This is a genomic window from Mesorhizobium sp. M8A.F.Ca.ET.161.01.1.1 (assembly GCF_004792105.1).
Lineage (GTDB): Bacteria > Pseudomonadota > Alphaproteobacteria > Rhizobiales > Rhizobiaceae > Mesorhizobium.
The window spans coordinates 1-48,852 of sequence record NZ_SRTD01000011.1; the positions used below are offsets into that span (position 1 = coordinate 1).

Consider the following 48,852-nt stretch of genomic DNA (forward strand, 5'->3'; position numbering starts at 1 on the left):
CGGCGAGTTGGTCCTCGAAAATCTGCTTGGTGTCGGACAACAGCCGACCGATCAACGTCGACTTACCATCATCGACCGAACCGCAGGTCAGGAAGCGCAGCAGCGACTTCTTCTCTTGCGCGACCAGGTAGTCGCGGACGCCGTCCGTTGGAGCGAGGCTCTTTGCCATGATGTGGCGCATGGTCAGAAATACCCCTCGCGCTTCTTCTTCTCCATCGAACCGGCTTCATCGCGGTCGATCAGCCGACCCTGCCGTTCGGACGTGCGTGCCGTCAGCATCTCGCCAACGATGGCTTCGAGTGTGTCGGCGTCGGATTCGATGGCGCCGGTCAGCGGATAACAGCCAAGCGTGCGGAACCGCACCAGGCGGTCCTCCACGACCTCGCCCGGGAGCAGCTTCATGCGATCATCGTCCTTGAGGATCAACATGCCATTGCGTTCGACGACTGGCCGCCGCTTGGCGAAATAGAGCGGCACGATCGGAATGTTTTCCTGCAGAATGTACTGCCAGATGTCGAGCTCGGTCCAATTCGACAAGGGGAAGACGCGGATCGATTCACCCTGCGCGATACGCGTGTTGAAAATCTTCCACATTTCGGGCCGCTGGTTCTTCGGATCCCACACATGCTGGGCATTGCGGAAGGAGAAGATGCGCTCCTTGGCGCGCGACTTTTCCTCGTCGCGACGGGCGCCGCCAAAGGCGGCATCGAAGCCGTATTTGTCGAGCGCCTGGCGCAACGCCACGGTCTTCATCACATGGGTGTGGGTGTTCGAACCGTGATCGAACGGATTGATGTTGTCGCGCACGCCGTCTTCGTTGACATGAACCAGAAGGTCAAAACCCAGCTTCTGGGCCATCTGATCGCGAAATGCGATCATCTCGCGAAATTTCCAGGTGGTGTCGACGTGAAGAAAGGGGAATGGCGGCTTGGCCGGATAGAACGCCTTCATCGCCAGATGCATCAGCACCGACGAATCCTTGCCGACGGAATAAAGCATGACCGGCTTGGTGAAGGCAGCCGCGACCTCGCGGAATATGTGGATGGACTCGGCTTCAAGCCGCTGCAGATGCGTAAGCGCTGATATCATGGACCGTGAGCGTTCTCTCGTGCCTTGCAACAGAAGATCCTACGTCAAAACATCGAGCCTTTTACGCCCGGTTCAAGCTTCGCTTCTGGACAAAGTGTTTCGTGCGGGCGTTCTAGCAGATCGTAACGGCCCAGAACAATGCAGGAGGAGCCCGGCAGCGGTTCGTTCGGGAATGAATTTTCCATGCTTGTGGCAAAACCCGGAAATTTCTGCTTGTACGGCCTCCGGTCGGGAAAAGGCAGGAAAAATATTGCCTGTGAGAGAGTTGTGCGGGGACGCTGCAGGAGTCAACGGTCCCCAACTGCCGGATTTCGGCGGCGATCGATCCGGGCGCACTATCGAAACAGCGACCCAGCCGCTATACGCTTTTCGAGAGCGGGCAAGTGCGTGATGGAGCATGGGCAATTTCGAAGCGAGCACATTCGGTTTCACCAAACATGATGTGCCGCATAAAATTTCTCAAGAATAGCAGGTCCGAAAATTGAACCGGCTTTCATTCATAAGGCAGCAGTTCACGCCTTCGCGGATCAATATCTACTTCTCCATTCTCTGTTTCTTTTCTCCCCCGGTCCTGGGGTCGGTGGTCAGCTTCGTGTTCAATGGCGGTGGCCTGTGGTCCGTCCTGCTGATCGCCTTGAAGAGAAGACGCTTCAATGTCGACCGGGCGATGATGGCGCTGACGATCGCGATCTGTGCCTATTGCGCAAGCAACGTCCTGGCGTCCCTCGTCAACCACGCGATCGTCACGGACGCGCGGCATCTTGTTCCGCTGATCACCTTTCTGTTTTTTCCCATCTCCTATTCGACCTGGAGCATTACGCAAAAGACAACGCTCGTCCGCATCATTGTGGTGGCCAGCATGGCTGCCTGTTTTGGAGCGCTGCTGCTGGCGGTCTATCAGCAATATCGGCTTGGCATACGCGCCGAGGGCGGGGCCGGGAATGCGATCGTGTTCGCTGAGGTCCTCTGCCTTGCAGTGGTGACCTGCGTGGCCGCTGCCCTGTCCGGCATAGAGAGATACAGGATCGCCCTTATCTGCGCTGCACTCGGCGGAACGATCGCCATCATCTACTCCGGTACCCGCATCGTCTGGCTGGCACTGCTGATTACCGGTATCGCGGTTCTGCTGATCAACCAGCAGAAGCTGAGAGGGAGAAATGCCGTTCGCGTGCTTTTGCTGCTGGCCGCGCTCGCAGCCACGATCGCGGTTTTCGGGTCCCAGACGATAGCGGGGCGTGTCGCATTTCTGCACTCGGACTGGGATGCGCTGACCCATGGTGACCACACGACAGCTTTGGGATCGCGCGTCGCCCTTTGGGATATCGGGCTGAAGGCATTTCGGGAGATGCCATTTTTCGGACATGGCGTGGGTGCCACCCGGCTCTTGATCAAGCAGGGTTTTCAGGATCAGTTCGGGATGGATGAAGGTTTCAATCATTTCCACAACGGCTTCCTGACCGCCTTGGTGCAAGCGGGAGTCCTGGGTGCGGTGACGCTGGCGGCGATCTTCGTGGTTGCCGCCAGAAATGCCGCCCGGGTCCTTCGCGACAGCGCCGATCCGGTCGAGCGGTTCGGCGCCACCATGATCGTCGCCCTCGTGATCACCTATCTGACCGCCGGAATGACGGGCATCCTGATCGGCCATGACATTCTGGACTCGGTCTTTATGATCTTCCTGGTGTCGGGAACATATCTTGCCTGTGGCCGCCAAGCTGCGTTGGTGGAAGACCAAGCCCTTCCACCGCTGGTGGAAAGGCAAGCCCTTCCACCAGCGGTGGAAAGCCTGGCCCCCCCGCCAGTCGTCCAGTAACCGGTGCGGGCAAGACAATGAAAGTCCTGGTCACGGGCGCGACGGGCTTCATCGGCCGCCTGGTGGTCCATCGGCTTCGTCAGGCCGGTGTCGAGCTTCGCCTCGCCTCCCGCCAGCCGGAGAGACTTGATGCGGGGGCCGACGCCATGCCGATGCCGGCGTTCGACGCACCTGCCCCGGCTTTCCTGGCGCTGACCAGGGATGTTACGGATATCGTCCATTGCGCGGGTCTGAACAATGACCAGGGCAATGCCACCGAAGCCGACTTTCTGGCAGCCAATGCGCAATTGAGCGCGCGCCTGGCGCATGCCGCCGCCGCGCAGGCAAGCGGACGATTCATCCATCTTTCCTCGATCCGGGCCGTGATCGGCGCGCCTGCCAGCGCAACGATCGACGAAGACACAGTCCCCGAACCGCAGGACGCCTACGGGCGCTCGAAACGCGAAGCAGAAATTGCCGTATTGGGCGCCTATGCCTCGCACGGCCGTACCGACGCCGCCATATTGCGGCTGCCTCCGGTCTACGGGATCGGCATGAAAGGGAACCTGGCGACGCTGATGCGGCTCGCCGATACGGCTCTGCCGATGCCGACAGGCGCGCTGACGGCAAACCGCTCGCTGCTGTCATCGCAATCGGCGGCGGGGGCGGTGTGGCATCTGCTTTGCCATTCGCAGCCGCTTCGTCCGATCTATACCGCCAGCGACGTGCCGCCGGTTTCCGTCGCTGCCATCATCGGTGCCTTTCGCCGCGGTTTCGGGAGACCGACGCGCCTGGTGACAATGCCGGCCGGACCGATGCGGGCGGCCGCCATACTGCTCGGCAAGCGGACGTTCTGGGACAGCCTGACCGCGACCCAGATATGCGACCCTTCGCTCCTTGCCTCGGAAGGCTGGGCGCCTGAAACCGAGACATTGGAGCGGCTGGCCGAGATGGCGCGGCTCCGAAGGCCCCGGCTTCCTGTCTGACCCTGATCCAAGGACCGGCCTCTGCTTCCGGAGCAGGCCTGCTCAGCCGCGATAGAGTGTCCCAAACAGGATGCGAAGGTCGAGCCAGAACGACGCGGTCCTGAGATAGATGGCATCGGTGTCGGCCAGAAGTCGCGGGTTCGACATGTCGATGCCCCTGATCTGGGCCAAGCCCGTCATTCCGGGCAGAGCCTGCAAAACCCCCAGCCGCCTGCGGCATTCGATCAGTTCCGTCTGGGTCGGCAGGCAGGGACGCGGCCCGACCAGGCTCATTTCGCCGCAAAGGACGTTCCAGAGCTGCGGCAATTCGTCGAGCTTGAATTTCCGCAAGCTCTTTCCAACCGATGTCACGGCGCTCGCGGGGGTTTCGTGCGAGGGCAAGGATGGCGTCCCCTGGTACATCGTCCTTAATTTGTGGCAGCGAAAAAGCGCGCCTTCGCGGCCAATCCGCGTTTGGGAAAAAATCACCGGACCGGGCGATGATGCGCGGACGGCAAGAATGGCGAGCAACAGGATGGGAGAGGTTGCCACCAGCAGCACAGCCGCACCGGCGAGATCGAAGATTTTCTTGGCTGTCGTCATGAGTGGCCGATGGGCTCCCTGCCAGGGCTTCACGCGGCAACCGCGAGCGAAGCCCATCAATCCGGTCGACGTAGCATGAGGTCGCCTTGCTGACCAAGCGCGCCAAGCGGTCTTACGATATTCAGATACGACCCAGCACAAAGGCGAGATAGAGCCCAAGGCTCCCGGCAAAAGTCTGTCGATAGACGCGGCTTTTGCGCAGCGCGCCCAGGCGTTGGAAAAGGCTACCTTGCCGACCGTTCGCGAACAGGTCGAGGCATGCCAGCGCGTCCTTCGTAAGGAGATCGCGATTGACGGCGAGGCCGGCAAGATTGAGATCGGTCCAGTCCGCGAACTGGCCCTTGAACAGGCGGCCGAGCCGCGAGATCCGTGCCCGCCACGATACATTGGCGCCGACCAGATTCGCCGCATGCTGGCGGTAGCGTACCAGTGGCCGCGGATCGTAGCGGACGACACCGCCGGCACCAGTGACAATCAGATAGGCCCACCAATCGTGGCTGACGAAACCGGTGCGGGTGGAGGCCCTGGCCAACAGATCGCGCGCGGCGCGGTTGAGCAGGATGGTGTTGCCGCCGGCAATGCTCTGGACGAGCGCGTTGCGGAAGGACGGCGGACGGCTGAACAGCGGCGAATGGCCGACCAGACTCCCGGTTTCGGTCATGGTCGCGGTTCGCGAGCAGGACATCAGCGGTTGCGCCGCGTCAAATGACTGCATCCAGCCAAGGGCGCTTTCCAGCCTGTCGGGCTCCCAGACATCGTCCTGGTCGCTGAAGGCGTAGCAATCCGCATCGATGCGCGGGTCGAGGATCATCGACCGGAAATTGGCGGCAAAGCCCTGCCGCGGGCCCTCCACGAGATTTATCCGGCCTTTTGTCCAACGGGGCTTCCAGGCTTCGATGATGGCAACCGTGCCATCGACGGAGCCGTCGTCGGATATCCAAAGGTCGATCAGAGGATGGGACTGCGCGAGCAGCGACCGCAGCTGCTCGTCGATGAAGGCGGCGCCATCCTTCGTGGCCATCAGGACGGCAATACGCAGATCTGTCTTATCCACCGATGTCAAACGCCTTGCCGCGCGAGGAAACCGCTGCGCACTTTTCCTGGAATTGCTCATCTTTGCCTTCACGCAATTCCGGACGGAAAACCGCTGCGCACTTTTCCTGGAATTGCTCATCTTTGCCTTCACGCAATTCCGGACGGAAAACCGCTGCGCACTTTTCCTGGAATTGCTTTAGCTCGCCTGCCCGGCCGTCTTCGGGACCGCGTCGTGCTGCGCGTTCGCCCTTGTCTTCGTCGTGCGGTCGAGATCGGCCAGGATGGTGAGCGAGGCTGCCTTGTCCTGGCTCTTCATGGATTGCTGCAGCGCTGCAAGCGCTGCCTGGACATCCGACCACTGCGCGACATCGGTGCTCAGGCCAAAAATCTTGGCGATGCTGAGCTCGACCAATTCCTCGTCTTCGCCGTGAAGGGTCTCGTGGAGCTTTTCACCCGGCCGGATGCCCGTGAAGCGGATCGGGATGTCCGTATAGGGGCTTTTTCCCGCCATGCGGATCATCGTTTCGGCCACTTCGAGGATCGGCACGGGCTTGCCCATGTCGAGCATATAGACGGCGTAGTCCTGGCCGGCCGGCCGCGACGCGGCATCGGCCGCCGACATGATGACGAGATCGACGGCCTCGGCGACCGTCATGAAATAGCGCGTCATGCGTCGGTCGGTTATGGTGACCGGCCCGCCGGCCTCGATCTGGGCCTGGAATATGGTCGCCACCGAGCCATTGCTGCCGAAGACGTTGCCGAAGCGCACCGCGATGAACTTGGTGGCGGGGCGGCGCCCGCCCGGTTCGCCGGCCGGTGTTCCATGCAGGGCGCTGACGATCTGTTCGGCGGCCCGCTTGGTCATGCCGAGCACGGACGTCGGATCGACGGCCTTGTCGCTCGAGACCATGACGAATTGCGCCACGCCGCACCTGGCGGCGACCTCGGCGCAGACAAGCGTGCCGAAGACGTTGGTCTGGATGGCCGATTCCCAGTTCTCCTCCAGCAGCGGAACGTGCTTCAACGCGGCGGCATGGAAGAGGATGTCGGGTTTGAACTCGGTGACGACACGCGTCATCTGGCGCCGGTCCGCGACATCGACGATGCGGACCTTGAGGCGGTCATGGTGCTTCTCGTCGATATACTGGCTCAACTGGAAGATGCCGAATTCGGAATTGTCGGCGACCAGCACGGCGTCGGCCCCAAGCTCCAGCGACCGCTTGACCAGCGTTCGGCCGATGGAGCCGGCGCCTCCCGTGACCAGGACGCGCTTGCCGCCGACGAAGGCGCCGATGCGCTCGATGTCGGACGCCACCGTCGGGCGGCGCAGGATCGTCTCCATCTCGACGGCGTCGAGAACGAGCTTTCCCTCCTGGCCCAGCTGCGAAAGCCCCGCGAACTGCACGACCCCGATGTCGCCGTGACGCGCGACGCGGACAAGCTCCGAATATTCCTCGATCTCATGCTCGGCGCCGCTGCCGAAGATCAGGAGATCGAGGCTCTTGGTGCCGGTCGCATAGTCCTCCAGCACATCGATCAGGCGCGGCCGGGTCGCCACCACCGGCACCCCTTGAATGCGCGTGCCGAGCGGTGCGCCGTGCTCGGTGGCCATGATGCCGACGATGGAATGGTCGGCGGGCTGCGCCGTGCGCGTGAAACGAATGATCAGGTCGGCCTCGCTCAGCCGCCCGACGAACAGGGCCTGTTTGGCGCGCGCCGTGTCGGCCTTGCCGTTCAGGACGCCCCAGCTCGCGCCGTCGCGCAGGAAGCGGTAGAACAGCCGGGGCGCCGAGATGATGGTGAAGGAGACGAGCAGGAAGACGATGAACTGGCGCTCGTTGAGGCCCGCGACAGGCTGGAAGAAGCGCACGACCAGCGAGACTGCGTAGAGCACGAATGTCAGGATCGCGCAGCTCTTCAGGATGTTGAAGAAATCAGGCGTCGAGGCGAAGCGCCAGACCGTGGTGTAGAGGCCGCAATATCTGAACAGAAGATGGCTGATGAGAACGATGCCGGCCCAGGTGACAAGGCCCTCCGTGGAGAGCGCCCCGAACGAAAGATCCGACCGCGACAGAACAAGGCTGAGCGCCACGGCGACCAGGACCATGACCACGTCCTGGACCATGATGAAGGCGCGCCGCACCTGTGGCCTGAGCCCGAACACAGCTTCCAGGGAAGTATTCATTAGGCAGTACTAAACTCCAGGCTGTCGGCATGACTACCCGCAAAGTGTCAGCACGAGAACCATTCGTGACCGTCACACTTCCAAGTAGCATTTCCGGCCCCCGCCTGCTGTATCGCATACTGCGGGCCGCGGGGCATAGCCAGATGTTTTTTTTGGGAGAACGAGTGATCTTTGGGAAGCGTGAGGCCCGGTTCGCGGAAAATTTGCGAAGCCACAGTTAGATATTGCTCATTAACCGCCGCACCCTCGTCAGCATATGTCCAGTTTTGCCGCAGTTGACTCTGCGCTGGACCTCGCTACGACGCAATGCGTTGCCATATGCCCGTCGAAATGTCTATTAGAGACGGGCTTGGTGGTTCGCTATGGCCAGCGAAGGATAATGCGCCGAAACAACAGATTGCGATACTCCCAGCTATGATTGCGGCACTAAACGGCGCTTTTGACGACATCTCAAAAGCGATGAAATTACACCGGGTCTGGGTAGCGCTTGCCCATGAAGACATCGGCGACCAGCACAGGCGCACGACGCTTGGCCCGCTTTGGATGCTGGTCAACTATCTGGCATTCATTGGAACCTTCATCTTCGTTTTCAAGACCAGCGACACGGACTCGACCGGCTACACAGCGTATGCATCGATCGGCCTCGTTGTCTGGTTTTACCTCATGGAAATGATTAGCCTTAGCGTGCCTCTGTTCTCGCGCGAAGGAAGTTTCATTCAAGGCACGAGGCTGCCACTTTTTGTGTACGTAATGCGACTGACACTACAATGCATCATCCGTGCACTCTATTCGGTGGTGGGTTGCATCGCGGTCCTGCTGTTGAGTGGCTTGGGAGTCAGCCCAGAGTGGCTTTTGTCGGTCCCGGGACTGCTGCTGATCGTTCTCGCAACGCCAGCGATGGTAACTGTCTTCGCGTTTCTGGGTGCTTTCTTTCCCGACGCTCAGTTCATAGTCGGCAACATCATGCGTGTCGGAACATTTCTTACACCCGTTTTCTGGGTCTACCATGGGCAAAGCGGCATACAGAACTACGCCTTTCATTGGAATCCCTTCACATATTTCCTCGAGGTGGTGCGCACGCCAATTGCGAACGGCGAATTCCCAATGCATGCCTTTGCTGTCACTGCCTACATCTCCTTGGCTTTCTGGGCGATTGCGTTGCTGTTGCTGGGCAGATATCGCAAGCGCGTCGTTTTCCTGATCTGAGCTCCGAATGATTTCCGTCAAGCTAAACAATGTCAGTCTCTCCTATCGTCTCTATGAGAAGTTGACGCTTTCGGCGCCCGACCGGCGCTTGGATGGTCTTGGAGGCAAGATCGGAAGCTCCGGAGGCAAACAGGTCGTACAAGCGCTCGAAGACGTCAGCTTCGAACTCAAAGCGGGCGATCGGCTGGGTTTGGTCGGCCCAAATGGGGCCGGCAAGACGACACTGCTCAAGGTGCTGTACGGCATCTATCAGCCGTCCGGCGGTACGGTATCCATTGAAGGCAAAGTCGATGCCTTGTTCAACATCAACATAGGATTTCGTCCCGAGGCGACGGGACGGCGAAATATTGTTCTGAGAGGCCTGATCAGCGGTTGGACGGAGGCCGAGATCCAGGAAAAAATGGAGGAGATCATCGCCTTCAGCGAACTTGGCGACTTTATTGATGTCCCGTTCAAAACGTACAGCCAAGGCATGGCCGCCCGTCTCGCCTTCTCGGCGGCAACAACACTCGACCCAGAAATTCTGCTGATGGACGAGTGGATCGGCGCCGGCGACGCCGCGTTTCAGGCAAAAGCCAAACGACGCATGGATGAGCTGGCAGAAAAGGCTGGCATCATCGTCCTGGCGACTCACAATGAAAGCCTGCTCGAAAGCGTGTGCACGAAAAAATGACGCTTAAGAATGGAAGGGTGGAATCCTTCACGACCAAACCGATAAAGAGGGTCGGAACGTCGGCCAAATCTTAGATGCGCCAAATTCTCTTTTGGAATGCCGCCTCTTGAGCTTGCTAAACGTTCCGCCCTGCGAACAACTTTCAAATGAAGTAAGCTTAAGCAGATGAGTTGCCAATGACGAAACAAGACTCTGTTCCGATGAATGATCTGAAGCGCCTGTATCGACGCCATCAGGTCGAGCTAGAGCGTGAGGTGACCAACACCTTGCGTTCGGGATGGTGGCTCAACGGCATGATGGGCAGGAAGTTTGCAACAAATTTTGCAAGGTTCATAGGTGTTTCGGAATGCGTCCTCGTCGCCAACGGCACTGATGCGCTCGAACTTGCATTGGCCGCTGTCGCCAAGCGAAACGGCCAGCGCGGGCGCGAGGTTCTCGTGGTGGCAAATGCTGGCGGCTATGCCAGTTGCGCATGTTGGCACAACGACCTTATTCCACACTATGTCGACATTGAGCCGGCCAGCCAGCTCATGGACCTTCAGTCGGCGCTCAAAGCAGCCAACGCAGACACCGCTGCCATCGTCGTTACTCACCTCTATGGCGGCACAGTCGACGTTCGGGCCATCAGAGCCGGACTCGCCGATGCTGGCCTGTCGCACATTCCAATTGTGGAAGACTGCGCACAAGCACACGGAGCAAGGATCGGCGGCAATGTGGCGGGGTCGCTGGGCGATATTTCCACATTCAGCTTCTACCCGACCAAGAATCTCGGGGCCATGGGTGATGGCGGCGCCGTTCTCACTTCCGACGTGGGCGCCGCCGCGCACATACGGCAGTTGCAGCAATATGGCTGGAGCTCAAAATATCACGTCGGCGTGCCCAACGGCCGCAACTCTCGTATGGATGAGGTTCAGGCCGCGATATTGGACGTTTTGCTCGGCGACGTAGGTGATCGCAATGGACAACGGCGCGCCATCCTCGATCGGTACAAATCGGTCGCCGGGCGTAGATTGCAGTTTGTGGAAGGAGGAGATGGCGCTGTCGCGCACCTCGCCGTTGCGCTGTGCGACGACCGGGATTCATTCCGAACATTCATGAAAGAGCATGGCGTCGACACCGATATCCACTATCCTGTATTGGATTGCGACCAGGTCGGCTGGGCCGAACTGCCCATGAAAGGAATGGAAAACCTCACCGTTTCAAGAGTCAGCGTCAACCGCCTCTGTTCCGTCCCGTGCTATCCGGACATGACCGAAAACGAAGTGGAAAGAGTATGCCTGGCCTTGAATGAATGGGAAGCAAGGTGACGACACGCTCGATCGTTTTTCCGATCTACCGGAACCAGGCGAACATACCCTCGCTTCTGCAGGCGGTCGCCAATTTTCATTCCAGATACCAAGGCGACATCGAGTTCGTCTTTATTGTCGACGGATCGCCTGATGAATCCGGTCCTCTGCTGGTAAAGGAATTGAAGGGCTCGGGCTACGATTACAAGATCATCTTCCATAGCCGGAACTTTGGTTCGTTCACCGCCATTCGGACCGGGCTTGAACATGCGTCAGGCGACCAGGTCGCCGCCATGGCCGCGGATCTGCAGGAACCGCCAGAGCTGATCGTCGAATTCTTTTCCAAACTGCAAAAGGATGAGGCGGACGTGGTGTTTGGTCAGCGGGTCGGACGTAGTGATCCTCCGCTGACCAAATTTCTGTCCAGGGCGTTCTGGGGCGCCTACCGCAGGCTGGTCCTGCCCAGCATGCCGAGTGGCGGCGTCGATATCTTCGCCTGCAACCGGCAGGTGCTGCAAGCGATCCTGTCGATCGAAGAGCCGAACAGTTCGCTCGTGGTGCAACTGTTCTGGGTCGGTTTCAGGCGGGAATTCGTGCCCTACCGCCGGCGCGAACGAGAGCACGGAACAAGCGCCTGGGACATGGCACGGCGGTTCCGATACATGATGGACAGCATTTTCTCGTTCTCCGATTTTCCGATCATGCTCACGCTGTGGGTAGGTTTTGCAGGCTGTGTGCTAAGCCTTCTGTTTGCAGCCATTACCGTGATTGCTCGCCTGCTTGGCAACATCGACCCCGCCGGTTACACGACGCAAGTGCTGCTGATCACCAGTTTCGGGTCGGCTAGTCTCCTGGTTCAGGGCATTCTTGGCTGTTATCTCTGGCGGGCAGTTGAAAACACCAAGTCGCGCCCCCTCAGGATCATCAGCCGCATCGTTGACGGAACCGCCAAATGACCGCCAAGCCATTTTTCGTCCATGAGCGTGGCATCTGCGAAAGCACCCGTGTAGGGGACGGGACACGCATCTGGGCTTTCGCCCACGTGCTCCCTGGCGCTACGATTGGCTCCAACTGCAACATCTGCGATCAGGTCTTCATCGAGAACGACGTGATCGTCGGCGATGATGTGACCATCAAAAGCGGAGTCCAGTTGTGGGACGGAATACGCCTCGGCAACCGTGTGTTTGTCGGCCCGAATGCGACCTTCACCAACGATCGCTTCCCGCGCTCCAAGCAATATCCCGAGAAATTTCCGCTGACGACGGTCGAAGACGGGGCGTCGATCGGCGCCAACGCGACGATCCTGCCCGGCATCATTGTTGGCCGCGATGCGATGATCGGGGCCGGCGCCGTGGTGACCAAGAACGTGCCCGCCAATGCCGTTGTGGTCGGAAATCCGGCCGTGATCGTGGGCTACCAGACCGGTCCGCAAATCGTGCCGGCGCTGACGCAGACCTCCCCAGGTGCAGTCGGCGAGAAAATGTCGCTTGGGGTCGGCGGCAGCGAACTCTGGCGGCTGCCGCATTTCAGCGACTTGCGGGGCGAACTCGCGCCGCTGGAATTCGGTTCGAACCTGCCGTTCAATCCGATCCGCTCATTCCTGGTTTATGGCGTGCCGTCGGATAAAGTCAGGGGTGAACACGCGCATCACAAGTGCCATCAGTTCCTCATCGCGGCTCATGGCCGGCTTTCGGTTGTCATGGACGATGGCCATGACAGAAAGGAGGTTTCGTTAACCGAACCGTCGATCGGCCTCTACATTCCGCCAGGGATCTGGGGAATTCAGTACAAATTTCAGCCAGATACGGTCCTGCTGGTCATGGCTTCGCACCCCTACGAAGCTAACGACTACATCAGGGATTACGCGGATTTCCTGGATACGGTCCGTCAGGATGGCCGCTGATCGTATTGGCGGAGATGCTGTCCGCTTCCTTGTCGCCGGAGGGCTCAACACCGCGCTGACCAGCCTTATATATTTCGCCGGTCTCACCATGCTCCCTTCGAGTCTGTCTTATGGGATCGCCTGGCTAGCGGGCCTGGTGTTCGTGATGGTGTTTTATCCCGATCGCGTCTTTCCCGGGGGCCGTACAGGCCTCGCGGACCGAGTGGCGATCGGCGGCTCGATCACCATCGTATTCGTGATCGGGTTGGCAACCCTCAAGGTGATCGAGAGCGCCCTGAAAAGCACCGCAGCGGCATTCTTCGTCACCCTGGCAGTTACAACCGCCCTCAATTTCCTGATTTCTCGATGGATACTGCGCAGATCATGCTGACCCGACCCACCGCAATACCATCGGCCATCAATCTTTTTGCGATTTTTGTCGCGATGTATTTTTCTGAACTGGCCTCATTCCCTCTATCCATAGATGAAGAGGTGACCGCCTTCAGGACCGACTCGTCGATCTGGATCTATCAGGGGCGCTGGGGCGCATATCTGATTGAGAGATTCCTTATTCCTAACCCGATCATGCCTTTTTTTGCGCCGGCCGTCTTTGGTGCCGGCTGCGTAGCCGCGTATCTTCTCGTCATGGACGCTATCAATAAACATGAGCTTTCCATAGCGGAGTATGCATCCTTTATAATCTTCTGCAGTTTCCCCTCATGGTTCTTCATTGTCGAGTTTTATTCGAACATTGCCGCTATCGGGATCGGTCTATTCGCAGCCGCCGTTGCGCTTTGGCTGATCGCCAAGGAGGACGTTTCGCTGCACAGCGCACGCTTTCTCGGTGCCGTGGCAACCGCAGCCTTCGCAATCTCGATCTATCAGAGTTTCGCGCCGGCAATTCTGGTGATGGGTATAGCGATCTCAGTTCTGCAAGCCCGCGCCGATAGCAATAACTCGGCGCCTAGGAACCTGTTTCGGATCGGCATTCTGCTGGCCGGTTCTATAGTGTTCTATATCATCGGCAACGCCCTCTTCAGGTCGTTCGTCCCCGGCCAAAACGAGTATTTCGACTCACTTTCCCAGCCGGGCTTTATGTTTCAACATCCGGCTACTGTCATTGGGCGCGTGCTTGAGGCGATGGGTAGCGTCTATGGTCTGGATAAGCGTATCTATGGCGTCGCATTGTGGCCAATCCCGCTCTTGTTAGTCTTGGGTGGTTGGACACTCCTGAAGGAATTGCCACACACGAAATTGCTATTGTCGGCAGTAGCCTTCGTTTCGTTGCTCGTTCCCTTCGGCTTTCACTTCCTCGCGGCGGGCAGCATGCCCGTCAGGAGCCTGGTCGGGGTGCCAATTGCGGTATGGCTGTTTGCTTATGTGGCGGTGACGAGCAGAAATTCCAAAGCCAGTGCAGCCTCGGCCATGTTGATAGCGGTAGCGCTTTTCCAGATACAGATCATCCAGAATTATCGTCAGACATCCAACTATCTGGTTGACAAGCACGACACCCTGCTTGCCGGAGCCGTCTACGACAGACTGGCGGCCACGCCGGGTTTTGACGCAAGGCGCACCTATGCTTTAAGTGTGTTCGGCTCGCAGCCATTTGTGACCAACTATCCGAGGCCCCCCGACTCGACAGTGGGTCATTCTTTCTTCGAATGGGACGGGGGCAATTCCTGGCGGATCGCCTACTACATGAGGTTGCTCGGCTATTCCAATTTGACAGGCTCGACCCCGGCTCAAATCGACAAAACAATTGCTCATCTTTCGGCGATGCCCGTGTGGCCGGCGCCAGGCAGCGTGGAAATCCAGGACGACATCGCATTGATACGGCTCGGCGAGACATCAAGCTACGCGAACCAGCAGGCTCTTAAAAGGACGACCAACCAGTGAGAAATAGTGCTGGAGGCAGGATGGGCTTCGAGATCGACAAGGAGAGAGATGCAAAGGCGTCTAATCTACGAATTGAGCTCCCTGGACTCTTGGCAATGCGTTGCTACGCAGCGCTATCGATCGTCCTTCTTCATCTGATCGAACTTCCGAAACTGCAGATTCCCAGCTATCTGTGGTTTGTGCCGACGCATTTTGGCAACGGAGTGCCGCTGTTTTACATAGTCAGCGCGTTCGGCCTCTTTGTCGGATACAGTGGGAAGATCGAGACGAGGCAGGAACTGCGAAATTTTTACCTTCGGCGTTTCCTGCGCATCGCGCCCCTCTTCTACTTCATGATGCTGTTCTACATCCCGTTCTGCTTGGCAATGTGGGGGACCACGATCCCTCTTTCCCAATTCGCCAGCTCGGCGTTGTTCGTCTTCAACTTTGTTCCCAACCACGTCACAGGATTCGTTATGGCGTCATGGTCCATCGGCGTCGAAATGGCGTTCTATGCCATTTTTCCGCTGCTCGTTTTCGCCATTACGGGACTTGCTCGTTCTGTGGTATTTCTTGCGGTAACAGTATTCTTGGCAGCTAACTGGGCGTTGGCATTCCAAGGAACAAAGGGCGGGTTAGCGCTTTTTGGCTCCTTCTCATTGATGGCTCATTTGTTCTACTTCGCGGCAGGGATAGCGGGGTATCACGTTTGGCTGAGGCTTCGTCGGGCTTCGCCGCTCATTGGCCGACTAGTCTTTGCTGCCAGCCTTCTGACAATCGCTGGCCTGATCTGTTTCTCGAGCCAGATAGCAGTCTTCTTCGAAACGATTCTGGGCACGAGCAGCGGTGCAGGCGTCAGAACCGCCTGGGCCACGACGTTGGCAGGCGCCGTCGTTGGAGTCTCTCTGTATCCGCAAAGATGGTTTGTGAATCCCGCCGCAAAGTTGTTCGGCAACGCTAGTTTCAGCATTTACCTCTGGCATCCGGTCGTCATCGTCATCCTGGATCGCCTAGGCCTGTACCGGACAATCTATGCATTCTTCGGTGGAGTATCCTTGCCGCTCGTCGGCTCAGTGATGGCTACTCTTGCGGCGTTGATACCATTGTCGTTGCTAAGCTACCGTTATATCGAACGACCCGGCATGGCCTGGGAAAAACGCCCTACCCTCCCACGACCAGCTTAAGCGCTTTCGCATGCAGGCGACTAATGTCGCCGAGTAGCTTCAGCGGATTGTTGAAGGGACGTGCGGTCTAATGCCGGCTCTCGATCCCAGCAGCCGAGCGACTGGCGCGAAGCGCAACTTGCGGCCGTCCACTCATCTTCGACTCAACTTAATCAGGAACGCCTCCTCAAAGACCAAGGACCTCTGCGTGCCAAATCGGAGCGAACAATCAAACCCTATGGAATCCCTACTGTTCAATTGCCGAACTGTTCTCCCCGACCGAATGCGAAAAACAACTTCGAAGCCGCGGGATATGGATCCCGAATCAGCAGGCAAGCTCTAGCGGGCGCGCTTGTGGGCCAAATATACCTCGGCGAATTCGCCTATTATGCCGTGCCGATGATCATGAAAACGATACACCTCGACATCCATCCCTGACCACTGGTGGATTAGTTCCGGCAGGTCATAGCCATAGTGGAACGTTACGAGCGAACCAGCGTCGCTTACGGGATTTCCATGATACTCCGGCTCGCTGGTGTACTGAATCGTTCCGTCCAGCCTATAGAGCGCACGGCGCTCACTGTCACTCTTGCCCTTGTAGGTGGGAACAGTGAAAAGATACGCTCCGCCGGGTTTCAAGGTCCGGAAAACCTCCTTTGTCACCCGGTCCGGCATATTCACATGCTCCATTACATCAAGCGTTACAACCAGATCAAAGGCCGCATCACTAAACGTCTGCGCTTCCAGATTTTCGTTTCGGACGCCCTTGATATTCGAGCCTAGACGTTCCTTGGGGAAGTACTGCGATTCAACATACCCAGCACATTCCCGCCTCAACTTCGGGGAAATTCCCCGAAGGGTGGGGGACGATTCATGAATAGCGAGGTGGCGCCAATGAGGGATATATCGCGTGAGCGCAAGAGCCAAAGCTCGCTCGCGTGGGATCGATCCGCACCTGGAGCAGAGCAGATGATCGCGATACCATTGGTATTGGGAAGAAAACTCGACGTCAGATTCACAGATAGGGCAGTAACCGGCTCGACGATAAACTGGCTGAGAATCAGAATTCATAGTGCACCATCAGTATTTTCCAAAATGAAGTCGCAAACCGGATACCAGGTTATATAACCGAGAAGGAGCACCGATTGCGCTGTGCTGCTCCAGCCTGTGGCTGATCCCATTTTCCAAAAGGAATTGGGCAAAACGATCATATAGAACGGTGTAATTGCGCTGAAAACCATCATAGTCACCGACCTGTGCAAGATGGTGGACATCCAATCGTCTCACTTTACCAACCGGGACGTGCGGGATGCTCATGAGTTCCGCCATTTCCGTCGTTCTCGAGTCATGGGATATAATAGTTGCGGGAACACCGTTGGTTAGCGCAATCAAGTTTCCGTGAAAACGTGTCCCTATCGAATAATCTACCTTTGATATAAACTTATCCCATTGTGCCAAATCGAAGAACACCTTTGCATTCTTTTTAATGTGCTTTGTATACCTTAACGGCTCAACATCCATATTCATCTCATTGAGCACCGCCTGAGCGTTCTCGAAATCAATTTCAGGCTTATCCCTGGATAGTAACATTCTCATTTCTAGCTCTTCGTTCTGAAGAACGTAGGGATAATGATTGTCAATAGATACTTTTAAAAGGTCAGCCTCAACGCGTCGGGCGGCCTCAGGATCTCCCGAATGCACAAATACGTTTCGCGATCCGTTCACCGCAATTTTCAGCTTGGCGCCTGTTCTCGGCCTCTTTATTTTCAAGTCACGACGCAGCTTACGAAACAGACTTGGGCATCCGATCTCTGTAACGTTTTTTATCCCGAAATCATTCATGACTTCAGCGGTAAAATGGCCGCGAACGCCCACGGTCTTGCTGCGTTCGGATATGACACGAAGGAAGCGCTTACTACCCTCGGGAATATCTGTGACTTTGTTGCCAATCGCTGGCGCTTGGGCACCAAGGCCAGCGACCACGCACGGCAACTTTGTTGGTTCGATAAAGTCGGACAAGTAAGACAAATCAAAGTCTTTGTAGATGAAATTTGCAGCAGCAATAGCTATAATGTCGAAACGTTCATTTACCTCATGTGGGGAGTACGCCAACCCTTGCCCGAATTCTTCAAAGCGAAGCTCTTCGAAAAGAGACTGCCCTATCAGAAGATTTCCGGTGTTGTATCCAACAACTTCAAATTTATCTTCAAAAGCAATCTGCGGATCTGGGTGCGGAGCTATTGGTGCTCCGAGGAAAAGAACCCTCACTAAAATCTCCTTGGTTCTCTACAGAGATGTATGCTCAAGAGTCTACAACATCTTCATTCATGAACCGGGATGCCAAATCTTTCACTAAGTTCCCGTTGGTACATACGTGCTCGCTCCGTCGCGAGAGGCCCAAGGTCGTGGCTTCGTATTGTTTCCGCTTGCACCTGCTCAATCTCACGTAGATGCCTAAGATCGAAATTCCCTATGGTCACGCTCGATTGATGCCGACGGTGGGAATTGAGCGAACGCGGCGAAAAAGCGATCGAACCATTCTCAAGCAGACGCAAATATGTCACCCAGTCGCCGGCGTTGCGCAAAGACGCGATCTCTTCGCTGTGTTTTGCCAAGGTATCCCTGAGCCTCTCCCTTCGAAACAAAACGCCACTGACGTTTGGAATGGTGTTCTTGAGGTAAAGCGCCTCGGCGATCTCCTGGTGGCCATCCACGACGTAGGGTCTCGTCCAGCGAGAGCGGTCGATGTCGGAGACATAGTCGAGATAGTGCTCCGACAAGACGCGGCCGGCGCCGTCTATCTGGCGCGACTGGCAGTAGCTCATGACGACTTCGTCGCGCTCGAAGGCGGGCAGAAGCTCGGCCAGAAATCCGGGATCGGCAAGATCGTCGGCCTCCGCGATCCAGACGTAGTCGCCGCGCGCCATTTCGACCCCGCGCATCCATTGACGGAAGACCGAGCCCGAATTCTGCGCATTCACAACCAGCCTGCACGGAATGTCGCAGTCGGCCAGAAACTGCTCGATGACCTGGACACTTTCGTCCGTCGAAGCATCGTCAAGCACGATCAGCTCGTAGGGCCTTGTCGTCTGATCGGCGATCGAGTTCAGGCGCGCGCCCAGATATCGGGCGTAGTTGTAGTTCGGCAAGATGACCGATACCCGCGGCAATGGCCTTTCCGCGTAAATCATCAAGTCGTGCAGGTAGTGGCTAAAGCTGAATTCCTGGCGGACAATATCACGGCCCACGCCTGCCAGACTTCGAGCCTTGTCCGGATCATCGAGCAGACTACTGACGGCAGCGGCCATGGCCCCGGTGTCGAATGCCGGCACAAGAATTCCGCAATCACGCTTCAGCAAGTCCTGGAAGCCGCCGGCGCCTTCGAAGGCAACGACCGGGACCGTGGCATCAAGCGCCTCAAGCACCACTGAGGGGAATGGATCTTCACGCGAGGTCAAGGCGTAGATATCTGCCGCGAAATAGTATTCCTGCGGATTTTCGACCAATCCCGCAAAGACGAAGCGGTGTTCGAGTGCAGCTTCCCTCACACGTTGCATTTGCTTGGCGTGAAAGACGCGATCGACGTGGCCGACCCAGACAGCAACCACATCCGGCTTGGACCTCATCACAGTGAGGCAAACATCGACGAAAAGATCGAGGCCCTTCCGATGGTCGGCATAGCCCGCGCACAAGATGATGGTGGCATTTGTCGACAGCTGCAATTTGGCGCGGACCGCCTCGCGGACCCGTTGACGGTCGACAGCGTGATAGAGCATGCGCAAATAGAGGCCTTGTGGCCTGACGACTGACTGGCTGACCGGCCGGCCAACAAATTCTTCAAATCCGGCTTTCACGATCTCGGCTGGGAAAACGACAGTGTCGGCGCTATCGGCGACGGCCGTGGCGGCATCGGCGAGGCCGTAGGACGTCAATATTCCGGGTAGCTCGTGAACGAGGCACACCGTGCGGAACCCCGCACGCTTCAACAGCGTAACGAGCTTGCCGGATACGGTGGTGTTCACGATTGCCACTTCCGCGCCGCCGTTCCTGATGGCGGTCAGGCGATTGAACGCATCGGCATCGTCTCGCCCGGGCAAGTTGATCCTGTGCACGGTTGCGCTTTCTGCGAAGCGACCGAGCAGTGGTCCGTCTCCCAGCACAACGAGATCTGGATCGAAACCGAGTTGCTTGAATCCCTTGGCCAAGTTTAGTGCCAGCAGTTGCGCGCCGTGCGGATGGGCGTCGTGGGATACAATCACTATGCGGGGTTTGCATTTCCCGCCCGCCGTCTCCAAAGCGTCGCGGGTCGCCTGGAGATAGGCATAGCCGTTTGCAGTATCGGGCTCCAGGTGCGCGCCTTCCGCCCACTCATTCCAGGCATTGACGAAGACCAGCCGCTCGGACGGCTCTTTGACGTGAGCCAGTGTATCCCTGATGGCGTTGTCGAGCCATTTGCGATAGAGCACGGGGGTGTTGTTGATGAAGACAGTGCCACCGCGCTTGCGGCGCGCCGTGTTGTCCCAGCCGGGGCAAACCGTTCGGAAAAGCTTGTATTTGCGGGACGGATAATTCTCGCTGCGCCGCAGGAAAACCGACCAGTCGTAGACGGTTGCGGCAAAATTCTCGTGAAGCGGCATCACGGTGTGTGTGATGTTTGGCGGCGCAGAATTGTTTGGCGGAAATTCGACAGCAGCATCGAAACCGTAGCGGTCGGGGGACACGGATTCGAAGGACTGGGTATAGGCGAGGAAAATTTCGCCGATGCCGTTCTCCCGGCACCATGTCCGCCAACGCCGGGCTGTGTCCGCCGCCGCCGGAAGCAAGCTTGGGCGGTACACAAGGAGCAGCGGCTTGCCGTCGATGCGGATGTAGCGAGAGTCGCGAAGGTATGGCGCCACTTCGGCGATAAAAGCCAGATCATCCTGAGGAGAGTGGTCTTGGCCGATAAGTATTTCCTGATCCATGCCATCCCAGCGGCGTGACCAGTTTTCATTGGCCCAGCAGAGACAGAACGGCATATCGAGGCTCTTGTCCTCAAGCCAGTTTTCGAGCGGCGTTTCCAGGAGCCGCTTGCCGCCAAACCAATAGAAATAGAAGCAAAAACCTTCCACGCCATAGAGCTTCGCCAGTTCGATCTGGTGACGCTGGATCGCGGTATCGCGCAAATCATAGTAGCCAAGCGCATCCGGCACATGCGGCTGGTGATGGCCGACAAACTGCGGCTGAGCGGGCCTGACATTGGTCCACTCAGTAAAGCCCTGTCCCCACCATTCATCATTTTCCGGTATCGGGTGGAATTGTGGCAAGTAGAATGCGATCACCCGCACCGGCTTTTGAAGCAATGGCGGGGCCTCGATACGCGGCAGGTAGACCGGTTCTGGTGCGAGACTCGGGCCAGACCTGAACAAAACTGCCTGCGAGCCTGCGCCGCCCGGGGAAGCATCGGGCGTCTCAAGGCTTCTCCAGGCGCGATAGGCGTTCGTCATGCCAAACAGCGAGGGAAACCTCGAGAAAACCGTGCTCTTCAACTTTCTCTTAGCACCAAGAGGCAGCGGCAGATTGCGCCAACAGCGGTAAGCGGCGCGAGCCATGATGCGGCGCATTCCGGCGGGCGCCTTACCGATGGCGCGGGCGCGGTTGCCAAGCCCTCGCAATGGCCCTGTGATTTGCCAGGACGTGCTTGCATAAACGGCGTCGAGAACACCATGCAACCGAGCTTGCTCAGAGCGCGCATCTTCCCGATCTGCAAGCAAAACTCCAGTCATTTCTTGCATGGCCGCCAATTCTTTTTCTAAAATCTGCGCCTCTTGAACCCGGGCGACGATTAGCGCCTTCGCTTGTTCAAGTTCATCTTCGCAATCCCTAACAAGTTTACGCATTTCGGTCAGTTCGCTGGAGAAAGCCTCGATTTGCGTTCCCTGCCGCTCAACCAACTCTCTGTTGGTCTCGATTTCTTGTTCCATGGTGACCGGCTTCAAAGACCATGGATTCTCGGCTTGATCGATCGCCTCATTCTCGGTGCCGTCGAGCGGAATCATGCTCCCATCGGCGATGGCGATCCTACCTTGCACCCTGCGCGGCCCAAGGACGTTTTCCCGAATCGGTTGCTTCGTTACGATGCAGAGTGAGTTCAGGAATTCGACGGAATGGATCGACGCAAGAGCGGCATCGTCGAAGGCAATCTTATGTTTTTCGGCGAAGGTGGCCAAAGCCTCCATTCGACTGCGGTTCAGCCCCCAATGTTCATGATTGACCACATCAAGAAGACGTTTGAAAAATGACATTGAGGAAAGAGGATCATAGAGACCACCTTCAAACTCTTTCCAATAGCTGCAATGCAAATCTTCCGCTATATACATTCCTCCCTCTGAAAGGTGAGGAAAATAGCGAGCGAACGAACGTATTATGTCGGACGACGTATGCGATCCGTCGTCTATAATAATATCAAATTCCCTAGAAATCGTAGTAATATTATCTTCTATCTCGTCTGTGTTTGCATCACCGACAATGACAGCGATTTTATCGTCGTCAAAAACCAGATTGCCGCACGCCACATTGATATCGCAGCCGAGAACGATCCCCGCCTTGGTGAAATATTGCCGCCAGATCTCAAGTGAGCCGCCGTTCTGAACCCCAATTTCCAGAATTCGAACAGGCCTGCCTCGGTATTGCGCGAAAACTCGGTCATATGTTTCGAGATAGATCGACCATTTGTCTGAAACCTTGCCACTATGGGCTTGGTATAGGTCGCGAAGTGACCTGTCCCGTGCTCTAACTCGCTTGGGCTCTATCCCAGCGCTAGGTCCGCTCTCACCAATAGCCTGACGCCCAGGCAAAGGACGCTTGCTCATGCGGTCATCGCCTGTCTCGTCTCGCCCGCCACCAGCCGGCGCACCACCTCTTCCGCCGACTGCCGCCAGTCCGGCGCCGTCCATGCAAAAACGCCCGCGAATTTCGCGCTCGATAGCCGGGAATTGGCGGGGCGGCGCGCCTTGGTCGGGTAGTCCATCGTCGTGATATCCCGTACCCGCGCCCAGGGACCACCAGACTTCAAGCTTGTGTCGAGGATATGACGGGCAAAGCCGCTCCAGTTGGTCTCGCCCGTGCCGGCCAGATGATAGGTGCCGAACGCGGCGAGATCCTTGTCGCGGTGCAGCGTGGTGGCCGCATGCAGGATCGCGTCGGCGATATCCAGTGCGGATGTGGGATTTCCCCATTGATCTGATACCACCGAAATCTCGTCGCGGTCGCCGGCGAGCCTCAGCATGGTTTTCACGAAATTCTTTCCGAACGGGCTGTAGACCCAGGCGGTGCGCAGGATCAGGTGGCGCGGATTGGCGGCGGCCACCGCCTGCTCGCCGGCGAGCTTGGAGGCACCGTAGACACCGAGCGGCGCCGTCGGGTCGGTCTCGACATAGGCGTGGGGAGCGCTGCCGTCGAAGACATAATCGGTCGAAAGATGGATGATTGGAGCGCCGAGCCGCGCCGCGGCCTCGGCCACCTTGCCCGCGCCCGTCGCGTTCACCGCGAAGGCCAGATCGGGCTCGTCCTCGGCCTGGTCGACGGCCGTATAGGCGGCGGTCGACACGACGATGTCGGGCTTGGCGGCGGTGATGGCGTCGATGACGGTATCGGGTCTTGCCAGGTCGAGGCCCGGGCGGCCGATGGCGACGACCTCGACGCCCGCGCGCGCCTGGCCGGCCTCGAGCAGGCTCGCCGCGACCTGGCCGTCGCGTCCGGTGACGAGGAGCCTCACGCGCCCACCTTGCGCGCTTCGCCCAGTCTTTCGCCAGCATAGCGCTGTTCGCGGATCGGCCCCCACCACCATTTGTTGTCGAGGAACCAATCCACGGTCCTGGCAAGGCCGCTGTCGAAATTCTCCCTGGGCGTCCAGCCGAGCTCGCGGCTTATCTTGGAAGCATCGATGGCGTAGCGGCGGTCGTGGCCGGGACGGTCGGTGACAAAGGAGATCAGCTCGCGATAGCGCCTGCCGCCGGCGCGCGGACGCCTGGTGTCGAGCAGGTCGCAGATCGTCTCGACGACGGCGAGGTTGGTGCGTTCCGAATTGCCGCCGACATTGTAGCTCTCGCCCGGATGCCCCTTCGTGGCGACGAGTTCCAGGGCGCGCGCGTGATCCTCGACGAACAGCCAGTCGCGCACATTGGCGCCGGCGCCATAGACCGGCAGCGGCTTTTCATCGAGCGCGTTGAGGATGACGAGCGGGATCAGCTTCTCGGGGAAATGATAGGGGCCGTAATTGTTCGAACAGTTGGAAAGCACGACCGGCAGGCCGTAGGTCTCGTGCCAGGCGCGCACCAGATGGTCCGAAGCCGCTTTCGAGGCGGAATAGGGCGAGGACGGCGCGTAGGGCGTCTCCTCGACGAACATGCCGCCGTCGAAAGGCAGGTCGCCGAACACCTCGTCGGTGGAGACGTGATGGAAGCGGAAGCGGCCTTTCCTGTCATCGGACAGGCCGCGCCAGTATTCGAGCGCGGCGTTGAGGATCTTGTAGGTGCCGACGATGTTGGTCTCGATGAAGGCGCCCGGCCCATCGATCGAGCGGTCGACATGGCTCTCGGCGGCAAGGTTCATGACGATGTCGATATCGTCGCGGCGCAGTATGTCGAGCACCGCCCTTTCGTCACAGATATCGGCCTGGGCGAAGCTGTAATTGTGGGCATTCTCGATCGGCCGCAGCGAGGCCAGGTTGCCCGCATAGGTCAGCTTGTCGAGATTGGTCACCCGGTAGGCCGGATTGGCGCACAGATGCCGGCATACCGCCGAACCGATGAAGCCGGCACCGCCCGTCACCAGAAAATTCATCCCGCCGTCCTTATGCACCACATGCTCCATCAAGCGAACACCTCGGCCGTAGCCAGCGTCGGCGCCTTGAGGTCCTTGTCCGAAAGCTGGAACCCGTCGGCCAGCGACGGCCATTCTATGCCGATGGCGGGATCGTCGAAACGGATCGACCGATCATGCTCGGGCGAATAGGTGTCGGTCACCTTGTACAGCACCTCGGTGTCGGGCACGAGCGTGACGAAGCCATGCGCGAAGCCCTTCGGCACCAGGATCTGGTTGCCTTTTTCGGCCGACACTTCGAGGGCGACCCATTTTCCGAAGGTTTTCGAGGCGCGGCGGATATCGACAGCGATGTCGAGAATGCTGCCCCGGATAACGCGCAGCAGCTTGTCCTGGGCACGCGGCGCAAGCTGGTAGTGAAGCCCGCGCAGGACGCCCGGGGCAGCGGAATAGGAATGGTTGTCCTGCACGAAAGTCAGGTCGATGCCGGCCTGCGAAAAGCGCTCGGCATTGTAGGTTTCCATGAAGAAACCGCGTGCGTCGCCATGGCGCTTCGGGACGATTTCCAGCACCCCGTCGATGCCCAGGGATCTCACCTCCAGCATCTTAACCCTCCGAAAGATCGACGACGCGCCGGCGCAGATAGGCGGCGTACTCGTTCTTTCCCAGCCGGCTTGCGCGCTCCAGCACCATGTCCGCCGTCAGCCATCCCTGTTCGAAGGCGATTTCCTCCGGACAGGCGACCTTGATGCCCTGGCGATGCTCGATCGTGCGCACGAAGGACGAGGCTTCGTGCAGGCTGTCATGCGTACCGGTGTCGAGCCAGGCATAGCCGCGTCCCAGCCGGTGAACATGGAGCTGGCCGCGCTCGAGATAGACATTGTTGACCGCCGTGATCTCGATCTCGCCGCGCGCCGAAGGACGGATGGTCGGGGCGATGTCGACGACGTCATTGTCGTAGAAATAGAGACCGGTGACGGCCCAGTTGGACTTCGGCTTTTGCGGCTTTTCCTCGATCGTCAGCGCGGTTCCGGTCGCCTTGTCGAAAGACACCACGCCATAGCGTTCGGGATCCTCGACATGGTAGGCGAACACCGAGGCACCCCTTTGGCGCGATGCCGCGACGCGGCAAAGCTGCGATAGCCCGTCGCCAAAATAGATGTTGTCGCCCAAGATCATCGACACGCTGTCCTTGCCGATGAAATCGCGGCCGATGATGAAGGCTTCCGCGAGTCCATTGGGCTGCGGCTGCTCGGCGTAAGACAGGGCCAGCCCGAACTCCGACCCGTCGCCGAGCAAACCACGAAAAGCCGGCAGATCACGGGGCGTCGAAATGATCAGAATCTCTCGTATTCCCGCGAGCATCAGCACGCTCAGCGGATAATAGATCATCGGCTTGTCGTAAATGGGAAGAATTTGCTTAGAGACTGCTAATGTTAGTGGATAAAGACGCGTTCCACTGCCTCCAGCAAGGATAATTCCTTTCAAGAAGCTCTCCTCGACATGCCAAAGCCCCCCGGCCCTGTGTGCCTGTGCTTAGGTTTCATGCATTGGCTTGTCAATGCGGCATACGACAAACGCGTCGGCCATGTTGGATAGCGGCCATCAAGGCCGAGGCCTGACCACTGATCGCACTTTCCGTCTTGTCGAGGACGGGGCAGCGGCCATTGCGCAGGGTGGACGTTCCACCATTCAGGCCGCGGCCATGATCACATGTGCCTGGATTTTGGCGGCAACTTCGCCGCTGCCATGTCTGTCGGCAATGGCTGATGCCGCGTAGTCGGTCGCGGCGTCCAGTTTTCCAGCGTCCCTGGCCACGATTTCGGTGCGAAGGACGGTGCCCTGACAATAAGCGACGGCCGGAAGCCGTGGTGAGGATGCGCGGCTTTGCTCGGCTCTTGTCTCGATCGCGACATCGGAGAAACCCGCGTCTTCAAGGTCGCGACGGATCAGCGCCTTGTCGTGATAGCCGTGCGGCGTGCGTGCCAGGAAGCGCGGCGGATCGTCGGGAAAAATCCGCGCGAGGGCATTGGTCACGTCATCGGCGAACACATTCTCCTCGATGCGATCCCATACGTTGAACAGGAACCGGCCTCCCGGCTTCAGGACCCGCCTGGCTTCGCGGTAGGCGGAGGCGCGGTTTGGAAAGAACATCGCACCGAACTGACAACAGACGAGATCGAAGGCCGCATCCTCGAACGGCAGCGCCATCGCATCCGCCTGGCGCCATGTGATGCGGCTGTCGGGTGTCTGTCGCGAGGCGGCGTAGTCGAGCATCGGCTGGTTCAGGTCGGTCACGACATAGCTTGCGCCAGGGGCCAGTCTTGGCGCCAATGCGCGGGTGACGACCCCGGTGCCCGCGGCGATTTCCAGGACAGCCCCCGGCGACAGGGCCGCGGCTCGGCGCGCGATATCCGCGGCGAACGGCTCGAAAATCAAAGGCACCATGTAACGGTCGTAGTTTTCAGGAATCGAGCCGGCGAACAGTTTGTCCGTCTCCAACATGGCAATCCCCACCGTCTGATGACTTGGGGAGACTAGCACATATTTTTGTTCCTGGTCTTTTTCGACCGAGAGCAGGTCTTTACGTGGCCAAGAACGCGTTCATCACGCTCAACGCTGCCCAAAATAACCCAGGTACCATTCGACGAACCGCCCTACCCCCTCGGTGACGGAGGTCCGGGGGCGGTAGCCGACCGCCGCTTGCAGTGCCGAAGTGTCGGCGAAGGTGTCGGGCACGTCGCCGGCCTGCAGCGGCAGGAGTTCGATCACGGCCCTGCGGCCAAGCGCGTTTTCCAGCGCCTCGACATAGGCGGTCAGCTTCACCGGATTGTTGTTGCCGATGTTGAAGATGCGCCAGGGCGCGCTGCTGGTCGCCGAATCCGGATGGCTGGAATCCCAGGCCGGGTTGGCCGCGGCGGGGCTGTCGCTGGCGCGGATCACGCCTTCGGCGATGTCCTCGACATAGGTGAAGTCGCGCGTGTGGTTGCCGTTGTTGAACAGCTTGATCGGCTCGCCGGCCAGGATGCTCCTGGTGAACAGGAACAGCGCCATGTCCGGGCGCCCCCAGGGACCGTACACGGTGAAGAAACGCAGCCCCGTGGTGGGCAGGCCGAACAGATGGCTGTAGCTGTGCGCCATCAGTTCGTTGGCGCGCTTGGTGGCGGCGTAGAACTGCAAGGGATGGTCGGCCGGGCGATGCTCGGAAAACGGCATGTCGGTGTTGGCGCCATAGACACTGGAGGTGCTGGCATAGGTCAGGTGCCCGACACGGCTGCCGCGGCAGGCCTCGAGCATGTTGGTGAAAGCAACGATGTTGCTTTCGACATAGGCGTGTGGGTTTTCCAAGCTGTAGCGCACGCCTGCCTGCGCGGCCAGGTGGATCACCCGGTCGAAGGCGTGGTCGGCAAAGCAGTCGTCGACCACGCTGCGGTCGGCGAGATTGCCATGGATGAAATGATAGCCGGCATTGGTGCCGCGGCCCGCCTCGGCCAGCAGCCGCAGCCGCGCCTCCTTGATCTCAGGGTCGTAGTAGTCGTTGATGCTGTCGATGCCGACAACCTCGTCACCGCGCTCCAGGAGCCGCCTGGCGACATGATAGCCTATGAAGCCGGCAGCGCCGGTGACCAGAACCTTCATCAGAAACGCCCGTCCGTGACATGGCTGGGAGACAGGCCCGAGCTCATCGCAGGCCAAGCTCCGGCCCGAAGTGATCCGGGCCGGATGTTCTCAAATCAGGAGCGCTTCAGCAATGACCAGACGGCCGGCACGAGACTGGCCGCGAGAGCTACCTTGATCAGGTCGCCGACGATGAACGGCACGACGCCGAACTGCCAGGATTTTTCCGGGCCGATGAGCAGCGCCAGCCAGGCAAAACCCATTGCCATCATCACCACTTCGGCAACCAGCATGGCGTTGAAGAGCTTGATCGGATGACGGTCCCAGCCGCGGTCGGCGGCCCAGCCGACAATCGCCGCCATGACCACGAAGCCGGCGAGATAGCCGCCGGTCGAACCGAGCATATAGGCGATGCCGACGCCTTTTTCCGGCGTGCCCTGGAAGACCGGGAAGCCCATCGCGCCTTCCGCCATGTAGAGCAGCAAAGTGGCGACGCCGAGCCGCATGCCGAAGGCGGCGGCGATCAGGAAGACGGCGAGCGTCTGCATCGAGATATCGACAGGCCCGAGCACTACCCTGGTCTTGGCCGAAAGGGTCAACAGCAGTGTCCCGGCAATCGCCAGGAAAAACTGCGTCGCCAGCCGCGCGGCACCATCTTGCGGCAAGGCCAGAAAAACAAGCGGGCGCGTCGTCGTTGCGGTTGTCATGATCTTCCCCAATTCAATCTTGCCGCGAACCAGAAATCGCGGTCTTGCGTTTTCCTATATTGGCTTGCGTGCTATGCGGCAATCGGTTTTGCCGTTCCGGGAACAATGTGCCGACATGGCTCTCAAATTCGATACCAGCTTCGACCCCGCTTATGGCCAAGGCGTAAGCGTGGCCCCCGACGTGCAACGTGTCACCGCCCGCAATCCCAGTCCCTTCACCTTTCATGGCACCAACAGCTATGTCGTGGGACGTGACACGCTGGCGGTGATCGATCCCGGACCGGATGACGAGGGGCATCTGCGGACCTTGCTCGACGTGATCGCCGGACGGCCGGTCAGCCACATTTTCGTCAGCCACACGCATCGCGACCATTCCCCGCTGGCGGCCCGGTTGAAGGAGCGCACCGGCGCCCAGGTGCTGGCGGAGGGACCGCACCGGCCGGCGAGACCCTTGCATATCGGCGAAACCAATGCGCTCGACGCCAGCGCCGACACCGCTTTCATCCCCGACATCGCGTTACCGGACGGCGAACTGGTCAGCGGCGACGGCTGGACGATCCGAACGGTGCTGACGCCCGGCCACACCGCCAATCACGCGGCATTCGCGCTGGAAGGCACCGGAATCCTGTTTTCAGCCGATCATGTCATGAGCTGGGCAACCTCCATCGTCGCGCCGCCGGACGGGGCAATGGCCGATTACATGGCATCGCTCGACCGGCTGATCGAGCGCGGCGATCGCCTGCTGCTGCCTGGCCATGGCGGACCAGTGACTGCGCCGCGCGCTTACATGCGTGGACTGAAGACGCATCGCAAGATGCGCGAACGGGCCATACTGGAGCGGATCAGAGCCGGCGACAGGACAATTCCCGACATGGTCAGGGCGATCTACAGGGATACCGATCCACGGCTGCACGGCGCCGCCGGCCTGTCGGTGCTTGCCCATCTGGAGGATTTGGTGGCGCGCGGCGTCGTGGCGACAAACGCCGCCCCAGCCATAGATGGCATTTTCACGCCGGTCCGATAGGCCTGCCCCCAAGCGTTCACCCTACCGTCGTCGCAGACGCGAATTCGCGCGGAAATGGCTACTCGGCCGGCGCCGCGCCGACCTGGCCGGCGACTTCCTGATCCAGTTCCGCCAGGAAATCGGTGATGCGCGCGGCATTGTCGCCAAGGTCATGGCGGCCGTAACGCGAGGCCGAGCGCATGTCGACGATGACCGTGTCGCCGTCATCCATGACGCGAATGGCGACGTCGGCGGGAAGGCCGAGAACGAAGCTCGAGGCAATGGCGGTGATGGTCACCTCTGTCTGTCCGGCGAGTTCGGGATAAGGCTCCGAAAGGTCCCAGCCGCGCCGGTCGAGCACGGTTTCAACGGCGTTGACGATGGTCTCAAATGGCAGGTCGTAGCTGCGTGCGGTGACCAATGGATAGCTGTCGGTCTGCAAACTCTGCTCACCCGGCGTCGGCGGAGACAGCACGTTCATGTCCTTGGTCCGGTCACCGACATCGAGCGCGGGCGGTTCATCGAAATCGGTCGAGATGTCCCGCAGCGGCGGATAGATCGTCGCCCAGTAGGCGGCAACGCCATAGGGGGTGAGCACCAGCAGCGCCAGCACGGCGCCGACGGTGAGATCGCGGCCACCACGGTCACCAAAATTCCACAGCCTCGCAAAGGCCAGGCCGGCAAACAACAGCGCCAGCGCCGCCAGCAGGGCGACAATGCCCAACACCCACAGGAACACCGGCGTTTGAACGAGGCCGAAGCGATGGCCGACAAAGTTCGTCAGCAAAAGCACCGCCGAAAAGGCGGCCGTGCGCCGCGACCAGCTGGCAGCCTTCGACGTTTGCCGTTCGGGAATGCTAACCATTATTCTCTGCTGCCCCAACCCGGACGGAGGTTTAGTGCCTTTTTGCGGCGGCTTGAAGCCGAAACACGCAACATCCCCTCAATCCGTCGGCAAGCGATAGTCCTTGAACTGCTGACGCAAGGTGATCTTCTGGATCTTGCCGGTGGCGGTGTGCGGTATCTCACCGACGAAAGCGACGTCGTCCGGCATCCACCATTTGGCCACCTTGCCATCCATGAAATCGAGAATCTCGGCCTTGGTCGGTTCCTTGCCCGGCTTGGCGACTACGACCAGCAAGGGCCGCTCGCCCCATTTCGAATGCTGGACGCCGATGGCCGCCGCTTCCGCTACATCGGGGTGGCCGACGGCCAGATTCTCCAGGTCGATGGTCGAAATCCATTCGCCGCCGGACTTGATGACGTCCTTGGCGCGGTCGGTGATCTGCATGTAGCCCCCGGCATCGATATGAGCGACGTCTCCGGTATCGAACCAGCCATCCTCATCGAACTGCTCCGCGCCCACACCGCCATAATAGGCGCGAGCGACTGCCGGACCGCGTACCTTGAGCCGGCCAAACGTCTTGCCGTCCCAGGGCTGCGCGTTGTCGTCGTCGTCGGTCACCTTCATTTCGACGCCGAAGGGCGGGTAACCCTGCTTGCTCTGGACGTCGAGCCGAGCCTCGCCGTCAAGGTCTGCATAGTCCGGCTTCAAGGTGCACAGCGTGCCGAGCGGCGACATTTCGGTCATGCCCCAGGCGTGGATGACCTGGACACCGTAATTGTTCTGGAACTTCGTCATGATCGCGCGCGGGCACGACGAGCCGCCGATCACGACCTTGTTGAGATGGGGAAGTGTCTTGCCGGTCTCCTCCAGATATTGGAGCAACATCATCCACACGGTCGGCACGGCGGCGCTGAATGTGACCTTCTCCTGGTCGAGCAACTCATAGATCGAGGCACCGTCCATCTTGCAGCCAGGCATGACCAGCTTGGAGCCCATCATCGGGCCGCTCTGGCCAAGGCCCCAGGCATTGGCGTGGAACATCGGCACCACCGGCAGGATCGTGTCGCGCGCCGACAGGCCCATGGCGTCGGGCATGGCCGCGATCATGGCATGAAGCACGTTCGAGCGATGGCTGTAGACGACGCCCTTGGGGTCACCCGTCGTGCCGGACGTATAGCACATGCCGGCGGCGGTGCCTTCGTCGAAGGTCTTCCAGGTGAAGTCGCCATCGACCTCATCGAGCCAGTCCTCGTAGGCTACGACACCGGGCAAGGTCGTTTGCGGCATGTGCGCCTTGTCGGTGAGCACGATCACCTTCTTCAGCGATTTGACGGCACCAGCGATCTTCTCGAGCAACGGGATGAAGGTGATGTCGACGAAAACGGCCTTGTCCTCGGCGTGGTTCATGATCCAGACGATCTGTTCTGGAAACAGGCGCGGATTGAGGGTGTGGTAGATAGCGCCGATGCCCATGGTGCCATACCAGGCCTCGATGTGGCGGGCGGTGTTCCAGGCCAGCGTCGCGATGCGGTCGCCCAAGGCAAAACCGTCGCGCTCCAAGCGCTGGGCGACCTTGAGGGAACGACGATGGATGTCGGCGTAGGTGGTGCGCACGATCGGCCCCTCGATCGAACGCGACACGATCTCGCGCACACCATGCTGCCTTTCAGCGTTGTCGATCAGCTTGTGGCACAGCAGCGGCCATTCCTGCATCAATCCCAGCATGCCGTTCCCTCCCTCACGCTTTTCGCCCCCGAGCTTTTCGCTTCACCCTTTTGATCGCATTGTGAAGCGAACCCGGGAATTGTCCAGCCATCCAGGAGCGCAGCGGACGAAATTCGGAGTTCGACCCGTATTGGCAAACGATTGAATCCGGACGCTTTTTGAGTCCATTTGGCTGGTCCTGCCGCCAGTCGAATGTCAGGGGCTTCAAATACGTTTGCATCGAGGTAAACTCCGGTGATCGGACCGACAGCAAAAAGCGCCACAATCCGGCCATCGTCGGTGTTAAGTTTCGTTAACGGGCAAAGGGGTGCGATTGGCGACTGAAAGAGGTTCGCATGGACACGCTCGACGATAAGGTTCTCGAGAGTACACTTGCCGAAAGCCTGGCCGATCTGGTGCCGGACGAAAAGACTGTTTCCGAAGACGAGTTCGTCGAAGTTGTCGGCGGCGCGCTCGAAGCGGTCGGCGGCACGCTGCTGTTCAAGATGTGCGTCCAGAACGAAGGGGAAGGCCAGCACGTCGCGGCGGCATCCGTCGGCGATGGCGGCAATCGCCAGTTCCTCCTGCTCACCTTGCCAACCGGCGGCGGGGCGCTGAAAGTCGAGACCATTTCGAGAAGCAGCAACCCGGTGGCGGGCATCGCGGCCGCCTATGCCGGGCTGATGGACGCCTTCAAAACCGCCGCCTGAATTTCCGCGGCAACCCGAAGGCTATCTTGCGCCACGCACGAGCGCATGGCGTCTGTTTTGTTTGCGACTACGGGCTTGCGCAATCCGGCCGTCCACCACACTTAAGGTCGGGGCAAGAGGAACCAACATGGACAAGATCGCCAACCCGGCACCCGGCTTTCAGCGCAATCCCGACAAGATCATCACGATAGAGCCCTATTCCGGCACCGTCACGGTCCGCGCCGGCGATACGGTCATCGCTTCGTCCGCGAAGGCGAAGGTGCTGACGGAGGCCCCTTACCCCGCCGCCTTCTACATTCCGTTCGCCGACATCGATTTCGACAAGCTCAGCCGAACGGACCACTCGACCCACTGCCCCTACAAGGGTGACGCCAGCTATTGGAGCGTGCTGCCGGCGGGCGAAGCGGGCAAGGATGCGATGTGGGCCTACCGCCAACCGTTCGACGAGATGACCGACATCCGCGACCACGGCGCGTTCTACGCCAGCAAGGTCACCATCGAAGCCAAGCCGGACTGAACGCTTCAGCGCGAAGGCACTTGAGAGTGCATTGAGGTTCAGATCCGACCCTCGCCGCCGACGAGAGGGCTGGCACCCTCTCCCGGCGGTCCATTCTCGACCCTTCGGCAACGAAAGTCATAAGACAAGCAATTCCAGGAAAAGTGCGCAGCGGTTTTCCCGGGAGAAGCGCGTAGCGCTTCCCCTCGGGAATTGCGTAAAAACAAGAAGTTAGAGCGGGTCAGACATTCTATCGAACACTGAACCGCTCTCGATCGGTTTTGAGCCGTTCTACTCCGTGGTGCCGTGATTGCCCGTCCCGTCGGCGTCGTCGAGCCGCACGAAGGTCATGCCCTTGTCCTTGAGCGCCAGCAGGCCCTGGACAACGCCCTCGCCGGCGGCATGGGTCGGCTGGTTGATATGAGCGATGATGACGTCGCCATCCTTGGCCGCGGCGATACGCTTGGCCGTCTCCTTGGCGCCGAGCAGCGAGCCGCCATCGCCATTGATCGAGAAGCCGGCAATCTTGAAGCCGAGCTTGCGGATCATTGCAATGGCCGAGGGGCTATATTCGGCGGTTGCGCCGCGGAACCATTTCGGCGCCGGCTCGCCGGTCCCGGCAAGTGCGGCGGCGCCCGACTCGACCTCGGCCGCTACCGCTTCGGGACTGCCGGCGCTGCGTATGCCATAGATTTTCTGTGGCGTGTCGACCGCCGGAACATGGCGGCCGCCGTGATTTTCCAGTTCGAACAGGTCGGGATGTGCCCGCATGATCGCGACGGCCTCGGCGTTGCGCTTCAGCCAGATGCCGGTGACGAAAATGGTGGCCGGTATCCTGTTGTCCACCAGCGCCGAGAGAATGCGCGTGTCGGTCTTGCCGCCGCAGGCATCGAGCGTGAGCGCGACGCGACCGGTTCCGCTTGCAGCCGGCTTGATGTGCAGCGTGGGTTCGACCAGCGGCGCGGCATGGGCGCTGGATAGCAGCGCCATCGACATGGCGATCATGCAGAGATTTTTTTGCAGCAGACGCATCGAACCCGAATTCCTGACCGGCGATTTCAAGCCGGTAACCCAAAACCCGCATGAAGGCGGAAATCGGGACGATGGATAGCAGAAAAACGCCTGGCGCGGCAATTTGACCGACTGAGAACGAGCTGTTGGACGACAGCCTTGCCGATCGATCACCGCTCAGACAGCGCGTTCCTGTTTCATCTCGGTGCGCGCCAGAACCTCGCGCGCCGCTTCGACGACCGGCTTCACCTCCAGGCGCCAAACGCAGCACGCCTTGCTGGGGTCGGTCCGGCGGCACAGATCCTTGGCCACGCAATCACATGGCATTGACGGCCGAAGCGCGATGCTGGGCACGCCGACAGGTCCCCAGCGCGACGGATTGGTCAGGCCGAAAAGGCCGACAACCGGGGTACCCGCGGCAGCGGCCATGTGCATCGGGCCGCTTTCGTTGCCAAGAAACATCCGGGCCTGTTCCAGGACCGCCAGCAGGCTCTCGAGCGACAGCTCTCCAACCAGGTCGACCACCTGCGTCGCCGTCCCGGCGACGATCCGCGCGGCGGTTTCACGTTCGTCTGGCCCCCCGACCAGGACGACACCCAGTGCGGTTTCGGCCGCGATCTCGTCAATCGCCTCCGCGAACCGTTCGGGCTGCCATTGCCGGCCCTTGAAACTGGCGCCCGCATGCACGGCGATGAAGGCGTTCGGGTGGATATGGTGCTTGCCCAGGAGCGCCAAGGCTTTCTCGGCCTCGAATGGCAGCGGCTTGATGCTCGGTACCGTGGCGTGCAGATCGATGCCGAGTGCTTCAAGAGGGGAGAGATAGCGATAGACAAAATGCTGGCCGCCAAACCCGAATGGCTTGGCAAACACATTGGCGGGCTGCCGCTCCAACAGCTTCAGCGGCCTCTCGGAAGGATTGTAGCCGACGCGTGTCCTGGCGTTGACCAACCCGCTGACGAGCCGAGAGGTCTTGGAATCGGTCAGGTCGATCGTCAGGTCGAAGCGAAAGCCACGCAGCGCCCGCACCACGGCATAGAGCTCTTTTGCGCGTTGCAGTAGGGTACCCCGCATGCTGGCCCGCCTGAACGCAACCACCTCGGAAGCGATGCCATGCGCAACCACGAAGCTCTCGAAATGTGCTTCGCAGAGGAACACGATCCTGGCGCCGGGGAATTCGAGCTGCAGGTTCCTGGCGAGTGTCGAGGCGAGGACGATATCGCCTACGAACTTCGTTTGAATGATCAGGATCGAGCGGATCGGAGCGGGTGATATCTGCAACATCTGTTTCCGGAAGCAATTGGCGGTCATCCGTAAATTGGTCGAGAACAGTGTCGAGATTACGCTATGTCGCCAGCACGTTCACGTGAATTTTCCTACAAACCTTAAGCTCCGTACCAGTCTATCCACGCCCCGTCTTCGCTGCCTGCACTGCGGCCTGGGCTGCCGCCAGCCTGGCGATCGGCACGCGGTAGGGCGAGCAGGAGACGTAGTCGAGCCCGACCTCCTCGCAGAAGCGGATCGACGAGGGATCACCGCCATGCTCGCCGCAAATGCCAAGCTTGATGCCGGGCCGCGTCGCCCTACCCTTTTGCGCCGCCATGCGTACCAGTTCACCGACACCGTCAATGTCGAGCGAGACGAACGGATCCTGCTCGATGATGCCCTTCTGGCGGTAGGTTTCCAGGAAGGACGCCGCATCGTCGCGCGAGATGCCGAAGGTGGTCTGGGTGAGGTCGTTGGTGCCGAAGGAGAAGAACTCGGCCGACTCGGCGATGACATGGGCGCGGATCGCCGCGCGGGGGAGCTCAATCATGGTTCCAGTGAGGTAGTCGATCTTGACGCCGCTCTCATCCATGACGCTCTTGGCGACCGCATCGATGCGCGCCTTCACATAATCGAGTTCCTTCACCAGGCCGACCAGCGGCACCATGATCTCGGGCACCACCAGCGCGCCGGCTTTCTTCCCGGCCTCGACAGCGGCCTCGAAAATGGCGCGCGCCTGCATCTCGGCGATCTCCGGGTAAGAGACGGCGAGCCGACAGCCGCGATGGCCGAGCATCGGATTGAATTCGTGCAGCGCCTCGGTGCGCTGCCTGAGCTTGTCGGGCGACACGTTCATGGCGACCGCGACCTCGGCGAGTTCGGCTTCGGTCTTGGGCAGGAATTCGTGCAGCGGCGGATCGAGCAGGCGGATCGTCACCGGCAGGCCGGCCATGATTTCGAACAGTTCCAGAAAATCCGAGCGCTGCATGGGCAGAAGCTTGGCCAGCGCGGCGCGCCGGTCCTTCTCGGTGTCGGCCAGGATCATCTCGCGCATGGCGACGATGCGCGCGCCGTCGAAGAACATGTGTTCGGTCCGGCAAAGCCCGATGCCTTCGGCGCCGAAGGAGCGCGCCATGCGGGCATCGAGAGGCGTTTCGGCGTTGGTGCGCACCTTCATGCGGCGAACCGCGTCCGCCCACTCCATGATGGCCGCGAAATCGCCTGACAATTCCGGCTGCAGCATCGCCACGGAGCCCTTGAGCACCTGGCCGTTACCGCCGTCGATGGTGATGATGTCGCCCTTGCGGAAGGTCTGGCCCATCGAGAGCAGCGTGCCGGCCCTGTAGTCGACGCGCAGCGAGCCGGCGCCGGACACACAAGGCTTGCCCATGCCGCGCGCGACAACCGCCGCGTGGCTGGTCATGCCGCCGCGCGTGGTCAGGATACCTTCGGCCGCGTGCATGCCGTGGATATCTTCCGGACTGGTCTCTATGCGCACCAGGATCGCCTTGCGCCCTTGCGTCTTCAGGTCCTCGGCATCGCCAGAGGAAAAGACGATCTCACCGGTGGCGGCCCCGGGGGACGCCGGCAGGCCGACGCCAATGACGTCGCGCGCGGCTTTCGGGTCGATGGTCGGGTGCAGCAACTGGTCAAGCGAAGCCGGATCAATGCGGGCGACCGCTTCCTCCTTGGTGATCAGTCCGTCCCTAGCCATTTCGACGGCAATCCTGAGCGCCGCCTTGGCGGTACGCTTGCCGGAACGGGTCTGCAGCATCCACAACTTGCCGCGCTCGATGGTGAATTCGAGATCCTGCATGTCGCGATAGTGCTTTTCCAGGCTGTCGGAAATGGTGACGAACGACTGGAAGGCGTCCGGCATCAGCTTCTGCAGTGACGGCTTGTCGGAACCCGCCGCGATGCGCGCCGCCTCGGTGATGTTCTGCGGCGTGCGGATGCCGGCAACGACATCCTCGCCCTGCGCGTTGACCAGGAACTCGCCATAGAGCTGCTTTTCGCCGGTCGACGGGTTGCGGGTGAAGGCAACGCCGGTGGCCGAGGTCTCGCCCATATTGCCGAACACCATGGCCTGAACATTGACCGCCGTGCCCCAGCTTTCGGGAATATCGTGCAGGCGCCGGTAGGTGATGGCGCGGTTGTTCATCCAGCTCGAAAACACGGCGCCGATCGCGCCCCAGAGCTGCTCGTGCGGATCCTGCGGGAACGGCCGGCCGAGCTCTTCCTCAACCTTGGCTTTGTAGAGCGCGATGACGCCTTGCCATTCGATGGCCGTCAGCTCGGTGTCGAGTTCATGGCCGAGGCTGGCTTTCTGGTCTTCCAGGATTTCCTCGAACACCTCGTGATCGAGGCCCATGACGACATCGGAATACATCTGGATGAAACGGCGGTAGCTGTCATAGGCAAAGCGCGCATCGCCGGAATCGGAGGCCAGGGCCTCGACCGTCTCGTCGTTCAATCCGAGATTGAGCACCGTGTCCATCATGCCGGGCATCGACGCCCGGGCGCCGGAACGCACCGAAACCAGGAGCAGCTTCGAAGGGTCGCCGAACCGGCGGCCGGTCAGCCGGCCGATATGGTCGAGCGCGACAGCGACGTCGGCTTCCAATCCCGCCGGGTAGGTACGGCCATTGGCATAGTAGGCATTGCAGACCTCGGTGGTGATCGTAAAGCCCGGCGGCACCGGCAGGCCCAGGCTGCACATCTCGGCCAGATTGGCGCCCTTGCCGCCCAGCAGATTCTTGTCGCCGGCACGGCCTTCCGCCGCACCATCGCCAAAGGTGAAAACCCATTTGGTCATGCTTTGCTCTCCGGTTGCAGGAGATTGGAAAGATTGGCGAAACGGAAAGCTCCGCCCGTGTCCGACTTTGGAGCGATATGATGCTGCAGTGCGAAAGGCAAGCGCCGGCCAAAGCCGTCGGGTCGCTACAATCGATTAAGAAAAAGCCATGCCCCCGGATGCGTCAAAAAGACTTGCCACCTCAATGTTCGATGTCTAGAACATAAAGGGAACAAAGAGGTGTCCCATGAAACGGCGTGGAAAACTGGACTATCTGGAAATGCCGGCGACCGGCGGCACGCTGGACCGGCTGAAGGGCTTCTACAGCGCTGCCTTTGGATGGTCGTTCACCGACTATGGACCAACCTATTTGGCCTTTGCCGAGGGGCTGGAAGGAGGTTTTCAGGCTGATGCAGGGGAAGCGCCGGCCAAGCCGCTGCCTGTGCTTTACAGTGAGAATCTGGAAGAAACCCTTCGCGCGGTCGAAAGCGCCGGCGGAACGATCGTCAAGCCGATATTCCCATTCCCCGGCGGCCGACGCTTCCACTTCGTCGACCCAGCCGGCAACGAGTTGGCCGTGTGGTCCGTATAGTCCGTTTGTGGATCATCTGGAGGCAATCGCACTGCTGGTCAGGCGAGTGCCTTCGCGGCTGCTCATAAGCATTGTGCTTTTCGGCTGCTCTGCTAATAACGCGCCGCACAGCGACTCTGACGGCTATTGGGGCGTCGCCAAGTGGTAAGGCATCGGTTTTTGGTACCGACATTCCCAGGTTCGAATCCTGGCGCCCCAGCCAAGCGCAGCACGCACCGAATCGGCCCTGCTCAAAAACGCCGCGCCAAGCGCACTTTATTTGCAGGCATGCGTACTCATCAGGATATTGTCAGAACAAGCGTCCTGTTGGCCATCTCCGTATCCTGTCTCGGTGTTTCAAGTTTCAATACCGGCACTTGGTCCCCACCAGCGTCTCAAATGTGTGCCATTTTTGCTACATTCTTTGGCCGTCTGTCTGGATTCTGTGATTTAGTCACAGCTTAATAATGAAACGCTCACGGTAATTTGCAAGATAGTCAACAAGGCCAGGCGCCAAGCCCGGCTGGGGCGCTCTTAACAAAGCGCGGGGAAACGTGGGTGGGAAAATGAAGACGACAGGTCTGTCGACCAAGGTCATGAGCGTTGGTCTCTTGATGACGGCTACCATGCTGAGTTGCTGGAGCGCGCATGCACTGACACTCAAGGAGGCCATGGCGGTTGCGGTGGAATCCAATCCGGAAATCGGCCAGGCCATCGAAAACCGTGAGGCGATCGAGTTCGAACTGAGACAGGCAAAAGGGCTTTATCTCCCAAGCGTCGATGTCGAGGCATCCGCTGGTGCTCGCCGTCTGGACAACTCCTCCCGCCGCGCGCTCTCCATCGAGCACGACGCGCTTTATCCCGCGGAGACCGACCTGACAGTTTCGCAAACGCTTTATGATAGTGGCGCAAGGCGAGCCGAACTCAACCGTCAGGCCTCGCGGGTCGATGGCGCCTCGTTCCGCGTGCTGGAGCGATCCGAGTTCATCGGGCTGTCGGTTGTCCAGGATTACCTGGAATACATGCTTCAGGCCTCGATCGTGGCAGAGGCAAAGAAGAATCTGGGCTTTCACCAAGCGATTCTCCACGACATCAGGGAAGGCATAGCAGGCGGCGGGTTGAACGAAGCCGACCGGCAACAGGCGGAGGAGCGCTTGTTCGCGGCCAAGGCCCGCATGCAGGAAGCCGCCGAGGAACTCGAGGCCTCGAGGATCCGCTTCTTCAAGACCGTTGGGAAACCGCTGACCAATGCATCGCGGCCAGGCGATGTTTCCTCTGCGCTGCCAAGGTCGCTGGACGACGCACTGGGCATTGCGCGGGAGAACAATCCGCGCGTCCACATGGCCAATAGCGATATTTCCGCCGCCGCCTCGCAGGTTGACGCCGCGCGGGCGAAATACGGCCCTTCGGTCGTCGCCGAAGGCGTTGCCCGGGCCGGATACGACATTGACGGCGACAATGGAGACACGTCCGATCTGCAAGCACGGGTGGTGCTGCGGTGGAATCTGTACCGGGGCGGCATCGACAAAGCCAATGAGCAGGAGCAGATCCGCCGCGCCAGCGAGCAGCGGCTTGGGCTGCATCAGGTTCTGCGGGAGATCGAAGAAGCCGTTCGCACGTCGTGGGATCGCCGCTTCCGGCAAGCCGATCTGGCAAAGACCCTGAAGCTGCAAGCCGCTACCAACGAGAAGCTGGTTGCTTCTTATCGCGAGCAGTTCAAGGTCGGACAGCGCTCGCTGCTCGATGTGCTGGATGCGCAGAATACGCGGTTCAACACAGCGACGCTGGCGGACACCGCGTCCTACGCATCGCTCTTTGCGCAATATCGGCTTCTGGCAGCGACCGGGCAGTTGCTGAAAACGATGGACATCCATCCCCCGAAGCAGGCCACCGCCTACGCCAAAGATGAATTTGCGGTTCCGGAGACCGCGGACACCGAAACCTATGCACGGACCCCGTCGGAACAGACGAACGATATACCCTTTCGACATCCTTGCCCCGGTCAGGAAGAAGTGAGCCGGTGTAAGGGAGGTTGAGGGTCCTGGCGGGCGGATCGTGAATCAGCAGCCACATATTCTGTCGCCCAAGGAGGCGTTCAAGGCCTGCTTTTCGGCGATTGCGGCCTATCTCGGCAGGCCGAGTGCGGAGACCGTGCTGTTTGCCGGGGTGCCGATTTCGGACACGCGCATCGAGGTCACCGAGATCCGGCATCTTGCCGAACGCATCGGTCTCGAGACCCACGAATTCAATCATCGCGACTTCCTGCGCGGTCGCGTCGATCTTCCGGCAATTATCTTCCGTGTCAGCCAGTTGCCGATCGCCCTGCTGGCCGAAATCGATGGCGACGGGTATCTCACGGCGCCGCAGGAAGACGGGCGCACGACTATCGGCAAATCCGAGCTGGCCGCGAGTTACATCAGTGGCGGCGTATCCTTCTCGATCACCTATGCCAACGCCACCGAAGGCATGAAGGTCGGGTCGGCGCAGCAGATCGAACGGCGCCATTGGCTGACGGGAACGATGGGCGCTTTCTGGCGCACCTATTCGAAGGTCGTGCTGTCGGCGATTTTCATCAACCTGCTGGCCATCGCCTCGCCGATCTTCACCATGAACGTCTATGACCGTATATTGCCGAACAAGGCGATATCGACGCTCTGGGTGCTGGCGATCGGAATCGGTGCCGTCATTCTCTTCGACCTGCTTCTGAAGACGGCCCGGGCCTCGCTGATCGACTATGCCGGGCGCAAGGCGGACCTGCGGATATCGTATCTGCTGTTCGAGAAGGTGCTGAATTCATCCTTGTCCGCGCGCCCTGGTTCGACCGGCGAATATGCCAACCGTGTCACTCAATATGAGTTCGTCAGGGAGTTTTTCACCTCCAACACCATCAGCGTCTTCATCGACACGGCCTTTGTCTTCATCTTCCTGCTGGTCATCTACGCGATCGGCGATTGGTTGGTCGTCATACCGGCCCTGGCATTTGTGGCGTCGGTAATCGTCGGCCTCGTCACGCAACGCCGCATCGGCAAACGGGTCGCCGCCTCGATGAACGAAGCATCCCAGCGCCAGGCCTTGCTGGTCGAGTCCATCTCGACGCTGGAAACAATCAAGTCGCTGCGCGCCGAAGCCTATTTGCTGAGGAAGTGGGGCGAGCATTCGAAGAATGCGGCCAACACCTCCGAGAAGATCAAGCAGCTCTCGGCTGCGGCCGGCAACATCACCCAGGCCATCCAGCAGCTTGTGACGGTCGCCCTGGTCGTGGCCGGAGCCTATGCCTTTTCGGAAGGGCATGTTTCGACAGGAGCCATTATCGGCACGGTGATGCTGGCGAGCCGGGCCGTGGCTCCGCTCGGCCAGATCGCGATCACCTTGTCGAGATTTCGCCAGGCCATGCTCTCCTTGAGAATGGTGAATTCCATCATGTCCCAGCCGGAGGACCGGCCGGACACTGTGGGCTTTGTCAATCGCCCGATCCGCAATGGAGCGATGACGTTCAAGAATGTCGGCTTCGTTTACCCCGGATCGGAAAACGAGGTTCTGTCCGGCCTGAACTTCTCGGTGAAGCCGGGCGAGCGCATCGGCATCATCGGCCGCATCGGGTCGGGCAAGACGACGATGGGACGCCTGATCGGCAGGCTTTTCCTGCCGAGCTCGGGCGAGTTGCTGCTGGATGGCATCGACATCCGCCAGTATCACCCGTCGGAGGTGCGCGCCGCCGTCGGCATCGTCGCGCAAGCTGGCGATCTGTTTTCGGGCACCGTGAAGGAGAACCTGCTCATGGCATCTCCGGAGGCGACCGACGAGCAGATCATCGAAGCCGCAAAAGCCGCCGGCGTCGACGAGTTCGTCTCTCGCCATCCACGCGGCTACGACATGAATGTCGGCGAGCGAGGCACCAATCTTTCCGGCGGGCAGAGACAGACGGTGGCGATTGCCCGGCTGCTTTTGACCAAGCCGAAGATCGTCTTTCTGGATGAACCGTCCGGCTCGATGGACCTGGCTTCGGAACGACAGCTGATCAAGCAACTGAAGACAGCTTTTGACCGCAATACGACGCTGATCGTCTCGACGCATCGCTTCAGCATGCTCGAACTGGCTGATCGCCTTATTGTTGTCGAACAAGGAAAGATCGTTGCTGACGGGCCAAAAGAACAAGTCATTCAGGCGCTGCAGAGAACCAATTCCTGAATGAACAAATTATATCGGGCTAAACCCGATATAATAACGGGGCGTAGGAAATGCTTGCCAGAGAAGACCGCCCGCCGCTTTTCGCGACGGCGTCCATATTCATCATAGCGGCGCTCTTCGTCGCCTTTGTCGCTTGGTCATCATTCGCCGAGGTCGACGAGATCGCGCGTGGCGATGGCAAGGTCATACCGGCCTCCAAGACACAGGTCATCCAGGCCAGCGAGCCGGGCGTCGTTCAGGAAATCGCCGTGAAGGTGGGGCAGGTCGTCAGGAAGAACGACCTTATCATTCGTCTCGACAATACTTTGAACACGTCCAGCCTCGGCGAACAGCAAGCCAAGGCGCGAGCCCTGCAGACACGCATCGCCAGGCTCAAATACGAACAGAGCGGCAGCATCAGCGGATCGTTTCCATGTCCGCAGGACATTCAGGCGGTGGCGCCGGAAATCTGCGACAACGAGCAAAATCTCCTCGTTGCCCGACGCGAAAACTTCGACAACAAGCTGTCGGTGCTCAAGTCGCGCCTCGACCAGCGCGAAAAGGAACTCGACGAAGCGAACGCCAATCTCGACCGATTGACAAAAAACCTGGCTGTGAGCGACCAACAGGCGACGCTGGTCGAGGCGATGGTCAAGAAGGGTCTGATGGCAAGGACCGAGCAGCTCAAGGTCGAGCAGGAGCAAACCGAACTCAACGGCCAATTGAACCTGGCCGGCGAGACGATAAAGAAAGCCAAGTCGGCGATCACCGAGGCGCAGCTCCAGGTCGAGGAACTCGGGCTGCAACTGAAGCAGGAAGCACTCGATGACCTGACGCAGGCCTTGGCCGATCTTTCGGTGGTGGACGAAACCATTCGCGGCGCGACCGACAAGGTCGCGCGAACGGATATCCGCTCGCCGGTGGACGGTATCGTCAACACGATGGAACTGAACACCGTCGGCGCCTTCGTCCAGCCCGGTACTGTCGTAGCCGGCATCGTGCCTACTTCCGAGACATTGCTGGTAGAAGCACGTGTTTCGCCCCGCGATGTCGCCTTTATCCGCCCCGATCAGGATGCCTTGATAAAAGTCACGGCTTACGACTTCTCGATCTTTGGCGGCATCGAAGGCAAGGTTTCCAACATTACCGCGGACAGCCTGGTCGATCAGAAGACGGGCGAACCCTATTATCAGGTGCGTGTTGCAACCGAGAAATCGACACTGGTGCGAGACGGAAAGGCATATTCGATCATCCCCGGCATGATCTGTTCCGTGGATATCAAGACCGGGCGCAAGACGATCCTGAGCTACCTGCTGAAGCCGATCAACAAGGCACGTCAGGAGGCAATGAGTGAGCGATAACGCCATCTCTCCCCGGACCTTGAAAGACCGTTTGCTTCTGCCGCTCCCCACAGAAGATTTCGAGCTCGAGTTCCGCGTCGTGGCGCGCGGCGGCGTAAGGCGCGGCATCCGTCTTGAGCGGGCTTTCTGGGTTTCGCTGAAGCAGATGGCCGAGAGCCGCAAATGCACGATCGGCATGCTGGTCGACGAGATCGCCGAAAGTCACGCGGAAAAAGGAAACCTAACCTCGGCAATTCGGGTCGCCTGCATACGCGAATCGGGGAACGAGAACCTGAACCTGCGCAAGCTTGCGTCGATCAGGACGGTAAACGCCATTCTGCTTGCCTGTCCGTCGCCGGCTTTCGCCTTGGCATCGACGAAGAAGATCGTGACGTTCAATGCGTCGTTCCAGCAACTGGTCAAACGGCAGTTGCCGACAGCATTCGACCAGGACACGCGGCAGGACCTGAAGCTGGCGCTGGATCTCAACGTGGCGGATATATTCGCGCGCCTTGACACCAATGGCGACGTTGCCGTTGCGAGCGGATTTGTGATCGGTGCCGGCGAGCGCCGCTACCGGGGCCAGCTGAACGTGGTGCGCGCGCCGGTGCAGGACCTGGAATTGCTGATGGCTTTTGTCTTCAACGGATAGAGCGGCTCATCCTTTCGCGGAAACCGTTCCATCTCCTTGTTTTCACGGCAATTCCCAATGGCAAAGCGCTGCGCACTTTTTCCGGAATTGCTCTCGGCATTGAGCCGGGACAGGAAGCGACCACCTTGCCTTTACTTGACTTCCAGCAGCGCGCCTTCGCCAGGCGCGACGGTTTCGAAACCGCCCTTGACGTCGGCCATCTGCGCGGCCCCCGGCTTGGACCCGTGGATCCATGCCCGGTCGGTGCTGAACGAATACAGTGGCTGGTAGTCCGGGAGCGCGCTGTCCTTGAGCACCGTGTTGTTGAGACTGTCGAGAATGTAAGCGCCGCCTGCAGTGCTCACCGAAAGCACGGCGTGGAAGAAACCTCGCTTGCGGTCCTGGAGAACGACGAGCGACATGCTGCGTGCCGGAATGCCGGCCCTCAGCAACGCCGTCATCTTGAGGATGGCGAAGTCCTCGCAGTCACCGGCGCGATTGGCGAGGATTTCCGACGGTTTCGCCCAGTAGTCGAGCTTGCCGTAAACGACGCTGTCCTTCTTGTAGGCGATCAGGTGGTTGATGCCGCTGTTGATGAATGACAGTTTTTCGACAAAGCCCTTGCCTTGGGCGGCCGAGACCATGGCCGCGAAGGCCGGGCTCTTGTAGTCACAGGGACTGCCCGCGGTGCAACCGGTTATGGCCTGGTAGACTGGTGCCCAGCGCGCCGAAACGGGAAAATTGCGCATGGACAATGCAACCGACCCGAACACGCCCGGGATAATCGACGCAGTCTGCATCGGGTCGACCCCCCTGCCTTCTTGCGCGGTCGAGGCGCTGGAGCCGTCTTGCGCTGGAACGGGACTGTAGCCGTTCAGGACAAGGCTGATCTGGTAGGGGGCGGCCGGCTGCCAGGGCTGGTACCTTTGCAGCGAAATACCGCCGAGACCATGCGGCGCCTGGACCGTCCCAAGCAGCGCTGTTTCGGGCAGGAAATCCCTGACGACCGGCCCGGCAAGGGCTGGTTGCGCCGAGCCGGCCATCCCCACTGCCAGCAGAAGCAGCTTGAGCTTGCTCTTCCCCGGAGCATTCTTTTGTTTTTTCATGACGCCCACCTTTGACCGTGGACGCTACCAATCTTGTCTCAAATTACTGGAAAGGAAGATGGATAACTTTCCTGTATAATCGTTTTGCTAATTTGAGTAAAATTTTACACGTATTTATACTTCTATTTACCGGATTGTTCGCATCGCTCGCGGCGAAGCGCCATGCGTCCAAGACAACATATAACTGATTATATGTTCACAGTTTACCAAGCGTAAAAAAAGTTATCGCAGGCATATCCAAATATATAGAATGGATTGATGGACCGTTGCAAAGTCGAGGCGCCACCTGTCTCTTTCCGGGAAATGCCGGAGGGGTTTAAGCTATGGCGACCAGTATTGAATTGGACAACGTTTCGAACTCGTGGGACGAGCATTCCGTCTCCAACGATCACCAGGACCTGACAGCGCCGATCCAGTTGGTGGCGCAGGCCGCACCGGCCGAGCAGGCGGCGGCACCGGCCCAAACGGCGCCGGCTTCGGCCGAACCCGTGCCCGTCGATGTCGGCGGCGGTGCGCCAGCGGCTGCTCCGCCAGCGGCAAATGCCCCACACGAATACGTCGCCGACGCAAGCAACGTCGTCAGACTTCCCGCCAATGTCTCGATCGACAACATCAAGGTCGACGGGCACAACCTCGTGCTCGAGCAGGCGGACGGCTCGGTCATCGTCATCAAGGACGGCGCCCTGAATGTGCCGACCTTCATCATCGGCGAAGTCGAAGTGCCGCGCGTGGCCTTGATCGCCGCGCTGGAAGCGAGCCATGTCGATGTCGCGTTTGGCACGGATGGTTCCATCTCGGCGGGCCCGGGAGGTTCGGCCTCGAGCGCCGGCGGCAATTTCGAACAGCCTGCCGGCGGGATCGGCGACGGCTTCGGCCTGTCGGCATTGCTGCCGCCGACTGACCTGCATTTTGGGCAGCTGGATCATCGCGAGTTGTTTCCTTCCTTGGTCGACAGGGGCGTCTCCGTGGTGGCCATGTCCCTGACCGACCCTGGCCAGGCGGCCAGCGAAACCGGCCTCGATGGCGGCTCGCAACAATCGCCGGGCAGCGACGCACCAAGCAACTCCGAAACCTCCGGCGTCGGCACGATCAGCATCGACGCACCCGATGGCATCGGCTCGATCGTCATCAACGGCACCACCGTGACCGGCGTTAACCAGCAAATCGCGGGCGAGTTCGGCTACATCACGATCCTGTCGTTCGATCCTGGCACGGGTGCCATCCAGTATGACTACACGGTCACCGAGTCGGTTACCCATCCCGTTCACACGACCGGATACGACGCCAACGACACGGTTCCCGACACTTTCAGCATCACCGTCACGGATGTCGACGGCGACACCGCGAGCACGACCTTTGCCGTTGCCATCATCGATGACGTGCCGACGGCGGTTGCCGACACGGACAGTGTCACGGAAGGCGGCACGGCGAGCGGCAACGTGATTACCGGCGTCGGCAGCGACGGCAATGCGGCCGGCGCCGACACCAAGGGTGCCGACGGCGCCGCGGTGAGCGGCGTGACGGGTTCTGGGGCAACGACGGTGGTGGGCGGCGACTTCCATGTCGTCGGCCAGTACGGCACGCTGACACTGAGCCCCGACGGCACCTATAGCTACGTGGCCAATTCCAACATCAGCAACGCCTCTCCAGTGACCGATACCTTCACCTACACGCTGAAGGACGGCGACGGCGACACCTCGCAGACCACGCTGACTATCACCATCAATGACGGGGCCAACCCGTCGGTGGTCACCAACGCGGTCATCGCGGTGGACGAGGAAGGGCTCGGCACCGCCAATGCGACCGGCAGCGCGCCCGCGACCAACGTCGAGGACGGCAGCGGAACGGTGACGTTCCATGCCGGTTCCGACGACATCACCGGGGTGGCCTTCACATCGGTCGCCGGGATCACGGCGGACGTCAACGGAGTTGCCGGCGCCGACATCGTCTGGACGCTGGCCGGGCCGACTCAGATAGTCGGTTCGATCAACGGGATCGAAGCCATCCATATCGACCTGGTCGCATCGTCGCTGCCAATCCTGGCTGGCACCAACGGCTCGGCGACAGTCAATGTGACGCTGCTCGACAATTTCCCGCATCCCGACGCGGGTGGACAGAATGTCATCAACCTGACCGGCATCAATGTGGTCGCTACCGATTCGGACGGCGACCAGGCGAGCGCGACGGTTCAGGTCAATGTTACTGACGACATCCCGGTTGCGGCCAACGATGCCAACAGCGTGACGGAAGGGCTTGGCCATTCGACGAACGGCAACGTGTTCGGCGCGGCCGGTGCGAGCGCCGGCGATCATGCCGACACCATCGGCGCGG

38 protein-coding genes, 1 tRNA gene and 2 pseudogenes are annotated in these 48,852 nt (G+C 59.8%); 20 read left to right on the forward strand and 21 right to left on the reverse strand.

From position 1 onward, the window contains the following. Window positions 1–181: pseudogene (gene cysN, locus EN804_RS23815) on the reverse strand (sulfate adenylyltransferase subunit CysN); the annotation flags it as partial. Window positions 182–183: 2 nt separating this feature from the next. After that, window positions 184–1,089: a sulfate adenylyltransferase subunit CysD gene (gene cysD, locus EN804_RS23820; protein ID WP_127279443.1), complete on the reverse strand. Its 906-nt coding sequence runs from the start codon at window positions 1,087–1,089 to the stop codon at window positions 184–186. 481 nt (window positions 1,090–1,570) lie between these two features. On the opposite strand from cysD, the gene EN804_RS23825 reads away from it, so the two are divergent. Continuing rightward, window positions 1,571–2,899 (forward strand): O-antigen ligase, encoded by a 1,329-nt coding sequence (locus tag EN804_RS23825; RefSeq protein ID WP_135921522.1) that lies wholly within the window; start codon window positions 1,571–1,573, stop codon window positions 2,897–2,899. Window positions 2,900–2,916: 17 nt separating this feature from the next. Continuing rightward, entirely contained in the window at window positions 2,917–3,864 is a 948-nt protein-coding gene (locus EN804_RS23830; protein ID WP_135921523.1) for an NAD-dependent epimerase/dehydratase family protein, read from the forward strand. Window positions 3,865–3,906: 42 nt separating this feature from the next. Here EN804_RS23830 and EN804_RS23835 read toward each other — a convergent pair whose 3' ends face one another. The 3 genes from EN804_RS23835 to EN804_RS23850 form a co-directional block, all read right to left on the reverse strand. Beyond that, the gene (locus EN804_RS23835; RefSeq protein ID WP_127279446.1) at window positions 3,907–4,446 is read right to left on the reverse strand and encodes a sugar transferase; all 540 of its coding nucleotides are present in this window, start codon (window positions 4,444–4,446) and stop codon (window positions 3,907–3,909) included. A gap of 121 nt (window positions 4,447–4,567) precedes the next feature. Next, window positions 4,568–5,500 carry a glycosyltransferase family 2 protein gene (locus EN804_RS23840; protein WP_135921524.1) on the reverse strand — a complete coding sequence of 311 codons (933 nt, stop codon included), beginning with the start codon at window positions 5,498–5,500 and terminating at the stop codon, window positions 4,568–4,570. Window positions 5,501–5,677: 177 nt separating this feature from the next. Further along, entirely contained in the window at window positions 5,678–7,666 is a 1,989-nt protein-coding gene (locus tag EN804_RS23850; protein WP_245511814.1) for a nucleoside-diphosphate sugar epimerase/dehydratase, read from the reverse strand. Between the two features lie 318 nt (window positions 7,667–7,984). On the opposite strand from EN804_RS23850, the gene EN804_RS23855 reads away from it, so the two are divergent. The 8 genes from EN804_RS23855 to EN804_RS23890 all read left to right on the forward strand — a co-directional run bounded on the left by EN804_RS23855 (window position 7,985) and on the right by EN804_RS23890 (window position 15,772). Further along, complete coding sequence (locus tag EN804_RS23855) at window positions 7,985–8,872, forward strand: ABC transporter permease (protein WP_246693474.1); 888 nt, start codon at window positions 7,985–7,987, stop codon at window positions 8,870–8,872. A gap of 7 nt (window positions 8,873–8,879) precedes the next feature. Further along, window positions 8,880–9,545 (forward strand): ABC transporter ATP-binding protein, encoded by a 666-nt coding sequence (locus EN804_RS23860; RefSeq protein WP_246693475.1) that lies wholly within the window; start codon window positions 8,880–8,882, stop codon window positions 9,543–9,545. A 176-nt stretch (window positions 9,546–9,721) separates the two neighbouring features. Beyond that, window positions 9,722–10,852, forward strand: coding sequence for a DegT/DnrJ/EryC1/StrS family aminotransferase (locus EN804_RS23865; RefSeq protein WP_135881483.1), 1,131 nt, complete (start codon window positions 9,722–9,724; stop codon window positions 10,850–10,852). Then, on the forward strand, window positions 10,849–11,787 hold the full coding sequence (locus EN804_RS23870; RefSeq protein WP_210237375.1) for a glycosyltransferase family 2 protein: 939 nt from the start codon (window positions 10,849–10,851) through the stop codon (window positions 11,785–11,787). Before EN804_RS23865 ends, EN804_RS23870 begins: the two co-directional genes overlap by 4 nt. Next, the gene (locus EN804_RS23875; protein ID WP_135881485.1) at window positions 11,784–12,734 is read left to right on the forward strand and encodes a WxcM-like domain-containing protein; all 951 of its coding nucleotides are present in this window, start codon (window positions 11,784–11,786) and stop codon (window positions 12,732–12,734) included. The genes EN804_RS23870 and EN804_RS23875 overlap by 4 nt, the downstream gene beginning before the upstream one ends. Beyond that, window positions 12,724–13,104, forward strand: a complete 381-nt coding sequence (locus EN804_RS23880; protein ID WP_135881486.1) for a hypothetical protein — start codon at window positions 12,724–12,726, stop codon at window positions 13,102–13,104. Before EN804_RS23875 ends, EN804_RS23880 begins: the two co-directional genes overlap by 11 nt. Then, complete coding sequence (locus EN804_RS23885; protein WP_135881487.1) at window positions 13,080–14,609, forward strand: glucosyltransferase domain-containing protein; 1,530 nt, start codon at window positions 13,080–13,082, stop codon at window positions 14,607–14,609. The genes EN804_RS23880 and EN804_RS23885 overlap by 25 nt, the downstream gene beginning before the upstream one ends. 20 nt (window positions 14,610–14,629) lie before the next feature. Continuing rightward, entirely contained in the window at window positions 14,630–15,772 is a 1,143-nt protein-coding gene (locus tag EN804_RS23890) for an acyltransferase (protein WP_135921525.1), read from the forward strand. A 318-nt stretch (window positions 15,773–16,090) separates the two neighbouring features. Here EN804_RS23890 and EN804_RS23895 read toward each other — a convergent pair whose 3' ends face one another. From EN804_RS23895 to EN804_RS23940, 10 genes are all read right to left on the reverse strand, one after another. Continuing rightward, complete coding sequence (locus tag EN804_RS23895) at window positions 16,091–16,678, reverse strand: methyltransferase domain-containing protein (RefSeq protein WP_246693476.1); 588 nt, start codon at window positions 16,676–16,678, stop codon at window positions 16,091–16,093. A 153-nt stretch (window positions 16,679–16,831) separates the two neighbouring features. After that, a complete protein-coding gene (locus EN804_RS23900) occupies window positions 16,832–18,019 on the reverse strand; it encodes a polysaccharide pyruvyl transferase family protein (protein WP_189524558.1) in 1,188 nt (395 codons plus the stop codon). A gap of 53 nt (window positions 18,020–18,072) precedes the next feature. Then, entirely contained in the window at window positions 18,073–22,602 is a 4,530-nt protein-coding gene (locus EN804_RS23905; RefSeq protein ID WP_189524559.1) for a glycoside hydrolase family 99-like domain-containing protein, read from the reverse strand. After that, window positions 22,599–23,507, reverse strand: a complete 909-nt coding sequence (rfbD, locus tag EN804_RS23910) for a dTDP-4-dehydrorhamnose reductase (protein ID WP_135921528.1) — start codon at window positions 23,505–23,507, stop codon at window positions 22,599–22,601. The genes EN804_RS23905 and rfbD overlap by 4 nt, the downstream gene beginning before the upstream one ends. Beyond that, the gene (rfbB, locus tag EN804_RS23915) at window positions 23,504–24,574 is read right to left on the reverse strand and encodes a dTDP-glucose 4,6-dehydratase (RefSeq protein ID WP_135921589.1); all 1,071 of its coding nucleotides are present in this window, start codon (window positions 24,572–24,574) and stop codon (window positions 23,504–23,506) included. Before rfbB ends, rfbD begins: the two co-directional genes overlap by 4 nt. Window positions 24,575–24,603: 29 nt before the next feature. Beyond that, entirely contained in the window at window positions 24,604–25,158 is a 555-nt protein-coding gene (gene rfbC / locus EN804_RS23920) for a dTDP-4-dehydrorhamnose 3,5-epimerase (RefSeq protein WP_127281044.1), read from the reverse strand. A gap of 1 nt (window position 25,159) precedes the next feature. Further along, window positions 25,160–26,041 (reverse strand): glucose-1-phosphate thymidylyltransferase RfbA, encoded by an 882-nt coding sequence (rfbA, locus tag EN804_RS23925; RefSeq protein WP_127873144.1) that lies wholly within the window; start codon window positions 26,039–26,041, stop codon window positions 25,160–25,162. Between the two features lie 204 nt (window positions 26,042–26,245). After that, window positions 26,246–27,058, reverse strand: a complete 813-nt coding sequence (locus tag EN804_RS23930) for a class I SAM-dependent methyltransferase (RefSeq protein WP_135921529.1) — start codon at window positions 27,056–27,058, stop codon at window positions 26,246–26,248. A gap of 108 nt (window positions 27,059–27,166) precedes the next feature. Further along, window positions 27,167–28,192: an NAD-dependent epimerase gene (locus EN804_RS23935; protein ID WP_135921530.1), complete on the reverse strand. Its 1,026-nt coding sequence runs from the start codon at window positions 28,190–28,192 to the stop codon at window positions 27,167–27,169. A gap of 95 nt (window positions 28,193–28,287) precedes the next feature. Continuing rightward, window positions 28,288–28,878 carry a biotin transporter BioY gene (locus EN804_RS23940; protein ID WP_127281119.1) on the reverse strand — a complete coding sequence of 197 codons (591 nt, stop codon included), beginning with the start codon at window positions 28,876–28,878 and terminating at the stop codon, window positions 28,288–28,290. A gap of 115 nt (window positions 28,879–28,993) precedes the next feature. Here EN804_RS23940 and EN804_RS23945 point away from each other — a divergent pair, with 115 nt between their 5' ends. After that, window positions 28,994–29,902, forward strand: coding sequence for an MBL fold metallo-hydrolase (locus EN804_RS23945; RefSeq protein WP_135881497.1), 909 nt, complete (start codon window positions 28,994–28,996; stop codon window positions 29,900–29,902). A gap of 58 nt (window positions 29,903–29,960) precedes the next feature. Here EN804_RS23945 and EN804_RS23950 read toward each other — a convergent pair whose 3' ends face one another. Both EN804_RS23950 and EN804_RS23955 read right to left on the reverse strand, forming a co-directional pair. Continuing rightward, window positions 29,961–30,746 (reverse strand): DUF1499 domain-containing protein, encoded by a 786-nt coding sequence (locus EN804_RS23950; protein ID WP_135881498.1) that lies wholly within the window; start codon window positions 30,744–30,746, stop codon window positions 29,961–29,963. Between the two features lie 78 nt (window positions 30,747–30,824). Next, window positions 30,825–32,453 carry a fatty-acid--CoA ligase gene (locus tag EN804_RS23955; RefSeq protein ID WP_135921531.1) on the reverse strand — a complete coding sequence of 543 codons (1,629 nt, stop codon included), beginning with the start codon at window positions 32,451–32,453 and terminating at the stop codon, window positions 30,825–30,827. A 335-nt stretch (window positions 32,454–32,788) separates the two neighbouring features. Between EN804_RS23955 and EN804_RS23960 the strand changes: the two genes are divergently transcribed. Together EN804_RS23960 and EN804_RS23965 are read left to right on the forward strand one after the other, a co-directional pair. Next, on the forward strand, window positions 32,789–33,142 hold the full coding sequence (locus tag EN804_RS23960) for a hypothetical protein (protein ID WP_127276173.1): 354 nt from the start codon (window positions 32,789–32,791) through the stop codon (window positions 33,140–33,142). A gap of 127 nt (window positions 33,143–33,269) precedes the next feature. After that, window positions 33,270–33,659 carry a DUF427 domain-containing protein gene (locus tag EN804_RS23965; RefSeq protein WP_127276175.1) on the forward strand — a complete coding sequence of 130 codons (390 nt, stop codon included), beginning with the start codon at window positions 33,270–33,272 and terminating at the stop codon, window positions 33,657–33,659. Window positions 33,660–33,929: 270 nt separating this feature from the next. Here EN804_RS23965 and EN804_RS23970 read toward each other — a convergent pair whose 3' ends face one another. From EN804_RS23970 to ppdK, 3 genes are all read right to left on the reverse strand, one after another. Further along, window positions 33,930–34,670, reverse strand: a complete 741-nt coding sequence (locus EN804_RS23970) for a polysaccharide deacetylase family protein (protein ID WP_135881501.1) — start codon at window positions 34,668–34,670, stop codon at window positions 33,930–33,932. A 156-nt stretch (window positions 34,671–34,826) separates the two neighbouring features. After that, a complete protein-coding gene (locus EN804_RS23975) occupies window positions 34,827–35,930 on the reverse strand; it encodes a glycosyltransferase family 9 protein (protein WP_135921532.1) in 1,104 nt (367 codons plus the stop codon). A gap of 118 nt (window positions 35,931–36,048) precedes the next feature. Further along, window positions 36,049–38,727, reverse strand: coding sequence for a pyruvate, phosphate dikinase (gene ppdK, locus EN804_RS23980; protein ID WP_135921533.1), 2,679 nt, complete (start codon window positions 38,725–38,727; stop codon window positions 36,049–36,051). 226 nt (window positions 38,728–38,953) lie between these two features. Here ppdK and EN804_RS23985 point away from each other — a divergent pair, with 226 nt between their 5' ends. The 6 genes and pseudogenes from EN804_RS23985 (at window position 38,954) to EN804_RS24010 (ending at window position 45,436) form a co-directional block, all read left to right on the forward strand. Further along, window positions 38,954–39,298, forward strand: coding sequence for a VOC family protein (locus tag EN804_RS23985; protein WP_135921534.1), 345 nt, complete (start codon window positions 38,954–38,956; stop codon window positions 39,296–39,298). Between the two features lie 127 nt (window positions 39,299–39,425). After that, a tRNA-Gln gene (locus EN804_RS23990) sits at window positions 39,426–39,500 on the forward strand. Between the two features lie 343 nt (window positions 39,501–39,843). After that, window positions 39,844–41,293: pseudogene (locus EN804_RS23995) on the forward strand (TolC family protein). Between the two features lie 39 nt (window positions 41,294–41,332). Then, window positions 41,333–43,465 carry a type I secretion system permease/ATPase gene (locus EN804_RS24000; protein WP_135916292.1) on the forward strand — a complete coding sequence of 711 codons (2,133 nt, stop codon included), beginning with the start codon at window positions 41,333–41,335 and terminating at the stop codon, window positions 43,463–43,465. Between the two features lie 50 nt (window positions 43,466–43,515). After that, window positions 43,516–44,805, forward strand: a complete 1,290-nt coding sequence (locus EN804_RS24005) for an HlyD family type I secretion periplasmic adaptor subunit (RefSeq protein WP_127873135.1) — start codon at window positions 43,516–43,518, stop codon at window positions 44,803–44,805. A gap of 79 nt (window positions 44,806–44,884) precedes the next feature. Continuing rightward, window positions 44,885–45,436, forward strand: coding sequence for a ribbon-helix-helix domain-containing protein (locus EN804_RS24010; protein WP_281040042.1), 552 nt, complete (start codon window positions 44,885–44,887; stop codon window positions 45,434–45,436). 131 nt (window positions 45,437–45,567) lie between these two features. Here EN804_RS24010 and EN804_RS24015 read toward each other — a convergent pair whose 3' ends face one another. Next, window positions 45,568–46,521, reverse strand: coding sequence for a transglutaminase-like cysteine peptidase (locus tag EN804_RS24015; protein ID WP_135921535.1), 954 nt, complete (start codon window positions 46,519–46,521; stop codon window positions 45,568–45,570). A gap of 323 nt (window positions 46,522–46,844) precedes the next feature. Here EN804_RS24015 and EN804_RS37310 point away from each other — a divergent pair. Further along, a partial coding sequence (locus EN804_RS37310) for a VCBS domain-containing protein (protein WP_210237376.1) occupies window positions 46,845–48,852 on the forward strand: 2,008 nt, incomplete at its 3' end.

What these genes read in the sequence shown, in the direction of transcription:
- EN804_RS23940 (WP_127281119.1), bottom strand. Translation starts at nt 28,878, where the DNA reads ATGACAACCGCAACGACGACGCGCCCGCTTGTTTTTCTGGCCTTGCCG.
- EN804_RS23970 (WP_135881501.1), bottom strand. Translation starts at nt 34,670, where the DNA reads ATGCGTCTGCTGCAAAAAAATCTCTGCATGATCGCCATGTCGATGGCG.
- EN804_RS23850 (WP_245511814.1), bottom strand. Translation starts at nt 7,666, where the DNA reads ATGAATACTTCCCTGGAAGCTGTGTTCGGGCTCAGGCCACAGGTGCGG.
- EN804_RS23985 (WP_135921534.1), top strand. Translation starts at nt 38,954, where the DNA reads ATGAAACGGCGTGGAAAACTGGACTATCTGGAAATGCCGGCGACCGGC.
- rfbB (WP_135921589.1), bottom strand. Translation starts at nt 24,574, where the DNA reads ATGAATTTTCTGGTGACGGGCGGTGCCGGCTTCATCGGTTCGGCGGTA.
- EN804_RS23965 (WP_127276175.1), top strand. Translation starts at nt 33,270, where the DNA reads ATGGACAAGATCGCCAACCCGGCACCCGGCTTTCAGCGCAATCCCGAC.
- EN804_RS24015 (WP_135921535.1), bottom strand. Translation starts at nt 46,521, where the DNA reads ATGAAAAAACAAAAGAATGCTCCGGGGAAGAGCAAGCTCAAGCTGCTT.
- EN804_RS23835 (WP_127279446.1), bottom strand. Translation starts at nt 4,446, where the DNA reads ATGACGACAGCCAAGAAAATCTTCGATCTCGCCGGTGCGGCTGTGCTG.
- EN804_RS23905 (WP_189524559.1), bottom strand. Translation starts at nt 22,602, where the DNA reads ATGAGCAAGCGTCCTTTGCCTGGGCGTCAGGCTATTGGTGAGAGCGGA.
- EN804_RS23890 (WP_135921525.1), top strand. Translation starts at nt 14,630, where the DNA reads ATGGGCTTCGAGATCGACAAGGAGAGAGATGCAAAGGCGTCTAATCTA.
- EN804_RS23960 (WP_127276173.1), top strand. Translation starts at nt 32,789, where the DNA reads ATGGACACGCTCGACGATAAGGTTCTCGAGAGTACACTTGCCGAAAGC.
- ppdK (WP_135921533.1), bottom strand. Translation starts at nt 38,727, where the DNA reads ATGACCAAATGGGTTTTCACCTTTGGCGATGGTGCGGCGGAAGGCCGT.
- EN804_RS23875 (WP_135881485.1), top strand. Translation starts at nt 11,784, where the DNA reads ATGACCGCCAAGCCATTTTTCGTCCATGAGCGTGGCATCTGCGAAAGC.
- EN804_RS23865 (WP_135881483.1), top strand. Translation starts at nt 9,722, where the DNA reads ATGACGAAACAAGACTCTGTTCCGATGAATGATCTGAAGCGCCTGTAT.
- EN804_RS23830 (WP_135921523.1), top strand. Translation starts at nt 2,917, where the DNA reads ATGAAAGTCCTGGTCACGGGCGCGACGGGCTTCATCGGCCGCCTGGTG.
- EN804_RS23975 (WP_135921532.1), bottom strand. Translation starts at nt 35,930, where the DNA reads ATGTTGCAGATATCACCCGCTCCGATCCGCTCGATCCTGATCATTCAA.
- EN804_RS23935 (WP_135921530.1), bottom strand. Translation starts at nt 28,192, where the DNA reads ATGAAGGTTCTGGTCACCGGCGCTGCCGGCTTCATAGGCTATCATGTC.
- EN804_RS23945 (WP_135881497.1), top strand. Translation starts at nt 28,994, where the DNA reads ATGGCTCTCAAATTCGATACCAGCTTCGACCCCGCTTATGGCCAAGGC.
- EN804_RS24005 (WP_127873135.1), top strand. Translation starts at nt 43,516, where the DNA reads ATGCTTGCCAGAGAAGACCGCCCGCCGCTTTTCGCGACGGCGTCCATA.
- rfbC (WP_127281044.1), bottom strand. Translation starts at nt 25,158, where the DNA reads ATGCTGGAGGTGAGATCCCTGGGCATCGACGGGGTGCTGGAAATCGTC.
- EN804_RS23855 (WP_246693474.1), top strand. Translation starts at nt 7,985, where the DNA reads ATGCCCGTCGAAATGTCTATTAGAGACGGGCTTGGTGGTTCGCTATGG.
- EN804_RS23860 (WP_246693475.1), top strand. Translation starts at nt 8,880, where the DNA reads ATGATTTCCGTCAAGCTAAACAATGTCAGTCTCTCCTATCGTCTCTAT.
- EN804_RS23950 (WP_135881498.1), bottom strand. Translation starts at nt 30,746, where the DNA reads ATGGTTAGCATTCCCGAACGGCAAACGTCGAAGGCTGCCAGCTGGTCG.
- EN804_RS23930 (WP_135921529.1), bottom strand. Translation starts at nt 27,058, where the DNA reads ATGTTGGAGACGGACAAACTGTTCGCCGGCTCGATTCCTGAAAACTAC.
- EN804_RS23885 (WP_135881487.1), top strand. Translation starts at nt 13,080, where the DNA reads ATGGATACTGCGCAGATCATGCTGACCCGACCCACCGCAATACCATCG.
- cysD (WP_127279443.1), bottom strand. Translation starts at nt 1,089, where the DNA reads ATGATATCAGCGCTTACGCATCTGCAGCGGCTTGAAGCCGAGTCCATC.
- EN804_RS23955 (WP_135921531.1), bottom strand. Translation starts at nt 32,453, where the DNA reads ATGCTGGGATTGATGCAGGAATGGCCGCTGCTGTGCCACAAGCTGATC.
- EN804_RS23880 (WP_135881486.1), top strand. Translation starts at nt 12,724, where the DNA reads ATGGCCGCTGATCGTATTGGCGGAGATGCTGTCCGCTTCCTTGTCGCC.